The organism is Bacillus cereus group sp. Bce041 (assembly GCF_052646455.1).
In genome coordinates, this window is record NZ_JBQXON010000013.1 from 57,672 (window position 1) to 115,342 (window position 57,671).

A 57,671-nucleotide genomic window follows, 5' to 3' on the forward strand; every position below is an offset into this window, starting at 1 on the left:
ATGTTAGCAAGCTTAGGATTAGCATTAGCTGGATCTGTATTAATGTTCCGTCGTAAAAAGACAAACGCATAAAATAGTTCCTTAAAACGGCAGGAGAAATCCTGTCGTTTTCAAATGGAGTGATAAGAGTGAATAAAAAACAATGGATAGGCTTATGTTTAACTATTATTGGACTTACTATCTTTTCCTATTATTTTCTAGAATGGTATAGTGCTAGACAATCAGCAGAATCGTTAACAACTAACGAGGCTAAACAATATGAGACCTCCACACCTTCTAAAGAAAATGAAGCGCAAAATAGCAATCAAACAGAGACAGAGACGGAAACTTCATTACAACCTGAAGAATCTGTACAAATTCCCGCTTCAAAGGTAAACCATCAGTTAGGAGATAAAGTAGCGTATTTAATTATCCCTAAAATACAAAAGAAATACTCTGTATATTGGGGAGCTGATGATAAAGTACTAAAAAAGGGTGTAGGTATGTTTGTTAGTGACTTAACTACTACACCATCTAGAAATGGCCATACAGTTTTAAGTGGACATAGAGATACTGTTTTTACCGAGCTTGGTCAACTAAAGGAAAATGACCAACTTATTGTGGAATATGAAAATAAAACATATACATATACAATTAACAAGCATTGGATAACAGATTCAGAAGATCGAACAGTTATTGTAGAAAAAAGTGAGCCAACATTAACATTAACAACGTGTTATCCTTTTGACTATATAGGAGACGCTCCAGATCGGTACATAATTGAATCATCTCTACTTTCCATTCGGTGAGGATGAGAGTCCAAAAATTAAAGTGGTTTAAGTAGGAAGAAGGCACCTTTGGGTGTCTTTTTTTATGAGTAAGAAGTACTGCCAAGATGCGAGGAAAAATAGGTCATAAGACGGAATTTCAGCCTGAAAATTCTAAACTATCTTTTTTATTTCCTTTCGACATAATATGACAATATCTTTATATATAGTTTGTTATTATTAGCTTGGCAATCTTATATTTTACATAATTGGAGGAACAAACGTGGGAAAAATATTTAAATTTGGATGCCTAGGCATTATAGCTTTATTTGTAATCGGAATAATTGCTATGGTCGCTGGTGGTGGAGACTCAACAGAAAAAACTTCAACAGACACTAAAGCAGTATCAAAAGAAGGTGTATCTTCTGATGTAAAAATCGCTGTAGGATCTATGGAAACAGTAGATTCTGTGGGTAATGAATATACAAAAGAACAAGCACAAGGTGTCTTTAAAATTTTAGAAGTTACACTTACTAATAATCAAAAAGACGCTATTACTGTTGATGCTAATAGTTTTAAATTAGTAGATAACAAAGGTCGTGAATTCACATATTCAACACAAGGTCAAACATCTTTTGACTTAACTAATGGTGGGAAAACTGACTTCTTCTTAAAACAATTGAATCCCGGTCTAACACAGACAGGTAAAATTGTATTTGATATACCAAAAGATGCTGAAGGTCTTTTCTTAAAAGCTAGTGGCGGTATGACAGGTAAAGAAATTAAGTTAAAAGTAGAATAGGAAAAAGGCACTCGAAGGAGTGCCTTTTTTCTTAACAACTGGCATTACTTAATGCCGTAAAATAACACTTAAATAGGGGCCCAATACATATTATTAAAATTAAAGTGGATCAAGTCGGAGGAAAGCACCTTTTGGTGTCTTTTTTTCTACATTAAAAAGCCCACCTATTTCTTCCGTAGGCGAGCTAAATGTAATTTTGCACAATTAATTTATAGCAAAATCATTTGTAGCGAAAGTAATTAAATTTAACTTTGTAACCCTAATACCTTAATAATCTCAATTGTTTTATTATCTTTTATTTTAAAATAAAGCCTTTTCCCTATACGTTCACTAATTACAATATTTCCAAAGGCTAATTTACGCAAATGTTGTACAATTAAATCCTCTGTAATTCTTGTTTGCTTACTTAAATCAGAAACTGACAACGATCCATATGTAATCAATTTACAAACAATTGATAAACGAGTAGAATTCCCTAATAATCCTAAAACTTTTATATTTTCTGTATAGAAACTAAAATCCATATGAAAAGCATGTAACAGATCTTCCAACCTCCTAAAATAAGATGAATAACAACCAAAATATCTTAACATAAAAACAGTAAAAAACAACCTAAAATATCCCAATTATTCATTAAGAAAAATGATACTTGAATGGGAGACCAATACATATTCTTAGAATTAAAGTAATTCAAGTTGGAGGAAGGCACATTTAGTTGTCTTTTCTTTTGTACATTATCTCTATTACGTGCTCATTGATTTTCTATGTACGTTTGATACAATTACTGTAGTAGTATTACAGTAATTGCTTGCGTATATAATAAAAGAAGAGATGCGCTAACATTTCTTCTAATAACTGCTACCATCAGGGTGGTGGTTATATCATTTATTTTTTACGAAACCCACCCTTTTGCTTTGGACGGCGACGAGGAGTGGTTTTTTTGTTATCTTTTTCTAAAATTTTTTTCCTAAAAACATACGCAGAAACTTCACGTACAATGGCTTTCACAAATTCTTTTAGAAGCTTAAACAAAAACCCCATAGGTATATCACCCCCTTTCCTTCCAAATGGAAAGAAGGGATAACCAATCACCCTCACAATATACAGTTAATCCTCTTCTATCATACTAGTACAATCTCACCAATATAAAAAAGACCACCATTAGGCAGTCCTTTTTGGGTAGTTTTAGAGATGAAATTATAACATATTAATATATAAATTATAAATATTTTCCCAAAAGATACTATAAGTTTTTTATAATTATTGATTTCTCAATCTTCATTGTATGATAAATTTTCCTATAAGGATTAACAAATAACAGTAAAATTATCAATCCATTAGATTATTAGAAAAAACTGGTTATCTGTATAACTATTTGGTAAAATATAGATATTACTTAAGAAGATAAAGTTAATATAGATTAACTAAGTAATCCAAAAGAAATGTTTTATTACATAAAAAAAGGCTCCATTGCTGGAGCGCTCCAAAATAAACAAACGAATTAAAACAAGAAACAGACAATTTAATTATATAGATAAAATATAAATAAATCTATATATATGTAATATTGCATATAAAACTTTATTTATTGATGCTATAATAGACTTACTCGATGATTGTTATATTTTTTTATGGTTTTTAAGCAATACAATACCTTCTTAACACTAAGTGTACAAGTAAAAGAAGACATTTTAATCGATATCTTCTTTTTTTATAATAACAACACAATAAATTTCTTTATGAATTAGAGGAAACTCTAAAACAAGAAAAAGTATTGTTGTAATCAAAAACTGGGCATCAAACAAAAAGAATAAAAAACAGGTAATTGTTCGTAATCACAATTACCTGTTTTTTATCATTTATATTTACTCTTTATTTTTTTAAAATTTCATTAACCTCTCCTACACTTAATTCAGTGGCTTCCGCTATCTTCTCTATAGGTACACCTACTTTAATTAAATTGTGAATCATCTCTATCTTAGTTGCTATTCTAGCTTCTTTTGCAGCTTTTTCTTCTGTCGTCTCTATTTCTGATATTCTATCTTTTATTGCCTTCTCTCTCGCCTCATATAAGCGTAAAAAGTCTTTATCACTACTTAAACGCTCCCAATCCTCCATTGCCTTTTTCAAAACTGGATCTTTTTCCATCGCGATTCCCTCCAGGATTGTAGTTAATTTCTCATCTTCATATGCAGGAAATAATAATAGCCAACGCGCTAATATATCCTTCCATGGATCCATTCGATTTTCTTGCCATTCTCGAATAACCTTTGGAATCCCAAGAAAATGCAATTGCCTATTCTCTGAAATTATGTGCTCCGATTTTTTGTTCATGACTACACCGACATTATGAAAGTCCTCTTCTCCTGGAAACAGAATGAAATCCACTATATTAATACAAATAGTTGGTCTTAATTCTGTATACTTCATCCCCTGAGTCATTTGAGAATAATACATGCCAGCCCAGTAGAACAAAGATCGCTCGATTATGTCTTTTTTGTCACGAACCTGTATCTCTATATTTAATTTTATACCACTATTAAGGATAGCTCGTAAATCTAAAATAGACAATTTATCATCCTTTTGTTCCCTTGGAAGATGTGGATCATCTAAATGCAAAGAAATAATTTCCTCATCTAAAGAGGATTGTAATACCGCATTAAGAAAACCAATGAGTATATCCTCGTTTCCTTCTACTCCAAACAAGCGCTTGAAAGCAAAATCAACTCATAAATTTACTAGATTTTTTTCATAGATGTATTCATATTCTCTTCTACCTTTCTTTTAGTGAATTTAAATCCTCTGTAGTAATTGAATATAAGAAAAAGATAGGATTACAAACTCTATCTTTTTAAATTTACCTTCAGAAAGTTTACTTTTTTCTGCACGCTTAACCACTTCTAGCACTCCATCATGATGCACAATCATTGCAAGATCATCTTTCTTAAAAAGACAATCCACATCTGCAGTTTTTACATGATAGCTGTGTAGAATCGGCTTCCATTTCTAGCAAATCACTGATTGCAGTAAAGCAATAACTTTTCCCTCTAAAGCATCTCTCCATTGAACTACCCCCACTTTCACTTCGTTTAGAAGTGAGGGATTCCTAAGTAAAGAGTTCTATCGAACTCTAATTGATTAGGCTAACCCCGCAGTCCTTGCGGTTAGAAGCCTTATTGCTTCATTCTTTAGATTGATACTTGCGTTAATATCCCTATCATGGTTTGCACGACAAGAAGGACAGTCCCATTCACGTAGGTTTAGATTTTTAACGTCTTTATTTTGATATCCACAACAAGAACATAATTGGCTGGAAGCAAATGTTTTCGATACGACAATAACTTGTTAGCCATACCATTTTGCTTTGTATTCTAACATGAATCAAAATTGCGACCAAGATACCTCACTAATTGCTTTTGCTAACTTATGATTCTTTAACATATTCGATACTTGCAAATCCTCTATACCGATAACATCGTGGTTTTTGATGATTTCAGTTGAATTTTTTACTACCAACCATTAAAATATTTTATAATCGTTATATATAAACTTATTTTTAGGAGTAGATAGAATGCCAGTTACACTCGAACTTATTCTTTTCACTCTTATAGCAATTAGTGCTGTTGGCTATTTGATAAAAGAATCTCAAAAAACTAAGAAAAGAACCCTTGGAATTTCACTAGAACTTTTAGTTCTTTTCTGGTCAATATGGAGAATATCGACTATCATAATCCAAATTTCAGAATATAATCTCTCGTGAATAAAATTCAATATTCCGTCAATAATGTATATGACATCAGATTTTCTCCTTGTTCCCCCTTGGAGAACCGAGCAGTTAGCTAATTTGGCTAGCTGCTTTGTTGTGTAAAACAAAGCATTTATAAAAAGCTTTCTCAACATCCAATCAATGGAAGTCAATTACCTTTTATGGTAATGTTTTGGTAATCCTATGAAGATCTATCGTTCCATTAACAGGACCCGTCCCCCTAATCGGGTCCTGTTAAATGTTCTCTATTAAAACAGTGTTTTTGTTCAACTATCATCTTCGCTTCTTCATATTCTACAATTCCATATGCAATATTACATATCCTATATGTTCAATTTATAAACATGTAATAATTGGTTTATAAAATATTTAAAACTAATATTGAAAGGAGAATACTAAATGTCTTTCTTTTCATGGTCTCCTCTTATTTTCTTAGCAGTTGTTGCAATTATGATTTCTATTAAAAAGAATAAGAAACAATAGTTTTAAATAGTTACAATAATTTATTTCTAGGAGGTGTATTTATGTCATTTACAGTATGGAGTGCAATTTTTATGACTTTAATCGGCGCAATGTCCGGAGCAATCTTTGGTACAATTTCTTCTAAGAAGAGTAAAAATACCAACTAAAAACCTACTAATAAAAATGAATTTTTATTTTAGTGACAGCTGATACGATTTTAATATTTCAGCTGTCATTTTCCATTCAAATAACTATTTTGTTCACTTTTTTGATACATTTACGAAATATTTATATGTTATCTTCAGTAAGTTCTTTTCTTTTCATAACATTGTGTGAGTTATACCAACACAAGAGGCCCTAGATCCCTAAATCTAGGGATCCTTCGTTTAAATAACTATGTTGTTCGATTTGATGTATAGACAACTGTATATTTAGATGTTAAAATATTATTGTGATTCCCACTAGGTTTCACATACAACTTTTTTTCTGCGATTATGGGGTTCTTACGTAATAGTAAGGACCCTTTTTTTATTTAGTGCCCATAGCCAGTAAATCCGAGGCCCATATTTCTCCTTTCTGATTCCAATAATCCCAACGTTTCTACTAACGCTATGACGCCTACTGGTGCCTCGTTTAATCAAATGAGTTTCTGCCCTTTAAATGCGTCATAACGCTATTACGCTTCAAGAATTTGTCCACGGTACTTGTTGCGGTATAATCAAAACTTCCGACTACATCCTCCAATGTTAGTTGCTTCATGCCCCTAACCCCATTGGACGTGATTTGATTTTGTTCTTATCTGCCTGATCCATAATTAATGCAGCGATTTCTAGTTGATGCCTTCCTAACTCTTTTGCTATTTCAAGAATATCTTTATCCTCATCCCACATTTCTCTCAATTGAATCACTTCGCTTTCATCAAACACTAAATCCAACTCTTCTAAAGCAATATATAAGTTACGACGCGACTTCTTCATGTACTTTCCCTGCTGCAACGCCATTGTGTAATTCTCCTTTTCCAAATCCGTTCCAAGTCTTGGAATCCCATTTCCCCTCCAGTTGTAATTGATGAATTTCTCTTAACTCCGCCATAACGGCATGACGTCTTCTATCCACTTCTTCAGGACTGCGATTCCCTGCTTTGCAAATACTCGGAGGAAACGAATTATGCAAAACTCATTTTATATAAAGTAGTGGTTTTGGTTTATCATTGCCGTTGTCGTAATTGTTGTTGGCGGAAAAAACACTAAAGAAGAAGCTACAACAACTCCAACCGAACCAAAAAAAGAAATAAAACAAAAACAACCCAAACAAGATGTTCAAGTTCAACCAGAAAAGAAGGAACAGCCTAAACAAGATATTCAAACTCAACCAGAAAAGAAAGAACAACCTAAACAAGATATTCAAACTCAACCAGAAAAGAAAGAACAACCTAAACAAAATGTTCAACAATCTGCATCGGGATTCACAAATCCTATAAAAAATATTGATAAAACAGCTGCTATGAATGCCGTCAAAGAAAAAGCAAAGAAAGACTTCCCAGATGATTACATGACACAGAATTATTTAGCAGATGAACAATCTAAGGCGTTTGATTATCTAAATGGTATTGAACTCAAATCTCAGGAAGAAGTAAACGTTATGAAGAAAGTAATCAACGACTTCCCTAATAACTTCATGCCTACTAAGTATGTTTATGAAGAACAGATAAAAGCTATGAACAAGCAGTAATAAGATATTATGCTTTTCATTTTTTCGTAAACAAAATATGAATAAATACGTTAAAACAATATTCGGATGGAAGTCCAATACATATTATTAAAATTAAAGTGGTTCAAGTCGGAGGAAGGGACCTTGGGATGTCTTTTTTTGTTTATTGTTTTATTTATAAAGTGCTTGAATTCAAAAAAGACATAGAATAGAACTTAATATAATAATCCCAATAAACCGATAATATCAATAACCTTCTTATTTTCTACTCTACAATAAAGCTTTGTACCCTTGCGCTCGATAATTACCATATTACCTTTAGTTAGTTTTCGTAAATGTTGTAAAATCATAGGTTCCGAAATATGCGTCGCAGCGTTCAACTGGGAAACTGTCAAGGTCCCACTTACAATCAATTCACGTACAATTAATAAACGACTTAAACTGCCTAATAATTCTAAGATTTCAGCACCATTTTTATAATTACTAGAATTTATATTAAAATCGCCCAACATACTATTCATCTCCCTAATATTGATACAAATACTAGCTCAAATAGCTTAACATAAAAATCGGATGTATTATCCTAATAATTTCTATAAAAATGTAAAAATTTCAAGTTTTGATGGTTCAAGTCGAAGGTGGGCACCTTAGGGGGGATTTTTTTATGAAATTAGGGAAATTAGCATTAGTCGGAGCTTTAGCTTTAGGTGGTTTCACAGGTTTAGCAACATTGGACGCAAAGCCAGCGGCAGCAGCGGAAAATGTACAAGTAGCATCAACAACTTGGGGCGACCCAGCAACATTATTTGATTTAGCACAAATTGCTTGGAATTTCCCAGCTTATTTATCGGATGATGTTAAGCCTTCTTATAAAACTGGTGACTACTTCACAGTTAAAATGGGTTGGTACAACGGAGTAGATGGCAATCCAATGAAGATTTATCGTGTTCTCGATAATAACTCATTAGTTCGCTACAAAACTATGTATCCAATTCCAGTAAATAACGGCACTCTTAACGAAGCTGTATGGAGTACTGATATTAATTCAGTATACGAGCCAGGTCGTTACATTGCTGTTGTGAATATTGATGGCAATTTCTATCAAAGTAATATCTTTACAATCAACAAGTAATACGTTTCTGTCCTGAGTAAGACAGAATAAACTACTCTCTTTCATCTAAGACCTCACATAATTGAACTCATAAACTATTATATTCCTGAGGAGGAAACGGATTATGAAAAAATTATCGAAGGTAGTATTAGCAGGAGCTTTAGCTTTAGGTGGATTTACAGGTTTAGCGGCACTGGATGCAAAGCCAGCGGCAGCAGCGAAAAATGTACAGAAAGCACCGACGGTTGACAACTGGCCTTTCAAAACCCTCTATGAATTAGCAAAAGGTACGACTGCATTACCAGATTTTTGGATTAATCAGTTCAAACCTGCTTATTACACAGGTGATACATTAACATTTAGTACGAATTGGGTAGACCAAGCATCTGGGAACGCATTGAAAATTTATCGTGTATTAGATGATAAGGAATTGACGTTAGCTCGCTATCAAACACTTTATCCTAACAAAGATTGGAATGGAACTGAGTGGAGAGCTGCATATAGAACACCTATCACTTCTGTTTACGAGAATGGTAGCTATATTGCAGTTTTAGATGTTGATGGCACTTACTATCGTAGCCATGTCTTCACAATCAATCAATAGTAATACCTTCCTAAGCAAGACGGTATAAACTGCTTACCTTCATCTTAGATACTACAGTGATGATTTCATACATAAAATACAATTATCAAGTCGGTGGAAGGCACCTTATGGCGTCTTTTTTTGGTACATTAAAAAGCCTCGCCATCCTATGGAGATGGTGAGGTGCTTATGTATATTATTCACTATCTTGTTTTCTCTAATACTTTCTTCTTGATTGAACATCTATTGCGTTGCAAACATTGCAAAAAGAATCATTACTACAATTACAAGTACGGAAAAAACATAGACCATACTACTAGTACCTTCCTTATTTTGCTTGTTCTCTTCTTTCATCCGTTGTACAGCATAAAAGAAATCACATATAGCAGAAAAAATTTCTAACAATATCTGCATAACTTATTTGCCTCCCCTTATAATATATGTGCAGTATTAATTAACTAATAATTTCCTTATATATTATATCAGCTAGGGTCCATGGAAGAATAACTAATTATTTTTATAAATTAATGTATTAATAAATATGGCATTAATACAGGATAGTCCAAGTTAGAGGAAGGCACCTTAGGGTGTTTTTTTTATAAAAAAGAACTCCTAAAACGCCTTAAATTAGTCAACTTCAATATTACTCTTTTTTATTAGTTTGTTTTAACTTAATATATTAATTTTAAGTTAAAAATTTGTTATAATTAGTAAATGATTATATTAATTAGATGGAGAGGATACAATATTATGGGTTATAAGTTTCGTAGAATTATCCAAGTTTCCCCGGGTGTGAAAATTAACTTTACATATACAGGTATGGGAGGGAACTCCATTCCACCTGAATCAAGAACAACAACTTATATACCTGGAACTGGAATCTCGTATATGCCACGAATATCTGAGTCAAACAACTATTATATACAACGAGGGTATCAAGGACCAAACACTTCCTATCCCACTATGGATGAACAAGATTACAATACGGTAAATGCATTTGAGCCAGTAAAAGAAACCCAAACTTACCTTGTTACTGCTTTTCGTAAAAAGGATAATCAAGTAAACTCTGTAGGTAGAAAACTAATGAAACCACTTTCCATAATTGCAGGCGTTTTTGCGGGCCTATTCTTACTTATGATGCTTGTTATACCTGCTCTATTCCTGGCAGCCATGTCTTTCCTATGTTATAAAAATATAAAAACACCATTTGCGGTTGTATGCCCAGAATGTGATGCTGAGAATTTATTCATTTTTGAGGAAGAGAAGATTGCTTGTCGTAAATGTGAGAGCACTCTTATAATCCAAAAATAAAAGGTTCTTGAATACACTCCCCAAAAATGAATTGTGGTATTGAATTTCAAGATGGCCCTTGAAGGCTCCAGCTCTCTTTTTTATTTCCTCTCGACAATATATGACAATATAAAGATGAATAGTTTGTTATTATATTTAAGGATTTATATTAGGAGGAATGAACAACTATGTTTAAAAGATTAGCAGTATTACTTATTGGAGCTCTATTATTATTTGGTTTATCCGCTTGTGACAGCGTTAAATCAATGACAAGTAATGTCACGGTTGGTAAGGTAATTGAAGAATTTAAAGCTGCAGGATTAGAAGCTGACAATCCTAGTGACCTACCAGAAAAAGAATTTGGAAATACTAGAAAAGAAGCAAAGCGCATTCTTGTTCCAGCATTAGGTGAAGATAGTGGTGGTAGAATATTTGAGTTTAAAAACAAAGAAGATCTTGAAAAAGCTAAGAAATACTATGACGATTTAGGTAATGGTAATCAAATGCTATTCTCTCATACTTACGCAAAAGGTAACTTCCTTATACAAATGAATGGTGATATGGAAGATGCACAATTTAACAAATATAAAGAAGTTATGGACAAAGTAATTAAGTAAGTTAAATAATCCGTTTTCATTTATATGAAAGCATGTTAGAATTATCTTTGGATTAACGTCCAATACATATTATTAAAATTAAGATGGTTCAAGTCGCAGGAAGGCACCTTTGGGTGTCTTTTTTTTATTTATCTTCGACAGTGAAAATCATACATTACACATTTATGATGAGATTTCTAACATCACAAGCGGAACAAATGCAATTAATAGAATCGGTAAATATCTAATCATTAAAATGTATGAATTATAAAATTTAAAAGACTATAAAAATGCAAAAGTACTTATTTATTTACCTGAGTCACATAAAGATTTTGGTTTAGTATCTTACGGTTATCATGCAGAAATAGATGCTTTCGATTTCGGACTTGATATTAGTGATGTGACAAAATATTAAGCATTTATAGAACTCGCTAAAAATCATGTATAGTTCACGAAACTGTTAGAAGAAATAGCAAGAAAAAAAGACAAAAGTATTATAACTTTTGTCTTTTTATTTTAAGGTTATCCATTCGTAACTTTCCCATTCTTTAGGCTTCTTATCATACTTTAAACGGCCAGTCGTACAGAATGAAGCAATTATCCATTGAATAAAGTTCATCTTGGCATATGGATCTATACAATCTTCTAACTTCTTTAGCTGATAGCCTGTACTATTTTTCTGCCAAATTGTATATAAACGAAAATGAGTTGTCGTTACAAGTCTAGCTTTTGTTGTAACTTGCCATTTAGAAATTTTCGTTAAATCCTCTTTGACTTTTCTCTCATACTCTTGTTTTATCACTTTATAAGTCTTATCTTTATTAATTAATCCATTAGAGATTGTAAAAGGCATTTGATGCACCTCATAAACTGTTCCTTCTTCATCTCCTAAAATATTTGATTCTACTAGAAACATATTTTTTAGTTTTAATTGTTCTGTTAATTCTTTCCCGTTCCGATAAAATGGCTTCTTTATCTTCTGCAACAAGATAACCTGCACAATTAATCCTATCAGTAAAGGATATGTTAATACAAACAATATATTAATAAACATGTTTAAAATAAGAACGCCTATTAGCGCAAAAATTGTAAAGTAAATATAGGTTTCCCTTTGATGAATGATTCTACTGTTCAAGCCAAGATACCTCCATTTTGATAGATAGTGAACACAATATAAATCGTCGCCCCTAGTAAAATAGAACAAGCCCCAGGAAAGCTCTGTATTAGCTTTATTTCTTTCTTAGGCAGTTTCACACCAAATATAGACGCAGCATGCTCCAATTGGTCTTTAATCGCTCCTACAAACCCTAAAATTTTAATTAATCGATAAACACTAGCAATCCAAAAGAATAGTAAATGGAAAGCTGTTAATGTAATCGCGGTAAGTATAGCCGATTCTTCTACTACATTGCTAACATATAGAGCTGCCACCACAAGCATTTTCGTATCACCGGGTGAAGAAAATTTAAATGTCTCTAACAATAAGCCACATACTAAGGCCATAGTTAGTACAATTACAATCTCTTTTCCCGTTCGTATTCCAGTAAAATACGTGATACCTAAACCTACTATTAAAAAAATGAAATGCCATATATTTTTTGTTTTTCTATACTTTAAGTCGGTAAATACATTAAGTACCATATAACTTAGAAATAATCCCATGATATACAGGCTCATTTTCTTTACTCCCCTCTTAATTTCATATAAAAATACTGTGTAAAAAAGGGAACCACTTTTAGAGTAGCCCCCTCGTTTATTTTTATATTTATTTTTTGTTCCAAGAATCAACATCTGCATTGCTTGATGCTTTTGTGAATCGAGCTAGAATTGTATCATAACCACCTTGGATTGCTTTCCATACGAACGGGCCAATTACTAATACAATAATCACCGCTAACGCGATTAACATACCGTTTTCTGATGATAATTGTGAGTCTTCGTTTTTTAACCAACTTTTCATTTTTGCTAACATTTCATTTCGTCTCCTTTATATATCGATTTTAAGTATCTACTAAAATTAGAACTTATCTATTTAAATCTTTAATTACTTATTCCAAGAATTTACGTCTGCATTACTTGATGCTTTTGTGAATCTTGCCAGGATCGTATCATAACCACCTTGGATTGCTTTCCATACAAACGGGCCAATTACTAATACGATAATCACCGCCAAGGCAATTAACATACCGTTTTCTGATGATAACTGTGAATCCTCATTTTTTAACCAATTTTTCATTTTTGTTAACATGATTGAATCTCCCTTATCCATTTATTTGAGCTATACGTAAAAAACATCATTAATTTAAAACTTCTATTACTTGTTCCAAGAATTCACATCTGCATTGCTTGATGCTTTTGTGAATCGAGCTAGAATCGTATCATAGCCACCTTGGATTGCCTTCCATACGAACGGGCCAATTACTAATACAATAATCACCGCTAACGCGATTAACATACCGTTTTCTGATGATAATTGTGAGTCTTCGTTTTTTAACCAACTTTTCATTTTTGTTAACATGTGTATTACTCCTTTTCCTATTCCATTTTTAATAATGTCTTCTATAAACTTGCAAATCCTTGCATTAAAGATTGAATAACAATCACCATTGGATAAATCACAATACAACCAATAACAGCCACGTTAAATTTATTCATTTCCATTGGCTTATTTTGAATGAGACGGTTATAGTTCTCATGTTTTAACTCGCACATCATTTTAATTTGTGCGTCCATAATGCGAAGACTCTGTACCTTGTCCGTTTTTTGCGCTTGTTGCAATGCAATCGTAAAGGTATTTACTTCTGGACTATTTAAGGCTGCTGCAAAGTTTCGAAATGGTTGATCCGATCCTGCATACATTTCTAATTCCGCTGTAAGTGTAGATACATACGGACGAAGATGTCTTCCAGCATATATCTCTGCCTTTTTTACTGCTTCTAATGTTGTATGTGTTTTTAACAACTGCAGCATAGGAATTAGATACTCTGGTAATTCGAACTTCCTAGCTTCTATCGCCTGCTTAATTCTTCGCTTTAATAGATAATCAGGATAGAAATAAAGCAGCGGTGAAATCAAAACACCCAATTTAAATAAGTAGTAATCATGGAACACCGTACATATCAAGAAAACAGTGGTGAAAATGATGGGATATGCTACCTTCATTTTTAAATATTCTTCTGGTTTCGTATCCAGGCCAGCTTCTTCTAATTTTTTCTGAATCTGCTCTTTCTTTTCTTCTGTCAGATACTTATGTGATAACGACTGGAAGGGAGCGAGCATCATTTGATTTAAATTCTTCTTTTCAATTCGTTTTGCATTTTCTACATAGTTCGTAAGTAAGCTACCGCTGTCTTTTTTACTTTGTAGAAAGGTAGAGAATACCCAATACATGACAACGAATACCACTACAGCTAAAATCGTAGCCACCTTATTCCCCTCTTTCTGTTGGGTTATAATTTGCAATCTTTTCTACACGGGTTGCTAAGAAAAAGACAATGAACATATTTACCGATAACGCGATTTTCCCTATCATAGAACCTGCTAAAAATCCATATGCTTCTTTTGACATCAACATAATAACAATCGGCATAGCAATGACGATTAAGCAGTTCTGTACAAAAGCACGTTGTGCTTGCGACAAACTAGAACGCAATCTTGCCAGGTATAGTTTTTGTTTTTCGAAATCTTCTGCAATATCTAGTAAAACTTGTACTGAATTTGTTCCACCTTCTCGACTGCACACTTCCAACATTTCATGGAAGAAAACCAATTCTCTAAAGTTAAACGTTTCATTGAATCCTCTAAATGCACGATGCATTGTGGTTCCACCTTCTAATAAAAGAGAAACTTTTTCTATTTCTTCTTGAATGCTTTCATGCATCATTGGTTTCACCTGAACTAACACCCGTTTTGCATTGTTACTAATTTGAAGTGCATTTGCTACAGCTTTCATATAGATAGAAAGACGATCAATGACAACCAAGTAGTAACGTTTTTTTCTTCGATAGAGAAGAAACCTTGGAACTAAAAACCCAGATAAAACGGTAATCAGTGTAAAAGGATCTCTACCAAAGGAAAAATAGAATACTGCTGCAATACTCATTCCGGAAAGAATCGTATATACCCAGTACATGCTTTTTGTCAATTTCCACTCGTACTTTTGGGCTTCTTGGATAACGGATTGTGGCAAATACATCCGTATCCCTTTAATATTCCTTAATTCCAAGCGCCTTTCTTCTTTCTCGTTTTCTTGTACAAATTGAGAGAGAGCAGAACCCTTAGATTTTGCAAAAAGTAAAACGAGCAATACTACACTAATAAATATCAAGAATATGCATCCATAGGCTAATAAACTATGCATATTGCACCTCCCGTTTTGAAAGGAATGGTGCATAAAGAGCTGGATTTACAGTAGAAGAACGGAATTTCTTCTCCATATCAGCTGATATTCTTCCTGTAATAATATGTTGGCCATGAATTTTCCCTATTCTTTCATTCATTTCATCTTGTTTTTCATATGTTGGCATAAACTGAGACAATGGATTAAACTGTATATCTTCCTGATAATCCAATAGTTCAATCATTTCTGTAATATAACGATTCCCATCATCTTTCTTTTCCAAAAAGACAATTACATCAAATGTCTGTGAAATCAATTCATATAAATACTGGGCATCAATATTCGCACCACTTTGCAGACACATAAGCATTAAACGCCTAACTGCTTCTTTTGCACTTCTTGCATGGACAGAGGTGAAACCAGGGTGTCCTGTTTGGAAAAAGTTAATCATTTTTAACGCTTCTTTCCCCCTCGATTCCCCTACAATTAATCGCTTTGGCCCTTGACGTAAAGCATTTGTTAACAATCTATCAAAGTCGATTGCATTTTCTTCTACTTCCGATGCCCTACACTGCATCGGAACAAAATGATGTTCTGGAAAAATGCGATGCAAATATAATTCAGGGTTATCTTCTACTACAAGAGTACGTTCTTTTTTCTTTCCTTTCGGAATGTGAGAAGCAAGATATTTCATAAACTCTGATTTCCCTGTACCCGTGGCTCCAGCAACTAAAATATTCATTTTGGCTTTCACAGATGCAGCCAAAAAGTTCAACATTTCTTTCGATGCTTGATTGGTAGATAACATACGCTCTTCAGAAGCACGAAGGTGATCCGCATTCTTACGAATCGTTATCGTTGTTCCGAGTCCCCCAAGTTCATCTAACGCAATATTGATACGTATATACGGAAATACGCAGTCCACATATGGCTTTGCTGTATTCAATGACTCTGATGTACTGTTTACCATCTTATAAGCTAGAGCTTTTACTTCTTCTTCCGTCTCAAATCGGTAAGGAAATGTACATTCTCCCTCTCCAATTTTTTCGTAAATAATTTCTTTTGTGCCATTGATATAAATATCGGTTACATCCTTATCTTCTTTTAAAGGTTCTATAATCCCAAATCCGACAATTTCGTCACACACCATATTTAGCAACTGTTCAGAAGGTACATCTGAAACAACGACTTGATTGCTTAGTAAAAAGCTTTTAATAATTTGCTCCACAGCTGTTCTTCTCTCTTTATTCATAAAGGATTCACTTAAGATATCACGATGTTCCTTTACTAAAAATGCACGAATTTCATCTGTAATGTCTTTAATTTGTTGAGCTGTAGTTGTTCCTAACTTTCGAGCTGATTTGGAACGAATCATATAACCAAAGTGATATAAATCCACTCGATTTCGCTTTAAGGTGACTTGTTTTTCCTGTAAATGGCCCCACATATTACCTGCCTCCTTTTTAATTTCGTAAACCAAAGAGACCCTTTTTCATAGAGGATTGCTGAGATGGAATATTAAGACCAGCTGCTTCCATAATGTGATGGACCTTAGCATTAATTTGCGGGGAACCAAATTGCATCCCCCATTCATAACTCGTACGATCTCTGTCATACGGAATTGTCACCGCAATCTTTTGGGAAGAAAGCCTTTCAATATCTTCTACATAGTCCTCATCTCCCATATTTAAAACATGAATCATACAAGGTAATGTTAGCTTTGCTTCTTCTATTAGTTGTAATTCTCTTTTAATTGCTAGCGCACCACGAGGGTTGCCATTTAGCACATGAACAACAATGTCTGATTGGTATAGGATTGGATAACTCAGTATCTCGGATAATTCAGTTGGTACCGATAAAATGATGTAGTCATATTCTGTGTCTACAAGTGATTCGATAAATGTCGTTACAAACAATTCTTTGTTTTGAATCTCAGGGAATTGAGCTAAACTATAACCTGATGGAAATACCAGAAAATCCATTTTATCGTGCAATTTTTGCATCAGCCTTGGATTCACTTTCTTCTCTAGTAAATCTTGCTTGGTACAAATATACTGCAAGAGATTGTATTCATTTTCTTTTCTTACAAGCCCTAGCATGTTTTTACTCTCATGGCTAAGACCTGTTCCAACCGCGAAGTTTGGTCTTACTTGGTCCGCTTCTACATAAAGCACCTTTTTCCCTAAATGAGCTAGCTCATTTGTCATCGCAATACTTAACGTACTTTTCCCTACGTTTTCGTTTGTAGCATAAAAGGCAATGATTCTTACTTGCCGCTCCATCTTAATTACCCCTTTCTTACTTGGATTCGTTCAAATACTGCGCTACATACTCTTTTACATTTTTAGAAATTGGATTGGTCGAATGCTTCTCTACATAGTCTAAAATGTTCTTTTGATCAGATATTTGCGAGAATCCTTCAGCTGATTCTAGTTCTTTCCCTGGTTGTTCTACTTTTTGTCCGACTGCGACAGGGATTACATCTCCAATTGTTTTTGCACGATTTAAGTATTGAAGTTGTTCAGGTGAAACAGCCAGTGTATATAATCGCGTTATCTTTGGCTTTTGTTTTCCTTCTTGTTCCTCTTTTGATTCTTTCTTTTCTAACACAAATGCATCTTCTGTATTGCTATCTTTTGCAGCCGTAACACGTACTCGTTGGAAAAGACCACCGAACACTACCTTCTCATTGTCCCCGTCCTTCACAACTTGTTTGAAATACAAGTCCACATAAGTGTTAGGAATGATACTATTACCTGAACTTGTTTCCAAATCAACGAGTAACGGGAATGCAACTTCTCCATCTTTCAAATTTAAAATTGCAGAGTCAGCTAACTCCTCTTTCTTTACTACTTTATTTTTAAAAAGATAGCTATTTTCGGTGATGGGCTGCCCATCATTTGTCCACTTACCTATAACCTCTTTTTTACTTACGCGTAATGCATTTGGAGGAACCCCATCACCAGGTAATGTTCGTTCCACTAGCATTTCTTCTTTAATCTCTGTATGCGCAGGTATATCCTTTGCAGCTACAACAACTTTCGTTGGTTTTACTGCATTTTCTACTGCAAAATGATTGTATCCATAGATACCCGCTACTGTTATAGCAGCTAAACCTACCGCTGCAATCTGCTTCTTTTGAAACTTAGACGGCTTCAATGTTTGTATTCCTCCTTATTTAGCCTTTAAACGCAAAAAAGGACAAACCTATGGCGTAAAACGCCTTAGGTTTGTCCTTTTAGCTAATCTAAAGTCTATATGCAAATGTTGTATTTATTTTCTTTAATATTACAATCTCAATATTATGACATATATAGTTTCATGTCAATCATTTCTAAAAAATATCTGTTTTTTCTATTTATAAACACGTAATCGATAAATTAAAAAGCCCCCAAAAACCCTGATATAACAAGTTTTCTAACCTATTAAGCATCCCGAAAATATGTTGTAATTAATCTAATGCAACTGAATATTCCAAGGTGGTCGGTTGCTATCCTTTCTCTTTCATTTTATAGAGAAAGGAGGTGATCGAATGGATATACTTTTCACGATAGCAATTGAAATTCTGAAAGTAATTGCTAGAGAAGTCGCTGTATTTTTTGCAAAACGAGTAGGTAAATACCTATCAACGTCTTGGAAGAAAATACAAAAAAGCGACGAAAAGCGAAAAGAACCACCCACAATGCCGGCAAGCGTTTGAAGGGTGATTCTAAGAAAAAATAAACTCTTTTTTAGCAACCATCCACCTTGCGGTAGCAGTTACATAAGACGAAGTGTTACCATCACTTCGTCTTTATTAGTTTATGCAAAAACTATCTTTGAAATACTTCTACACATATTATAACAACAACTATAGTACATGTCATGTATATCCATCCACTATAGTTAGTGAAATAAAACAAAGTACTTTTAATACGAAATCAATTTCGTTCCTGTTTCAAAATACTTTGCTGGAGCATAACTCTTCCCATTCCGATCCTGAAATTCGCTTCCAATGTATAGCGATACAATCATTGCGACAACCCCCATAATAATCACACGTCTTACACGTTGTTTTTTCTTTTTATCCACTCTAATTTCCCCTTTCTATGAAAAAAGGCACATCCCATTAAGGGATGTGCCTTTGGTTTATCCATTCAGCTACTAGTTTATGATGGATATATTATTGTGTCGATTCATCAAATTATACTATATTTTATGTTTATTTCCCAGTCTTCATGTAATACCAATCAGTCAGTTTATGAAGTAGTTCTTCTTTCCCTACCCAGTTCCATCCTACTCCACTTCCTCCAGGGAATGGATCATCAGGAAATACTCTTCTTTTTATGAAATCATCGTACGCAACACCCTTAATCTCTAATTGCTCAGTTAAACATAAACTCATTTCATTGATACCTGCTGGAGCTGTTTCTACATTAAAAGTGTATACACCATCTTTTGTCTTCATTGGTGAATACCATTTTTGGCCGCCATCAATGATTTTCTCTTGTCCATCCCAATATAAAGACTTAGTTGGTCTTTTACTATCAAAAACATGTCCTGTTGCTTCAGATAAATACATATTTTTAGGTAGGAATTTTGCTGTATTATCTTTAAGTTCTTTCTTCTCTAAATCTTGAGTAGCCTTTAATCCTTCGTCTTCAAATGGGTATTGTGCCTTAGCAGCAGTAAATACACCAGGGTAATTTGCATTCCAATCATTTTTGTACTTACCGTTTACTTCATACGAAAATCCATAACCAGAATGTAGCTTAGAAGGAGCTAAATTATCAATACTTCCTGTCAAAGTTTCATAATACATTTCCCCAGTTATATCTTCTTTTGATACACGTTCACTTACTGTTTCTACTACACCTTTTACACTCATTACTCCGCACATCCCTTTTTCATGAGATGGTGCATAGATAACTGTTTTAATAGGATTATTTTTGTACGTAGTTTCCTCGATGTCTATACGGTTACCAGCAGGGTTAATTTCCGCTTGAATTGTTCCTTTCCCTTTATGTTGCCAGCCAAGGTTCAATGTTTTCTTTTCTCCCTCAGTTAACCTTACCTTTTCTGATGCTACTTGTTGTCCGTTATGCTTGAGCACGACTATTGTTTCAGAATTTCCATATTTTACTTCTAGTGCATCTAACTTTTTAATTTTGTTTTTCTCTTTTTCTAACTTCTGCCTTGCTGTATCTAGCCTACTTGCAGCACTATCCAATCTATTTTCTTCCCAAGAGCAGTCTCTATCATAGTAGTGATCCTTCCCTTCAGCATCTACCTCATGAATTGGATTACGACGACAATAACTTAGACTAGACTGTGCACTATCCCTATCAGATTCAGAAGTATTTACTTCTTGCTGGGACTTATTAATATTGTTATTTACCTTTGCCCTGTATTGGTCACGTTCTGGTTTAAAATTATCACGTGATACATCTATTCTTGTTTTTATATTCTTTCCTTCTCTTGCTGTTTCTCCTTCAATTCGGTCAGCAGAGAAATCAATTTTATATTTAAAATCATCTTCATCACCTGGATCTGGATTAGGTGTTACTTCTGTACCACAGTTTCCATCTACAATAAAATCAACTGTTTTCTCATTTGACTCCCTTTGAACCCCATCAATAATTTTTAATTTTGCAGTATAACGACCACACATCTGAGGCTGCCAACTTATATCTTCTTTCGTAAATCGTCCTGCATCACCTTCATTTGGTTTTTGATTATCTTTTTGTGGCGTTGAACGTAAGTAATTTTCTTGATGATACACTGTTTCACCACTTTTAGTAATATCTAGTAGCCATTGCACACGATTTCGTTCACCTGCTATCGATGAATAAGGGTTACCTATATCGAGTTTGGGACCACGTTCTGTATATCCTTTCTCTTTACTTACATACTCGAAACCGTTAAATGTAAACTTAACAGGTGTATCCTTCTTACCACTAGAGACTTTAAAATCTTTTATTTCAGGTTTACTAGTTCGTACATACCATAAACTATATTTATTTATTCCATTTACGCCACCAGCACCTGCATATCCACCAGAAAGATAAGCTATATCACGAATCCAGTAAAATTCTCCATAATTCTCAGAACCTGTATTATTAAAAATGACATGGCTGTTTATATTATCTAAAACAAATTTAGGATTTCCCCAATATTTATCAGAAATAACACCATTATTCACTCTTTCTATTTCTGTAACCATCCGATCTCCCACTGTGACAGCCTTATTCCAATAACCTTCGTTTGAAATCCGTACATATGGTTCACTTAGGTCTTCTTCTTGTACTAAATTTCCTCTTGGATTTTCAAAATTAAATGAACCATTGTAAACAGCCGGATAGTGAAGGTCTCCTTTGTACGCTAAATCTATACCAGGTGGTGCATAATCTCTTCCAAATCGATAGAATTTACCTTTCATTTGTAAATCTTTTGACTTAAGAAACTTATCCTCATTTCCATTCAGAAAAGGTACATCGGCATTTTTTGCCTCGACCATTGTAGGCATCGCTAATAAAACAGAAGTACAAACCAACAATAGTTTACTTTTTATTTTCATTATTTCCCCCCCTAAAACATAAAAAAGGACAAACCTGTACCATTGGTTAGGTACGTAAGGTTTGTCCTTCACGTATATCATTTGTATATCTTATTATAATTATAAATTATTATATCATTATTTTGAATGAACGTCTACATACATTGTGTGATCAGCCATAGATTGTCCAATGCGAATTTTATAGTTTCCTTTTTCATAGTTGTTTATTTTACGTGCATCAACCGTTTCTTGAATTTCCTTATCTAGATTTAAGCCACTTAGTAAAGTAGTCCATTGTTTCGCTAATTCAACAGTCGCTTTGTTGTTATCTAGGAAATACATTTTAAAATCACCTGAACTTCCAACTACAGAAAATTGTGCTCCAATAGAACCTTCTGGTAGATACATATTACTATCTAATAAATCAATAGAACCACCAATCTCTTTATATTTTAAGCTTGTATTATAAGTACTATTAATATCTTTAATGATACTCTGAGCTTCACTAGATACTTGTTTCTGTACTATTGGGTTTTTTAATGCTTCTGGATAATAAACCAATTTCTCATTTGCTAAACTAGCATCTAAGCCTGCTGGTACTTCTGGCTTTGTCTCTGGCTTAGTTTCAGGTTTTGGGTCTGGCTTCACTTCTGGCTTTTCCTCTGGTTTTGTTTCAGGTTTTGGGTCTGGCTTCACTTCTGGCTTTTCTTCTGGTTTCGTTTCAGGTTTTGGGTCTGGCTTCACTTCTGGCTTTTCTTCTGGTTTCGTTTCAGGTTTTGGATCTGGCTTTTCTTCAGGTTTTGTTTCTTTTTCAACTGCATTAATAGAGTTATATAAGAACTGGCTATATTGTTCACGAGTTACATGCGTATATGGTGAATACATATTATCTCCTGTACCAATAGTAACACCATTTTCTTCTAATGCACTAATTGCTTTTAATGCCCATGAGTTTTTATCAATGTCAGTAAACGATGTTGTCTTAGTAGCTTTGAATTTGAAAGCATTTGTAAGTACTTGTGCCATTTGTTCACGAGTTAAAATATCATCTGGACCATATTTCCCATCACCAAATCCATTCACAAGTCCTGCTTTAGCAAGTGCTAAGATTTCTTTTTCAAACAAATGTCCTTTAATATCAGTAAACGGATTTTTGAAACTAGCATCTGCATCTGCTGGTTTCACGTACATATAAATCATACGAGCAACTTGCCCACGAGTTACATTATCACCAAAACCAAAAATATTATTTCCATACCCTTGCACCACTTTACGGTTTGTTAAATCATAAATTGCTTTCGTAGACCAGTGATTTGCTGGAACATCATTGAATTTTAATGAGTCTGTGTTATCAGCCTTAGCAGTAAATGCTCCTGCTCCTAGTAATGATGTACCCATAATTGTTAATGCTGTTGCTGTTTTTAAAAATTTGTTTGCCATTGTTTGTTCCTCCAAATATATTAGTTTTTTCATAGATTCCTTTATTGTACCTAATTTAAACATAAAATCCAGATAATTTAACATATAAATTTATTAATTAACTTTTTTATAACCGCTTTTCCATATGGTAAATATAACCATATGGAAATAGGCTTGTAATATATTTATATATATATATATAAATATTTTTCTAGCAAAAAAACTATACTTTTCAGCATAGCCTTTTAAAGTACAAGTCTTAGAATTTTCATTATTTAAAATACACTTGTCCCAATCCATCTTTACTCGCCCATATCGGAGCCTTTATGCCATCTACACCAATCAACTTAAATATGAAGAAATGGTGTTCTGCTTTCACCTCAAAAGAAAGAGGTTGACTATGATCAATGCGTCCCTTTGTATACTGATACTTCCATCCATCCATCTTTTCTTCTTTCATTCTTTTCTCTATCCCAGGGACTAAATCAACTCTTTTTCCATTGTAATCATATTGAAATCCACCCTTATTCTCTGCGATTTCTACCATATCAGCAGCAAAGTTATGTGCCTTCACTAACTGTATTCCATACAAAACGCCTTCAGGTAAAAGGCTAATTAATAATAAAGAAAAGGTCAGGAATAGAGCCGTAGTTACTGTATTTTGCATTTTTAATGCACCTACTCTTTTTCTTTATTTTAAGTTTCCACCTAATTGTTTTTCTTTTGCATTCCCATCATAGATAATAATGCTTCTTGCCTTACTCTTTATCGTTTCTTTTTTTTCATCAAATTGCTTAAAATAACTAGCAGCTTCTGCATCACCTTCGACAGCAATCATTGCTGGTTTCTCCTGTACAGCATGGACAGTGAAGTGACGTTTTGAAGCGGGATCTTTAAAATCCGCATTACCGTTATATGCTTTTTCAAACTCTTGTTTTGCTTTTTCTGGATCAATAGCTATTTCTTCCTCAGCTCGTAGAGTACCTACTTTTACAGACTTCACCAAAGCTATCTCGCCCCCCCTTTCTAAAGACGATTTATTATCAGTATGTGTTGTATCTCCAATCACCATATCAGTTACAAAGAATAGACAACCTACAAATAACAACAACATACTTGCTGCAACAATAAACTTTTGCATTCCTCTTCATCCCCCTTAACTTTCAGACTTTCGAAATCGAAATCCACTTAAAATGGAACTTTTTTTGGGATTCAACAATTGATTTGGTAGCAATAACTCTGCTATTTCCTTCATTATTCCTTCTAGCTCTTTATAATAGTTCCGACTAGATAGTAACGTACTACTATTTAATTGAGATTCAAATACATCTTCTATCTCATATGGTGGTAAAGCAGTTAATACCTTATCTCCAAAACATTCTTCTACTACTTCATGCTTTAAAAGCGCAGGAGAAAACTTATTCCCAATGATTCTTGCTTTCTCTAAAGCTAAGTAAGAAACGAGCTTTCTTTCTTTTTGTGTAAGGGGATGCGCTATCTTTAACAATTGATGCAGATCTGGTTCCGCTACAAAGAATATGTAATCCACCATTTCACAGATCTCATGGTATAAATCTTTATCCCAATCGCTCCCTGCATCAATAATAGATACAGGTGCTTCTTGGTTGGCCAATAAAACCTTAATAAAATGGTCGAAGTCCTGCTCTGTTTCGTTTTTCAGCTCTTGGTCCACTATAGGATTCTTTACAATATAATTTATTCTTCCTTGCTTCCATTTTGGAATTGATAATATATCAGATTCCTTCTGAAGCATCTCTTTATATCGCTGCAACATAAATTCACTACGATAGTTTTCTGGTGCTTCTGTATATCCCTTTAATAACGGATACGTATAACCATCATCATATAGATTCTCTATATAATTCACATCAATCTGTAGTTCATTTAAGTAAGCAGCTAAAAGATGTGAAACAAATGTAGCACCACTTCTTCTGTTCATACTGGCCACAACTATTGTTCTTCTTGGAATGGCAATACCAATTTGCTTCTCATATACTGGCTCAAAAGCCAATTTATACTGTTTTTTTATAATTGGTGCTTTTGGTGTTTCCTGCTGGATAGACTTACTCTTTGGTTTGTTTTTAAATAATTTAGATTTAGAGGGAAGTTTACTGTTGCTACCTTCCTTTAATTCACTTGATACTTCCTCTTCTTCCTCATCAACAGGAACTTCGGGCAATTTCGTATGTTGCGGTGCCTGAGTTGCTCCTACAATTTCCACTACATTTTTAATATCCGATTCCTGTAGAAGCTGCGGTATGACTTTATTATCAATATCAATTTTACGAGAGTTAAAAATGTCATAGATACCTAGATAAATCAGTTTCGCTAAAAACTCATCATCATTTTCACGCTCTGTAAATACTACAATCCGAATATCCTTCTGAAAGCGAATGTCTCTTAACTTCTGTAAGATAATTAATTCCCGCTTATCTTCGTGTCCCGCATCAATATTTAATCGTTTGTCATTAATACATAGAATATCGGGTTTTTCCGTATCCAGAATTTCATCTAAATACTTAATGTGCATGACATCACTATCAGCTACTTCAAATCCCGCACCAATAAAATCCTCACGTAAATATGCCGTATACACAGAATCACTAATAGCTAATACAATCTTTTTCATTTTAAAAAACTCCTCTTTGATAGAAAATCGCTTTAAAGTAATAGCATGTTTTCAAAAGGCACATTTGTTGCATTTTGTATTTTTGTTAATAGTTCGGTGAGAAGCGCTTCTATTTCAAATCCATCCAAATTACATGGCATATTATCAATAAGGTTATATTTGACTCTAACCTCTAAACGATCTTCGATTTCTTCTAACGGTACCTCACTAAATAAACTTTGTTCATATATAAATCCATCCCGAAGATATTTTTGTATTTCTGTCTTGTCTTTGTAAACAATGGTTACTTGTGCTAATTCACTAAAAGGGTTATCTAAAGTTAATTTCGTATTCCAATTTAGACTCCAAATTTCACAGCGGCCGTCTGCATGCACAACATTAGCAGCTACAGATGGAGTAATTGTAAATAAACGATCTACTGGAACATTTGTAAAAGTAGTTGTTTTTCCTTCTACTACTTTCAGTCCTCTTTCCTCACGTTCATGCTCAAGTGAAATTTCCGCACCAAACAATGCAATTTCACAAAATACTTGCTCCATTATGGGTTTAATGCCTTCATAAGTTCGAACAGCAAATACACTAAATTCTTGTGTTTCATCCGTTCGAACTAATTCATAAATGCTAAATTCCGCTGCATTTACAATTGCAAAAGGAATATCTTGTACAAAATTAGGATTTGTAAATAGAGAATCCGGGATCACTGTCTCTGGATGTTTGAAAAACTCTAAACCAAGCTGATATCCTTTTAGAAATGCATTCTTAGCAGCAGCTGGGAATAATGTTTCAAACCCTTTGAGACTGCTTTTAAATTGCTTCTCTTCGACCTCGTTATTAAATTCTCTATCTTGTAAAATGTTTACACGATCAGCAAGCAGTAAAAAATAGTAGTTAATAAGAGAATTAATTCTCTCCTCAAAAACTTGATTATCTTTACAATATTTATCAAATCTTCTTTTGCTTTCACTAATAATTTCATTCATTCTTTAATACTCTCCTTATCATTTTCTAGTTATTAAATAAAAAAAAGACACACCAATGGCAGGTATATGCCCTCGGTGTGTCCGTTTAGCAAGAATTGAATATCTCTCGATTCATATATTAATTTTAAACAATGAAACTTATGTATAAGATTATCTCTATAAAATCTAAATGTCAATACTACTTCGCAATTATTAATTAAACTCACAAAAATAATGCTTCTAATTGATTAACCTTTTTCTTTTTTTGCATATGTCATTTAACCACCTAATTCAGGTAACACTATTAGTATATCTAAGTACAGGATTTTCATACCAAAATTTCGATTTATATTTACAACTAAATTTCAAAAGTAAAAAACATTCATTTGATATATTCCTTGCCTTAGAGAACTTTAGATATAAAACAATCTTTATAGTACTCATAACATAACTAACAGCAAACAACTAATACATATTAATGTTATGTAAACAATCAAGCGGTATAAACACGTTCATTGATATTAACACATCAACTGACATTGATATGAAATCCTATATTGAGAGATAAATATAAGTTAAACTAACCCAGCCAGTTTATACCTAAACCAACTTACTAATTACATATTTCGCAAACAAAAATTATAAAATAGCTTTTGGATTCCTATTTAAGTTATTAGACAAAAAGGAATGCTAATGATGAATATATATCCATAACATGTTTTTCTTGTATGAATTAAAATGACTTTTAGTTTACGCATGCTTAAAATTGAATGACACACAAAATCATTTCTATTATAGCTAAATTTCAAAACCATTTCTTTCACTCAAATACTATAAAAACTACAATCTATAATTATAGATTGTAAAGATATTATCTGTACTTTTTTATCATAAGAAAACTCATACTTATAGTATGCCCAACTAAATAAGTCATATACCTGAACATTACAACTGCTATTTATAACTAAATTTCAAATATGCTACACCATTCTTTTTATAAATCTCCTTGATCAAGAAGGTTTCAAAGAAAATCTATCTCTATTTAATTTATTAACACAAGAAGTACATAACCCGGATATGTTAATGTCATATAAACAATTATCCGATACTAATACTTCTGATTGAAATTGACATATCAATTAACATTGATATGAAACGAAATAAAAATGTGTAGATGTTAATTTCATATCGATATTTTACATATTATATAAATCCGATGGTACTCAGGTGTGAATTAACGTAAAACCATTTGGTAAATCTACATTTATTATTAGTTAATAGGATGTAACAACTAGCAAACCAGCGCATGCTATATTTTATTACCAAATACTTTTATTAACTTTTTAAGGAAGTTTAAGTCATAAACACCCATTAGAATAACTACCATCTCTAAGTCGAGATGGTAGTTTCTATCTCTGATCAACATGACATTAACAATTAGGATGATCCGTCCTTAGTTTGAATAGTTTTTGTTAATTTTATATTAATCTCATAGCAATTTCTTATTTCATGTCAATGTTATCTTTATGGATATTCGAAGTGTACTTATCTAATTTCGGTTAACATATCAACCTCATCATCTTATTTATGATCTTATTATTATATGCAAGCATGTACTAGAGATCGGATATCTACAAAAAACACCACCAGGATTATTTTAGTATTCTAAGTCAAACTTTAGTATCTTAAAAACTTCCTTAAAATTACCCATAAAATCCTTCGTTTACGATTCACATTCCATGTTAAAAGTAATCTTTTTAGATCAACATGTAAACATAGGGTTAATATGCCTATTATAGTTAACAAAACATTAACATTAGGTGCTTATGTGGTGTTAGAAGAATGTTTTAGTATTGGTTTCATGTCAATGTCACCTTTTATATCAATGTCAATTCGCGAGCTCAGTTTGTTCTTAAATACCGATAAAGTTCATTTTGTTGATACTGACTATACAAATTTCTATCATGACATGCAATATACAACTTAAATTGTACATTCTATACTAAATTAATATACATAAGTAGATCCGTAGCAAGTAAATGGGGAGTAGGAACGAATCTCTTCAAAGTATTATGAATGTGCTCCTATATCCTTAAATACCGTTTTGTTTATTGAACAATACTAAATCTATATTAATATTATTTACTTTTTACTAGTTTTTATACGTGATAATTACATTTTGGACATTAGTATGTGTATTTTCCGTTATATACCTGGATTATATCCTTATAACTTATTTACAAAATAGCTTTATTTCCTTATCATTAATATTAAGTAGCCTAATTTGTTAATCTCATAGCAACTATCAGTAGTGCTACTAACATAATATATATATTCCCATTAACAAAACATTACCAATTATATATTTCGAATTGGTAATAAAGTTACTAATTCAACCGAATTTTATACTAAGTGTTAATGTTTTGTTAACAAGTATATGTTTACATGTTAATTTCATATTTCATGTAATCCACTGGATTGGTAGGGATTTTTACAAATATTATCGAAATACTAGCTAACATGTTAATTTCAGCTCACATGTTAATTATAATTAGTTGTTTATGAGTTGATTTTTGAGGAGGTAGTTACAATGATTGAGCAAAAAAATGAAAAACAAGACCATCAAATTAACGATGATGATATATTAGATGATAATGTTTTCGAAAAAGCATGGCGGATAACAGAATTCTCAAAACTAGTAGGACGTCATCATAATACAGTTTATAATTGGTTCAATATCCTAGAAGAAAAGGGACTTCATGAAACTTTAAGAACTCAAAATACAAATGAAAAACTCTATAATGCTTTAGACCTTGAAATTGCTCTATTTATAAAGCAGAAAAGGGATGAGAAATGGTCTTTAGATGCAATTATTGACCTTTTACCACACCAGTTTGATTTAAGACCAGTGTCACCAGAACATCAAACAAATGAGGTATCCACTGAATTAAACCTTCAAGCTACTGCAGAAATTATTGAAAAAATGGTAACTAAACAGTTAGAAGAAAAAATAAAACATATTGAATCTCATTATGAAGAGAAGGTAGAGAGTATATTAAAGCAGTTACCACAACCAGAAGATGTAGAAACGCTAAAATTACGCCAACGCCAAGATAGGCTTGATAATTTTATTATTGAGCATAGAGCACGCCAAGAATTAAGAAAACAAGCAGAGAACTTATGGAATAATAAACCTGAGGAAGAGCGTACTAGAAAAGCAGGCTGGTTTAAAAAAGAGGAAGATTTGAGTAAAAAACAACTCTTCATAGAGCAGTACATACAAGATAATATTATTGAGCATATAAAATCTCTTATGAATTCAGTAGAATAATAAAAAAGTCTGGAACTTAGTCCAGACTTTTTTATTATTTTGTAGTACCAAACATTTTATCTGGATCTAAAAAATCTGCTAGATCTTCATCTTCATTTGCTCCAGCATTATTGTTTTCTTCGTCACTACCCATATCGATAAAATCTCCAAATGCAAAACCTAAATCCTCATCCTCATCTATACTTTCAATCGTACTAATTTGAGACTTTTTATACTGAATTTGGCTTTGTCTTTCTTTAAACTCATTAAATTCTTCAACTAAACCTTTAGATAATCTCGATGGTAATGCATCAGTTTTATAGAACGTATATACACTTCCTAAGAAATCATTCTTACTCACCAAATATCCATTAAAGACTGTGCCATTTATAGGTAAATTATTTGAAACTTCTACCTTAGCGTCATCCATAAAGGAATCATTAATATTCTTTTGCTCATCTAGGATAGCAAGCATACCAAAATGATGTACTTTTGATGCTTCAACTGAACCATCATCGTTCTTCTTCATCAAATCAATTGGGGGATGGAAAGAGCTTCCTCTTAATGATTCTTGAAACATTTCTATAATTGCATGGCTATTTTCTATTTGATTCATATTACGTGAAACCTTATTAATTACTAAACAGCCCGTTTTCTCAAGTAAAATACGTTTAAAGTCTTGAGAATCCAGTATTACAGATGTACCAGATCCATTAGCAGCGGTATTTAACTCATGAATAATTTCACTAATACGTTGATTTGCATAATCTCGTGAATTAGCGACACCTTTTTTCTCATTTTCATTTAATTCCTTAAATTCATCGTAAAAATGCTGGTTATCAGCAAATACTACAAATGCTACACCTTTTGATTTATCATTTGCTAATTTCCAAATTTCCTGTGAAAATTTATTTACTTGTCGTAATACATCAGGCCCATCCGCTCGGACGGGAAGAGTTACAACAATCCCCATTTTAATAAAGTCTTTGCGCTCAATAGCATTTTCAAAGGCTATTCTTGCAAACTTTGCCTGATTCGCCTTAATTTCAGCCATTGGATATAGCTGCGCAACCTTTTGTAATTCTTGTCTGATTACTGGCTTGTTATGAAAAGCCGAAAATTCTTCAATGGCCTTAATGATTGTAGAAGTTCCAGTTCCTCCACCTAAACCTGCAAAAAATAAAACAAGTTCATCCGTAGGTCTTACACGTTCAGTAATAAATTCTTTTAGCTTTTCTTTTGCTTCCTCATTTGAATCAAGGACTTTTACTGCACGCTCAGGGTTCTTACCTAAACCACCTAATTTCAGTGAAACTTGATTACTTTTTGGTACATTTTTTAATTCAGCTAGATCGCCATCATTACTATTTAGTGCTAAGCAATTATATACTGCTGTGCCATCTGTATGTGTATATTCCGCAAATTTATCTACCATTCTAGTACCAGCTTGACCAAAACCGACCATCGTCATTTTAACTGCCACTTCATTCTTTAAGAAGTTTTTTGCCATTATTTTATCTCTCCTTATTTATCTTTTTTCTTTTCCCTAACTCAATCAGTACTTGTTGCCCTCTATAAGTTGAGATCAAAAATTTATATGGGTGCATGGTTTTTTCATAGATTAAAGACATTGATGATAGCGTACTCACACTTATTTCCGCTGAACGTCTAGATATATTTGTACGTTCAACCTCTAATGAATAGGATTTTCCCTTTTTTTTCTTTACTCTCCTATCAATAACTACATTTTCCACTATTTCATTAATAGATATGCCCCTCATGTACTTCGTCTCTTGAAATTGTTTATTTACTATGTTTCCTATGTATAGAAATACACTATAGAGTATCTCATCTTGTTCAAGTATATCAGCAAACATGTTTACTACTTCATCCGCAAACTTGATTGTTTGATATTTTTCACTTAAAACTTCGTTCAAGTTGTCCCCCCCTTAAAACACTGGTTAATTATTCCTAGAAACATAGTACATCATTACACGTCGTATATCAAGTCATTATAAATAAAACTTATATACAGCACTTATATATAAGACTTATAAACACAAAATTAGAATTAATCCATATTTTATAAGGGTTTAAATGTACGACGTATATATAATGCGTATACATGTTATAACAATCTTAAATTTCATGTGATTTACATTTCAACAAAGACTATTAAAAAATCCAGATTAAAACTTTAAAAAATCGATTAAAAACCTCCTATTTTTTCAACATAAAAATTCAAGAAAAACTTATACATCGTATATATAAGTTTTATATATACGATGTATAAAAAAATACTTTTATATCAATATTAAAACAAAAATCTTATTATCAAATTTATATAAAAGTTGTATATAAGACTCTTATATACAACTTTTATATAAATCGTATTTGTACAGCTTACATAATCCAACTTTTATTTTTGCAATTTTCTAATATCTCATATTGGTCGTGTATATTTATATTACTAGGGAGATTTCAAGACGTTCTTATAGCAATTCAAACTAAGGTTTTCTTTATTACCTAGCTATTTTAACAGGTTTTATCACTTATAATACCGCTCATTGTTAATGTTATGTTAATGCACTGTTCTTCACTTAGTACTTGTTAGTTCACATTATTATATATGTTATAAGAAAAATTATCCTCTGTTCCTCATTTGAATTCAATTCCTTGTCAATTTCATTCATTCCTTGAAAGCCAGTAGAAGAGGTTGTTAATTTCATATGAACAGCATCAATCCCCTCAATATTCAACATATAAAAAAGAGAATACTAAGATAAATCAAATTTGACATTCTAAAAGTAGTAGGCTAACAACCACATCACTACTATGAAAAAGAAACATGTGTTCAAACTAGATTATTAAAAGTGAGATCTCATCTTATTAACATCAAAGTGATACTTACATTACAATATAAACTTTTGTAATGTAGTAGGAATGATGATAGCAATTATAACCTTACATAAAATTAACAATTGGTTAATTTTATCATTTCAGTTAGGATTACTCCTTCTTAACGATGCAAAAGGGGAAGTAGTTCAAGTGACTAAAACCTATATGTTAAGTACCTGTAGACATATTTCTAACTTATTTTTGATTTGGTAGAAACAATTAATAATATTTGTCTAAGTGAATTTATAATTCTATGCAATAAAAAACAACTAAAAGAAACAGTTGTAATTTTAAATCGAGACAATACCATGATTTAGAAATAACGCTTCATCACATATAAAATGTTGAATTTCGAGTTAAAGATAGAGAAAATTACTCTTTATTATCAATAAGCCTTTTTATAATTCTTGAATAATTTTAATCAATTAAAATGGTATTTTTACTATCTAATAAATGTTAGGACGTCATAACATTATTTTACAAATGGAATTTCATTATAACTATTGTTAGGTGTTTAGTAGTAGCTCGTCCTAACAAAACAAAGGATTTAATAGAGCCTTATAAATCAACAATTTATAAGAGATTTATAAGAGTAGTTATCATCTCAACTTCGATGTACAAAATGAGGTATCTCTAAAGATTAGAATCTCTTATTCATTTTTTCTTGTTTTACAACTAACACATCAATGTAATAGTATATGAAAAATAACAAGTATTTAATTTAAGTTTAATTCAATATAAGAGGTGTATGCATTGTCCGGAAAAGTGTATAAATATAGAAGATCAGGTACCAAAAAACATTTTCACTTAAAAGAGGCTGACATATTTGTCTTTACAGTTTTATATTACAAAAGAGCACTTACAACAAGACAAATCACTCAGTTATATAGTGCATTTGAGGGAAGAGAATATTCAGAAGCTAGCATATTCACAAAGCTTGACCGTTACTCACAATATGGAGCCATGCTAACTAAAAAAACAGATAAAAAGGCTGACAGTATTACGAAACGTGCTTTATTTTCCTTAAAAGAAAAAACAATTGAATTCTTAATGGAAATAGGAAGAATTTCTAAAAAAAGTTCAAAACGACGTTACTCAAGAGCAACTTCTTTTCACACAATGTGTTCACGCGAGGTCATGATCCGTACTCTTTTAGCGACTACAAAGAAGACACAAACGAATGAAATATTATATAAATTAGATATTCGTTCTTTTTACCAGAAAAAAAATGTGAAAATTGAGGACAACCAATTGGCCTTGATTCCTGATGAACATATTTCATATCAAAATAAAAATATCCATATTGAGATGGATATGTGTAAAGAAACCAATTCTACCTTAGTTGAAAAAGTAGAGAAGTACATAGAATATACAAAGAAAACAAATGAAGATGTAACGGTTGTCTTTGTTATGTACGACAAATCAATGTTCCTTGCAGAAGATGCAGAACCGCCATACGTACGTATGAAAAATCTATTATTTTCTATGCGGAAGTATCATGAACTATTAATGAATATACCAAATCTAAATGTACACATTTGCTCATTGAAAGATGCTGGAGATGTTATTTCAGATATCATTCTAGGAACAGATGATAATCAAAACTTGGAACAAGATATTCTTTTTCCTTTATCCCAACGTACAGTAGGAGATGTCAATTGGCGTTACACATTTGTCGAAAAAATTCAAACGTTTAAAGAATCAATAGATGGTGGCCTTCGACGAACATACAGGAGAGATAAAGATTCTATTCAAGATTTCTTTTTTATTTTTGGAAATGAAAATGATTACCGAATGATTGCAAGATTAGATGATATCGTGTTTTCAAGAAGGGAAGGAGATGAAGGCGTTCCGCTTGTAGTTATCTATCCTAAACGTGAAAATCCTAGAGATATTCTACTGATGGACACTTATGCTAATGTACTACTTCTATCCATACAAAATACAAATATAGCAACCGATAAACAGATCATGGTACATGCTGCAAATAACGTTAATCCGAAAAGACGTAAACTTGTAGAATTATATTAATCTTTTATTTTTTATATACTTTTATACAATTTTATTGATTTTTATTATTTAAGGTGATAGAATAACATTTGAACTAAACACTCAAAACTACAATCAAATCAGAACATATGAAATTAAGGCAAGCGACACACGCTGTTTTTACAGTAGGTGTCGCTTGCCTTTTTTCTATGGAGAAAGGTGGAAGTGGAAAATGACAATGAACTTACAATTTGCAACAACTACTGGGGGAGTGCTCTCAGCAAGAGAAGCACTTAAAACTCCAGAACTAGTCCTTAAACATATTACAGAAGGGGGAGCTAAATTTTGCGTTTCCCTACAAGATATCAAAATCCCAGGAAAGCCTAATTATTATTGGTACGATGTAATAATTGAAACTGCAACGAATAACAAACTAGAGATAAATATTGCGGTACTTTCTCAAGAAGAATATAACCAATTGTGTGAAGGAGATAGTATTGACTTATATTTAAAACAAACTGAAGATGCAGCGAAGTTCTTTCTAAAAAAATCAAAGGAACAATTCAAGCCAGAACTTCACAATCGTTTTACATTACACCATAAAGCTCAACTATGTCTTTAAAAAGTAGGTGAACCTTTATGGAGACATCTAAGCAAAGATTACCATTATACACTACAATTGCCTTAATTAGCGGATTTATCCTTTCATTTGGATTTGGTGTAGCAAACTACATACAGTTACTCTACTATGCATTTGAACCACCGTCTTATCCTATAGAAATTACATATGTACCACTATTTTTAATGTTCTTCTCTTTGCTACTAGGAGAATTTAGTTTTAGGTTCTACAGCCGTATACCAGCTTTACAATTTCAAAATGGCAAGTTATTAATTTTAATTGCTTCTCATATTGCAGTAGATATTCAGTTTTTATGGTTTGCAACTACTCCTATCCATGCGAAAGTTATTCCTTATCTTATGAATAAAGCAAAACATGTTAATTTTGGTGAATATCAAGCAATAGGGGATGTATTAACAGGAAATTTCCATACACTCACCATGATATTTGTATTCTTACCGACCGTATTTATGATTTTGTTTACTCTTTGGTACAGTGGCCATATTATCCGTTACAGAGAAGAAATCTTAAAGTGGGTACAAAAATACGAATATAAAAATCATAAGTTGCAAAAGTGGTTTAATAGCCAAGAGGAACAAATATATCCTGATGTTGATATAGGTCCTCATATTAAGCACAAAGAAATGATTCGAATCAAGGGGAAAGATAGAACCCTAAATGGAATTATTATTGGTCCTATTGGTTCTGGTAAGACATCTAGTTTAATTATTCCAATGATTAATCAAGATTTACACTGGATGGTACGTTTTATAAATAAGTTTGAAAATACGTATAAAAAGAATAATTATGATACAGAAGAAGTAAAAGGAACATTTTTAAATGGGATAACTGTTATTGAACCGAGTAATGATTTATGTCAAAAGGTATTTAAGTTAGTACAAGCACACAAGATTCCTGAAAGTTCAATTTATTATATTGATCCCACAAACCCTGATACCAAAAACATTAATATTTTGCGTGGACCAGTTGATAAAGTAGCCGAGGTTTTTGCAATGGTTATCCAGGGTCTATCGGAATCTAATAATGCATTCTTTGAACAAGCACAACGGAACCACCTTAAGCAACATATTTATTTATTAAAACTACATAACCCACAAAAAGATGTGACCTTTGATGACTTAATAGATATGTACGACGATGTAGAACGTGTACACCGTATGCACAAACTATTAAAAGTACAGGTAGAAAAATTATATGATTTTGTTCAAAGTGGTGTTGCATCACGTGATCAAAAAAACGAATATAAGATTATAAAAGGTATCGATGAATGGTTCGATAATACCATTCGTGAAAAAACGGGTTTCCAAGGGGAACCGGCCGTTTATAAATCTGGAAAATATCGTGGAAAACCAATGCATTATGACCGGGAAGAAGAATATGTAAAAGGTTTGCGTAACATCTTAAAAGATTTAGCCTCAAATGTTTTAATACGACGTGTTTTATTTGGAAAATCAGATTTTGATTTTGATGTTCACCTAGAGCAAGGTGGTATTTTACTAGTAAATACAGCCAAAGGAGAACTTGCAGATCTTTCTAATGTACTAGGAAAATTCGTATTACTAAGTATGCAAAATGCTGTATTCCGAAGAGAACCAAATATTTCACCATACCATCATATTATTGTGGATGAATTCCCTGATTATGTTGTACGCCCGTTCAAAGAGTTCCCTGCACAATCTCGTAAATATAAAGTCATTCTGACAATTGCAAGTCAAACACTATCTCAATTAGCTTTGGATTTCACAGAGCAGTATATGTTTACTTTACTAGGTTCGTTCCGTAACAAGATGATATTTGGTGATGTAACACCATATGATGCGAAAATTTTCTCTGACATGTTTGGTGAAACAGAGGAATTTAAAGAATCCGAATCCGAACAAGGGATTTCTCCTATGCAAGAGAATCCCGTTAGTCGCTTAGGTTCGACATATCAAAAATTAAAAGAAGTCGTTATGTCACCAGGAGATATCATGGCACAAGGTGCCTTCATTTGTGCTGCACGTATTGTACAAGCCAATCATGTGCAACCTGTACAACAAATTACTAGTAACTTTGTACCCAAAGAGGAGTTTGCTCAAGCAATCATTCAAGTAGAGATCAAGTCTGGACAATATTGGGAAACTGAACGTCTTCGACTCATTGAAGAATCTATCGCAAAATCAAATCCTATGAAACATGTAGATGCAAATAATATAAAACAGATAGAATCATTTCCACCTATGCATGGTGATAAAATAGAACAAAATAATTCCATAGAAACAAACACAGTAGAAAATGTAACTTTTCCTGATTATTTTAAGGATGTCAGTCAACAGGGAAATGTTATTGAAGAAACTGAAAATAAGTTGTATGAAGAAATTAAGGCATTCGTTATTGAATCACAACAAATCTCACCATCTCTTTTGCAAAGAAAATTCAGAATCAGCCATATAAAGGCTGTAAAATTTATTGAGAAGTTAGAACACAATCACATTGTGAGCACTTACACCGGGAATAACCCTCGTAAAGTTTTAATTTCAAACAATAATAATACGTTGATATTATCAAAGGATTCTCAAATCAATACTACTCCTTCATCTAATACAGATTTAGATAATACGACTTCACGAGAAAATAGCATTCCAAACGAAAAATCAGAAGCAAAGCAAGAGGAAACAGGCTTCTTTAAAGACATCCTATATGATGATGTAGTAGCCTTTGTTAAGGAATCAGGGAATTCTTCTATACATGCACTACAGAACGCATTTAAAATTGATTATACACGTGCTTCAAGATTACAAGATGCCCTACAACGGAATGGCGAGCTGCCGAATATAACAAAAGAGACACATAGGGAAATAGTAGGTCCTAAAAAAAATATGGAGCTAGCAGAACGGAAGAAAGAGGTATCTAATATTATGTTGGAACCAAAAAGGGATATAAATTACCCAATTCATTTAGGAATTCCTGTAGAAACTGATCCATTGCAAAAAAAGCTTCTAACAGAGGGACTTATAACCACAGTATTAGAGGAAACAAAAACAGATATGAAAACTAATTTGAAACCAGCTACAAAAACAGTTAATCCCACTAAAGAAAATAAACTTGATGAAGAGGTTGCAAAAGTTTACGAATCTATTAGCATTACTGTTCATCAAAACTTAGAAAAGAATATGGTAGAGAACACTAGAAATAATGAAGAGCAGCATGAAGATAAACATATGGACTATAAAGAACGCAAAAAAGACTTAAAAGCCAAACAAAAGAATACGTATAACAATACAAATTCACTACTTAATAAAAACCAGCAACAAAAGAAAAATACATCTAATGTAATGAGTAAGGAATTAGATGATTTTTTTGATTAATACCTATAGAAACCTAGAATAACTTTTTATTCAAGATTATATTTTTAGGGAAAATCTAGCTTAAATTAGGAGGAAAGGTTAGATATAGTATTTTAACTTTTCCCTTTTCAAAAAATAATACTTGCACAAATTACATAAAAACGTTATATTTTAATTAATAATTATACAAATAAAACATGACTTACGTGAAGGACACACCTTACGTACCATTCCAACGGTACAGGTGTGTCCTTTTTTACGTTCTAGGAGGAAAATATAATGGTTGAAGATAAGGTAAATACTCATATTACAAAAGAACTAGGGATGGCATTTGAACCGGATAACACGCTAGAGGACATCTTTATAGAATCAACTTTCAATCAATTTGAAAGAATACGTGAACATGAATTAGAAGAATTAGCTCGTATGAAACGTGAACGTACTGTAGGGAAAGGCTTAATTACCATAGTATCTGAAAAATTATTCCCAACTAAAAACGGGACATCTGAGCGGATACAAGTGCTCACAATGCAAATTGGTACTCATACGACAGCATATTGTCCACTTACAGAGGCAGGTATAAATATTCCTAAAAATCCTCAATGGCTGATAGGTAAAACAAAACCCGTTATTATTGAGCATTTCCAAAGAACTGAGGAAGGGAACTTTGCTGTTGTATCTATCACTGCAGGAGAACTTGCACTGCAAAGAAAATTATATGAAGAAATAGTAGAGCAAGAGGGGAATAAAGTATACACAGGAACAGTTTCTGGACATATTCCATCTGCACAAACTATTCTGGTTGAAGTTCATGGTGTAACAGTAGGAGTAAGATACTCGCAATGGTCTCATTCATTCGTTCGTTCGGCGGATATTATTATTGGTGATGTTGTAGAGCTTATCATCGATAAAGTAGTGGAAAAGGATGGGCGCTATGAGTTTAGAGGAAATAAAAAGAAACTAGAAACGGATCCAATGGAAAAACTATTAGAATTAAACAAACGACGTGACCGCTTTGTAGGTAAAATTGTAGGTGTAGATGCTATTGCTGGGATTTTCGTAGAAGTTGCACCAGGTATTCAGTTTAAAGGACTAAAGGGTCGTAATCTGGCAAATCCAACTGTGGATGACGCAGTAAACCAAACAATTGTTACATGTGAGCTGCTTAATATTGATGCTAAAAATAGAAGAGGAACTGTACGTATCCTAAATTATCCGCAAGGCCAAAGTAAAAAATCTAATTCGTCAATTTACCAATTTTAATGGATGATTATGCGTACAATAGAGAAACAAATGTCTACTTATATTCCTTCTATTCCTCATTTATCAAGTGAGGATATACAAGGACTTCAAATATATCGGATACATGATTTGGATAAAACCTATGTATTCCACTCTTATGACGAATTAGTTAAGTTTAAGCAGCTTTTAACAGAGGAACAATATGCTATACTCAATTTTATTGGTGTTCATACATCCGTTCGGTTTAATCATTTATTATATCTATTCAAGAATAAATTTTCGCGTAAGAAAATTAACAATGCACTTCAAGGATTACTTTACTATCAATTTATCGAAAAATGGCAAGTAGAAATTTTTGATATGGAAATCTTTGAAGAAACATATACCTTATCCAATAATGGATTTAAACTACTAAAATACTGGCAAGGAAATATGTTCTTCTTTGCCCCAGAGCGTCTTGACAATCATGGTAAATATGTTCACCTGCGTTATTGGCATGACATAGACCTACTTTGTCATTTACGCTACGCTCCTTCATTTTTAGGTCATATTATGCATCCATCTATTAGTAAAGGGGTTTTTACCCCTTCTTTAAGTTTTATAGTAAATGGAGGAAAAGAACGTAAATTTAACTTTGTTGTATACTCCACCTTATTATCTGATCAAAAGGATCGATTAAAACGAATAATTGCTAGATGGCAGACTTTTGTAGAGTCAGGAAAAGATGTTATTATGCAGGACTTAGGGAATAACCCTACAATCTTAGTTATTTATGTTTCTACTAAAAAACAAGCAAAGCAAATTAATAATGAACTATTACTTGATTTAATTCCTGGTAAAGTATTGTTATGCATAGGGGAATCTTTACATTTTCAAGGATTACAACACGCTTTTTATCAACCTCTTGCAGAAGGGGAGATCAAACAATTAGATACAAAGCTATTTATAGAAAACTAAGCCACCTTACAAGCTTTCGCTTCAAGGGTGGCTTGTTTATTTTATACTTAGCTTGGAATATTCAAAAAAACTTAACAAAATTAATAATCCTGTATCTACCTCTATACAAAGCAAGGATTTTGCGAAATAATATTCTTTGACACCTGTTAATAAAATAACATTATATACAAATATAGTTATTTCATTGGAGGAATATACAAGAAAGGAGTACTATATTGCTACGTATACAAAGAGGGTACATGTACGATCCTGATAATAATGAGGTAATAGTAAATGAAATTTTCTATGATGGTACATCAGAAAAAAAGTTAGGCAGTAAAATGGGGATTTTTGAGCCAGTTAAAGTACCTATTGCTATTTTTGAAAAGGTCCAGGAAAACGAAAGTATGACCTATATGGAAAATGTTGAAGTAGAAGAAAAAAATATTAAGGAAATACTTTGTTATTTAGTTCAAAATCAAAAGCCTGAAAAACTATATTTTGAAATACAGTACATGAAGTAATACCAGGGCCTGAATATAAGAGGGGATTTATAGCAGGGGAATCAGGGGCATTATTATACAATACATGTGGGATCTGCATATAAACTTCCTTCTTATCCCTGTTCTATTGAAAACAATTGAATATAATATAAAAATGGTTTAATATAAATTTATATTTATTGTTTAATTGATTCCGTCTATTCCCACGCCCTATGTGTTGTGGTTGAGTTTTAGAAACAAGTTATATTTTTGTTTCAATTATGAAAGGGCTTCTTTGAGCCGATTAGTGTATATATAGCTTATTTTGCTATGCGCATTTTAATCGACTTGAAGAAGTCCTTTTTGTGTTGTCTTCAAGTTAGGAATCATTTATACATAAACCTTTAGGACTAAAAATATGCTAAATGAGAAAGCACAAATTTTGTGCTTTTTGTTTAATTTAGGGGAGAGATTATATGAATTTTTACAGAGTATAGCATAAAAAAATATGGATAAAACACACATATTTCGTGATTTTTATTTAGAAAAGAGGATATTTATGATGAAATATGAACATGCAATTACTTTAGATAAGCCAACATTATCAATAGGGGAAATCATTTAAAACTTTCAAAAGAAAAAATTAATTAACACGTTAAATGTTATGAACTTACTATCTATAAAATCAAACCTTTATATTATTGCAAATCACAAAATTTTACTATTAGGTAAGATAATAAGAATCAATTCATAATGGCATTCGAAAGAGAAGAACAAGGGAATCTAAATATGTAAAGTACTTGTTGCAATGCTAAAAGCACAAGGAATTAGAATATGAAACTTGAGAGGAGTTATATAATATGATTACAGTTAATCGAGGATACATGTATGATCCAGATGATAATGAAGTCTTAATTACCGAAATTTACTATGAAGCTGCTACAGATACTAAACTAGGAAGTAAAATGAATAACTTATCTTACTCAGCCATTCCTAATGAGATTAAAGAAAAAATAGAAGCAACTGCTTCATTATCCTATGTGGAAAGCATTGAGATGTCTCAGCCATTAGCTGTCGTATATCAAAATGAAATTAACATGTATGGAAAACCAGAAAAATTATACTTTGAGTATACAAACATTTAAAAAGAAAAAAGACATTGAACAGTTGGTTTCAATGTCTTTTTTCCTTTTAAACTATAGAGAAACAAAGGTTAAGGCTTTGTTTGGCATCCTATAGTGTTTTAGGTGTGTTATACTTATATTTATAAATTATAATATTTAGTAGAATGTTAGGTTTGTTTGCTACTATTCGATATATATAACTGGAGGAAGAATTATGGTTTTTTTTAAAAAGGCAGTATGTGGTATTTGTGATACAAAGGTTGGTTTAAATCGTTATAAAATACTAAAATCTGATGCATGGCTATGCCCAGATTGCTTTCATAAAGCAGGTGGCTTGGGTGTTGTAAGTGTAAGTACGGACACTATCGAAGAATTGAAAGCTACAATCGATGCAAGGGTAGCAAAACTTGCTGAGGATCCATTGTCATGCGCTGAAGGAATGTATCAATTCTGTATAGATAATAAATTCGGTTCTGGCTTTAATGAAAAGTGGGGTGTAAAACACTTCAAGGTATTAGAAGATAACTTGATGAATGGCGAAAAAATTCATATGACTTATATCGGAATGCACGATTATCAATCTACAACAAAGCATGATGGTTATTATGCCTACGCCATAACTAATAAACGCATTATGTTCGGACAAAAAACAATGACTGGTGAAAAATTCAAAGCAGTAGATCATGAAAAGATAAATGATATATCTTTTGAAATAGGGATGTGGTTAGGCTTTCTAACAATTGATACTCCGCAAGAAAAGATCAAAGTTGCGTTAGATAAAGATTCAGCAAAATCCATTAATAATCATATCCATCAAGTTCTAGATGCTTTAAAAAGCAAACCTACTGAAGCTCAACCACAAGAAGTATCTGCTCCAATATCAACAGCAGACGAATTAAAGAAATTCAAAGAGCTGTGCGATATGGGTGTTATTACAGAAGATGAGTTTAACGCCAAAAAGAAGCAGTTACTTGGTATATAAATACAAGATAAACAAGGCAAGTATATTAAAGGGAAAAAGACATTGAACATATTTGTTCAATGTCTTTTTTATTACACTGCAGAGAAGCATGTATAATATACTTAAACGTCAATATAATTCTATTTTCCGAGGGGTGATTTGGATTAACGAGGAAGTACAAAGAGAGCTAAACCTATTAGTACAAAAAATTTGTGAAACCGTATCTTCTGTCCAAAAAATTATCCTTTTTGGCTCTCATGCTTATGGCACACCAAATAAAGATAGTGATTTTGATCTTTGTATTATTGTGGATGGTGTAGGATCAAGAAAAAGAGAAGTGATTAATCTTATCAATTGGGGTATTTACGATGTGATGGAAACACCAGTTGATATTTTAGTATATGGACCTGAAGAGTTTCAAGAACGTGCTAACCGTAATGTAACCATGGAATACAAAATTGCACTAGGGGGGCAAGTTTTATATGAAAAATACTGAGGATCTAGAAGAGTGGCTATTCATTGCAAAATCTAATTTAGATTCTGCTAGGTACTTAGCTCACATGAAACCTTTCCCTGCCTCAGTTATTTGTTACCATAGTCAACAATGTGTTGGGAAACCTCTAAAAGAATTTCTTACACTAAACGGTAGAACAGCCCCTAAAATTCATAACCTTTTAATTCTGCACAAATCTTGTCGTAAATTAGTTGAGGAGTTCTCATTGATTTTAGAACAATACGTGAAACTGAATGGTTATGTTACAGACATTCGTTATCCGTATTTTGAAGCACTTACTGTCCAAGATGGATTAATGGCTCAACATGCTCAAAAAGTAATGAGTTTCTATAATGAAAAATTAAACAAGCTAAATATACATGAAATTGTGATTGATTAAAAATAGAGGATATACATAAGAGAGGGTTCCTATAGCAAGGGACTCTCTTTTTCTATGTAGAAAAGAAGAGGCATGTTTTATAATGATGAATACTTATAGAGAAATTAAAGAGGAAATGAAAAAAGTCTATTTATCTCGAGATTGTTGTTTTGTAGGTTACAGTGGGGAAAAGATAGTCCGTTGACACTATTATGTAATACAATTGCTGAGATTCTGCTAGAGAACCGTACAAAACCTATTGATATCTTGGCTTCCTAGGTTGGAGTAGAAATACTTCTATGATTGCTGATATCTCACTGACATTACAAAATATCTAGGCTAATACAGATATATAAGCAGCTAATCGCTTGTTTATACACTTCTAAACCTCTCGTGATAATAGTAATTAAGAGCCTTACCTAATAAGACAAATAATGAATGTATTTCGCATTTGCTGCGCCAAGATACGTCTATTCAACCCTTCACGTTTTAATTCAAGTCGTATCATCTTTTGTATTGCAACCTCAGACAAAGCCTTTGGCGCATCTTTTTCGTAAACTCAACGATATGTTCCCTGATTAAAATTAAATGCTATAAACAAAGGATTATCTGTATACCGTCTAAGCCTTACATGTTCAGGAATAGTTGTATAGTATTTGTAAAGATGCTTTGTATCTTCCTTGGTTAAGGAAACAGACCTAGTTACTCCATTTTCTCCTGGAACAATTAAAGAGCAAGCTGTATATGGCTCATATTAAGCGATACAAGCCCTTGTAAGGACAACCCATAGTTTACTACTAAATTTATTATAGAAGCGTTTCTATCCATAATAAGAGGGCGATATTCAACGTGTCTTTCTGTTAATCCTTTTGTTGAAAGGGTAGTTTGTTTTAATAGTTTTTCTTCTGCTTCGGTAATAAAATCCTTATCACTTAGTGAATGATCAGGAATTAATGAGAAGTGAAAATCATCTACTGAAGTATCTATCGCTAAAGACATGTTCAATTTATTTAAGAACGGCCATATTCTGTGCCTTGTTTTCTAGCGCATAGAAATACTCCTAATAATTTTCTTTAGGTAGTTCACTTCATGATTTGATATCTAGGAGCTTCTCATTTGCTCTTAGTCACTTATAAAAACCAGTAATATCGTAATTATAACGTTCAATCCTAGATTGTTTACGTCCATTTTCTGCTAAATAAGCAGAAAACACTTCTAATACTACTTCTATACTAATACCCTTGTTCATTATAATCACCTAAATTCTTATCATATATTATAACAAAAAATAAGTGAAAGACCTGCTACCGCCCTTTGCTACGCTCGGTTGCTGGCATATCAAAAAGGAAAACGGACAAACAACCCTTTTCCTTTTTGATATGTTGTTTTTTATTTTCAATGAAAAAAAGACAAATCTCGTCCTAATAAGGATTCGTAGATTTGTCTTTTTACATGGGAGTAATGATATGTTTAATTACCATTATTATAACGGATTTTACAAATTTTTTCAATTAGGTCTGACATCTTATTAACAATCATATTAGTAATAATAAAATCTAGTATAAATATATATCTTATATATTAAAAAGAAATAAAGACAAAACTTTTATAGGCTATCAAAAATGGGGAAGAGATCTACTCTCACAGGGAAAAATTTAATATTAGAACGTAAAAAATCATAAATAGTAGAAAATGTATCCCTAGATTTAATAATTATTAGACTTTCAATTCTACAAAAAAGCAGAAAGAAAATTATATGTTTCTACATGAAATCGGAAAAAAATTGATACAAATCATATTATATTTATTCAACCTTTAAAACAGAGTATTTTTTCTTTATTTTGGTAAATAGGGAAGCGTCTGGGTTTTGGTTATCCACATTTTGTTCAGAGAGTGTAGCTATTTGTTAACATAACTCACTATTTACACATAACTCACATTATTATTGATGATTTTTATTAGATATATACAACAACACTAGTAGTTACAATGATGTCAGAAAAATACTATTCACATTCGAGTATATTTGTCCTCATATCCACTGTTTTTATTAATATCCTTCTGATTTATTGTAGATATAAAATTGGATATTTTACTACACATAAAGAATACTTAATGTGTAGTGTGGAGATTCTACTATAGGTAGAAGAGGGTTTATATAGAAATGCATAAAAAAAGACTCCATTTTACATGAAGTCCTTCTAGTTTTGTATTTATAAATAGATTAGTAAAAAAAGGGCGGAATAAACCAAACACGAATAGCCCTCCACTTTCGATTTTTTCAAAAATAGAGAGCTTGTTGCTATTATTTTATTTCCATTGCGGTTAGCACCTGATCTGGAGCTGTTATTGTTACACCGGCACGTACTAAACGTTCGAAGGTACGCATAAATTCTAGTAAATTAAACTGCTTTGGTAGCTCAATCACACGAAGTTTTTCTTGTGGCAGCTTATCAATTGCCTCGATAAACCATTCACGTACATCACTTGGAATCGTGCGTTCTTTATGGCCACGAACTTTTAGTTTTTCACGCATTTCAATTTCTAAAGCGATATATGCATGGAGATTAACGCCCTGATCATATGCATATTTTCTAAATAACGTTTCTTCCTGGTATTTTAAATAATTAAGATGATAAGATTCTTCCGTTATTGGTACCGCAAACTTCTGCTTCAGTAGTGCATGTACATTTCTAAACATCTTCTTAATGTTATGAAGAGAGTACATAGAATAATGTAGACCAAAATTAAAGACAGCTTGCTCACGGTCACTATTTCTCTCTTTTGGTATGTGCTGCGCAATAAGAGGATAGATACCTTCTTTCGCTGCTGTATCAAGAATTTGATATTGAGATGTCTGATGCAATAGTTTTTTCAATGTATATACAATTTTCGTTGGATATCCTTCTTTTCGATCAACCATATCACGAAGCCCACGAATGACACTGCGAATTTGACGATGACAAGTATGCTTTAAGACATGAATGAACTTATTCATGTCTGCAGACAGTTCACCGATATTCATTTCTTGTAGAAGTGATTCAATGAATTTCGCTTTACGAGCATAGGTAGCTCTTGGTGTAAACGGATCCCTGTATTGTTCCTCTCCAGATTCTTTCGTACATAAAAAGTCTGAATGGATAGACAGATATAATGTCGTATATCGTTTTGTATGCTTTACACCTTTTTGCATTTTGCAAATTTTGAATAGGGGACTACCCGTACATGGTAATGTAATTGTTAATTCATCGATAACCGCACGGATTTGATGCGGATATTTTTTATGTAAGAAACGATACATCCCGCCGAAGTGGGTTTTATTGCCTCTTTCGTCATGCTTATCTAATGAACGCTTTAACGTTGTTTCTGTATGTTGTTGCATTGCGATATCTAAGAATAGCTTCTTAGCCGCTACAGATAGCTTAAAGAAAGCTTTTGTAAATACAACAGGACTAATATATACGTACGAATTTGCTTTTTCTGTTTCCTCATTCAGAAAATGAGTGAGTTTAATTGTGTAACGACCATCAATTCCATTTTCAATGGAGATAATGTTATGTAAGCTTAACTTTTTCAAAGCAATATAGAATTGAGAGTGTTGGATATAAGCAAATTCTTCTTTATATTGCTTATAATCTTCCCAAATCATATGTATGGTTACATTTGGAATGACACCATTAGTAAAGCATTTCTTATGTAGATATAAAAATACTTCGAGATCAGCATTCGTAATGCCGTATAATTTGTGCTTTCTTCCAGTTTTTTCTGCAAGTGCAGACATTGCTCGACGTGAAAAAGATGGTTTGGCTTTTTCGACAAATCCGTCCACATCAGCAATACGATCTTCGTATGTCATGTGCTGTAGAATATCTTCTAAATAAGTATCTTTATAACTGTAGTACTTCTCCTCAAATGCTTCTACAAGCTTTTGCCAAGATTTGAGTGTTACTAAAACTGCGTTTGTTGATGCACCATTTAAGCTACGTTGATTACGTACCACAAATGATTTCCCCATCTTTTTCACCTCCGTTCTACAAATTCAGAAATATATGTAAAAATACTATAAAATATACCAATTTTGATTATAGCAAATCGAATTTTGTAAAAATGTGCCCTTTAAGAGAGAATTTCAAAAAAGGCAACACCTCATGGGCCTTAGAGCGACAAGGGATAGAAAAAATTTTTAAAATTTTTTTTGGTACGCGACTTGGGAAGGAATGTTGCTCTTTTCTTGTATGATGCTATTTAATGAGAAAAGGAGAAATCCTTTAATATCAATACTTTATTGATATTTCAATTGATTTTTGGTACGCAACTTGGGAAAGGTGTTGCTTCTTTTTCAGGAAAATGGGTACGCGACTTGGGAAAGAATTTTTGTGTAATATATAAATTACTTGTGATTTAACATCTTAAATCACCTGATATAACAGCATTTATGGCTGATTTCACTAATAAGATAGGTACGCGACTTGGGAAAAATGTTGCTTCTTTAGAAAAATAAGTACGCAAGATGGGAAGAATGTTGCTTCTTTTTTACATGAAATTAAATAATTTAAATGTTTGGTGTTGCTTCTTTAGAGAAATAAGTACGCAACACGGGAAAAATGTTGCTTATTCTAGTGAAATAGTACGTAATTTGAGAATGATGTTGCTTGTTTTGAACTAAGGGTACGCAAGATGGGAAAGATGTTGCATGTTTTACTTCCATTTAGTGAAAAGGGTTTACAAACTAATAAAAACTAAGTGTATTGTTGCTATTACAAATACGAAAGTTAATTCTTGAATATTAGTTTCCATTAGGACTAATTATTTTTAAATCCTTTCATGTTAAATTACATAGTTTGAATATTCAATTAAAAATTTATAAATAAATTAAAATGTTAGAAAATACAGATATTATGGTATTATTATTTATGTAATATTCATTCCAAAAAGGGGGATTTTTCATGTTTAAGAAAGTAATAATTGGAACATTAGCAACTGGAATTATGTTATCTGGTGCTGGAGGAGTATTTGCGGAAACACCTATTGATACAGGTGTAAAATTAAAAACAATTGATAATAAAAAAAGTTTTGTTAAGAAAAAAGAAACCCAAGACTTTCCTGGTTACAAATCAAAAGGGGAAATACCCACTGTAAAAGAGTGGAATGGAGTGACTTGGTATTTAAAAGGAGCAACTGAAGTAAGTAAAAATTCATGGACAGGACATTATGAAGGGTGGCGAACAAGTAATAATTAAGAAACTTTAATTTATTACTCAAAAATAGACAAAAAGACAGCAATAAATCAGCTGTCTTTTTGCCTATTTTTGATACCCATAACATTCTATTTTTTAAGCATCCATGTATGTCCGCAATTCATACAACCATTGACAATAATTTTTCTACCAATAAATCCACTGAATAAAGTTATTGTTGCCCCTAGGAGCATAATAAATCCAGCAATAAATATGGCTATACCACGAAGTAGAGAACTTATAGGAATTAGAAATAGAAGCTAATCCAGCTATAAGTGGAGCTAACATAAGAAACAGAATTAAAAACATCCTTTTAAAATTAAAAACACGTTTATTACCAACTAATTGATCCGATTTACATTTCCTACAAACAATCCGTCTTGTTACCTTTTCTTTTTGTACTGTCATGTTCAATCATCCTTGTAAACTTTAAATTCAAATAAACTAATTATAGGATGTATTAATTACAATAAGATACAAATATTATTAAAACAAGCAAAATAACCCTAGACATAGGTCCTTTTGCTTGTTTTTCAATGTAAACTTTTTATTATTAGTTTATATTCAAATCCCCATATTTCCTTTGAAAGAGAAACCGAGGCTATAAAAGCACTAAATAAAACCGTCACATACAAAATAATTAATGGTTGTATTTCTATGTATGCTATCTTTTTACGACATTAAAATATATTAGAATTAACATAGTATGAATGATTAGTAGCAATTGATATAATTGTATTAGAAGCAATTAGGAGGATTATTAGTGGAGAAGTTAAAAATACTATTTCAAAACACCTTATATATAGCTTACCCTCTTTTAACTGGAGTTGAGGGAAGTGAAAAGGTTTTAAATAAATGGCAACAATTCTATCAAGATGTAGAAAGAGATCTACAGGAAATTTACAACTCAACTTATTCATCACAGACTTTCGAAAGGCTAGTAAAATGGGTTTCTAAAAAGGAATCTTTAGGATTATCAGCGATAGACATTCTTCCAAAACTAGAAAATCATAGGGAAGAAATTTTTGAATGTCTAAGAGATGACTTATATATGGAGTTTGGAATTAAACTGCCTATTATCGCAAAAGAATTACCTTTATATTCAGAGGCTAAGAGTGATTATATAGAACGAAGTAATGCAGGGTTTATGTACCATTTATCAGACACTATTGCTAAGAATAAGTTTACAGATGACCAAGATAAGAATGTACGGATTGCTCAATTACAGGATAAACAAAATAGTCTAGTGGTAGTATCGTCACACGATGATGGTGATATGAAATTACAAAGGGAAGAATTAAAAAGATGGAATACACTGATTGATTCTACTTTTTTAACAAGGGTAATGGATGATTTGACGGCGGACTGCCTCGACATTGTAACTGAACTTTGGGTAAAGAGTGCGGAAAATGATAAGACTATTGTACCTGTACATTACGAACAAGTATTAGATATGTGTAATATGAAACAAATCAAAAATGGTAAGGCTTATTATCGAAAAGAAGACAGATTAAAGATTATGGAGCGATTAGCTGCTCTTGCTAGTATTTTTATTTATGTCAATGAAGATAATGAGATCGTGATATTAAATGAAGAAGATCCAAATGAAAGCCTAGCTTATAAAAAGCAAAGAATTCGAAGGTTATTTGTAATGGATGAAATTATCATTGCAAAAGATATTGATACGGATAAAACATTAGGAATAGAGAGTATGAACGTTACACCAGGAAGCTTTTTATCAAAATATCTCTATGGCTCTGAAAAGCTAACAGGTTTATTATCAAAAAAAGCCCTAGAGTATAACAGCAAGCAACAGAGATATCACAAAAGATTAACCAGATATCTAAGTTGGCGTTGGCGCATTCAACAATCCTATCAACATTTAACACATTCTTATAGTATTGGTGGTCCTAAAGGGTTATTACAAGTAATGGAGATAAGTACGAATAGAAAACCAAGTCTAATAAGACAAGTTTTTGAAAAGACATTAGATGATCTTATGAGGGACCAAGTAATTCAAGAGTGGAAATACTCTCCCGAAATTGATGAAGAAAAATGTAAGGGGAAAAACTGGTTTGAAAACTACTGGTTAAAATTGAAAGTAATAATTTCTCCTACAAATGAACTTGTTAAATTACAACAAGAGTTGATTACTAAGAAAAGTAAGCAGCACGCACCATTGATCATTGAGATGGAAGAAAAGCCACCGGTAATTGAAGAGCAGCCAATAAGTATAGTAAATCAAGAAACCCCTAATAGTATTGAGTTTTATATTGAAAAGATGAACACGTATAAAGAGAAGAATAATAAAAGTATTCGTGAGTTAGCGAAAGAAATAGATATTTCGTATTCAACACTTTCAAGGATGTTATCCGGTAAAAGAAAACGTTTAAATGATGATACGAAAAATAAGCTAGATAAGTGGATAGAAAGACAGGTAGTAGTTAATCTGCTGTAAACAATGATTTAAAAATAAATATATATAAACAAAAGGACTTAATCAAAGTAATGATTGATATTATCCTCTTTAGGTAGTGTAAAAAAGACAATCAGGTAAAATGAACATGCGAACAGAAAAAGGGGTTAAGAAAGGATACGGACTATGTGGAAGACTTTTATCAGTAATGTTTCAACAGATTTTCAATTTAAAGTTCCTGCAACTAAAGATGAAATATCCCAAATCAAAGAAAGACTTAATGTTGAATTACCTAATGACTTATCCAGTCTATTAAATGAAACAAATGGAGTGTTGGATGAATACGATTGTCTTTTCATTTGGTCAATTGAACAAATTCTTAAAGAGAACCTGAATTTACGAAGTTTTAACGATTTTAAAGATTTGTATATGCCTTTTAATTGTCTGTTGTTTTTTGCAGATGGAGGAAATGGTGACTTATTTGGGTATGCAATATTAAATGGAGTCATACAAAAAGATGATGTATATGTTTGGAATCATGAAAACGATAGCAGAACGTGGGTTGCCCCATCATTAAAAACATTTATTGAATGGTGGAATAATGGTACTATTACTGTTTAATTGCACTTTCTAATTAAGTTAACGGGGGCTTTTATTTAATAGCAGATAAAAAGAGAACACATATTGTATATGACTAATATGTGTTCTCCTTTATTTTTAAAGCTTTTTATAATTTAGGTCTTGATAACGTTTTGGAAAACTTATGGTTCTTTTTGTTTGCGGCAAAGTTATGCTCCTGGATTTGAAGAATATTTTTAATGTTGTTTTTTAAATAAAATGACATTGCTTATAAAAGGGGCGTAATGTTTTGAATAAAGTCTCAACGTTTTGTCCCTTAGGATCTGTTTATCTAAAGGGATATTTTTATAGTTCCAAAAAAATCTGAACGGAAAGGCCGATTAAGGAATTGTGAAGTAGCAATAAAGTTATTTCATTTTTAGAATGAGTTCTTTCTTAGAAAGACCTTCGTCACTATATTATTTAGATTAATTTGGTTGTATTCTCCAGTTCGAACAAATTTTAAAAAATAGTTGTAATTTATCTTGAATTGAAAGATGGATAAAAAACATCTTATTTTCTAGTTAAATTTTAGAAATAACTATTGGAAAATGAGAGCGCGAGAACATTTAGAAGGGAAATAAAAAGATGAATGACAAGATTATTTCAATTATTACCACATATGAAAAAGATGGCGATTTTATGGGAGGGGTAAATGAAGGTACAATTCGAGAAGCAGCACAAATGTTAAACATTAATTTCCCAAACAGTTATCATTGGTTTTTAAAACAGTATGGTAGCGGCGGACTGGATGGTATGGATATCCATGGTTGTGAGACAACAGCTGCGGATTCTTCCGTTGTTTACCACACCAAGTTATATAGAGAAACATATAACCTTCCTGAACAATACATTGTTTTAAATGATATCGATGGTACTGTGACATGTTTAGATACCAATCAAATGAAAGATGGCGAGTGCCCTGTTGTCTTTTGGAGTCGTTTTTCAAAGGAACTGTATGCCATTACTTATGAAAACTTCAGCGACTATTTATTAGATTCTTTACAAGAATCTGTAGATAATTTGTATGATGAGGATTAATTGATTATAGAATACTCAGAATCATATTTTATGTAATAATATATATTTATAGCTTTCATATGATTTTATTGTTTTGATTTACAAAAAAAAGCCGATTATAAACTTAGAGGAAACGACTTTTTTTCTATGAAAATTTGCTTAGCGTACGAAATACGCTTTTTGTCGTTTTATCATTTTTAATCTTTTTAAGTTACATTTATTTGTTATAATCCTTATACTTTTAAGGTCTATTTAAACAACATTACAATTCACTTCAAATACTGATAATATCTTTTTAAAGATATCTTCGTTTTAAACCCCACACTGCTTACCAACTCATCTTCATTTAATCCTTGCTTAATAAGACGGAGAATAAAAGTGTTTCTCATCTGCTGTGCAGAGATACGCCTATTTAACTCCGCACGTTTCACTTCAAGTCGTATCATCTTTTGTATAGCAACTTCAGACAAAGCCTTTGGTGCATCCTTTTCGTAAACCCATCGATACGTACCTCGATTAAAATCAAATGCCACAAATAGGGGGTTATCTGTGTGTTGTCGAGGCCTTACGGGTTCCGGAATAGTCGTATAATACTTGTAAAGCTGCTGCGTATCTTCCATAGTAAAAGAGACAGGCCTAGTTGTTCCATTTTCCCCAGGTACCATTAAGATATTTCCAGCAAACTTAATATGGCTCATATTAAGCGATACAAGTTCTTGCAAGGACAACCCATAGTTTACTACTAAATTTATAATACAAACGTTTCTATCCATAATAAGAGGGCGATATTTAGCTCGTCTTTCCGTTAACCCCTTCGTTGATAGAACAGTTTGTTTTAAAAGCTTTTCTTCCATTTCGGTAATAAAATCATTATCATTTAGTGATTGATCCGGAATTAAAGAGAGATTAATACTATCCAATGGACTAACTATACCTAAAAACATGTGTACCTTCTTTAAAACCACCCATATTCTGTGTCTTGTTTTCTGAGAATATTTACGCTTGTCTTCTAACTCAGAGAAATACGTCTGATAGTCCGCTTCAGAAAATTCACTCCATGATTTGATATGTAGAAGTTTCTCATTTGCTCTTAGCCACTTATAAAAATCTTTAATATCATAAGCATAACGTTTAATCGTGTATTGTTTCCGTCCTTTTTCTGTTAAATAAGCAGAAAAGGCTACTAATGTTTCTTCTAAATTAATGTTTTCGCTCATTATAATCACCTAATTTCTTAGGAATTATTATAACAGAAAATAAGTGAAAGACCTGCTACCGCCCTTTGCTACGCACGGTTGCTGGCATCTTCAAAACGCAAACGGACAAACAACCCTTTGCGTTTTGGAGATGTTGATTATTGTCTATAAAGGAAAATAAATAGGGTTATCATAATACTCCAAAAAGGAACTACAAAAACTAATCCCCAAAAAATCCCTTTAAAAAATCTAATCTCGTTATAGGTATTCATTTCTAGGTAAGTCGAATCTTTTAATACAGCCATGCTCAATCCTCCCAATATAAATTGTTTATTAAAATGAAAAAAGGACAAACCTCGCCCTGGTAGGGATACGTAGGTTTGTCCTTTTGTATGTGGGTAATGATATGTTTAATTGATATTATTATAACGTAATTTACAAATATTTTCAATTAGGTCGGACATCTTATTAACAAGCATACTAGCTGTATTAAAAATCTATTATAAATATATATCTTATATATTAAAAAGAAATAAAGATAAAACTATTATAGGTTATCAAAAATAGGAGAAAGATCTACTCCCACAAGGGAAAATTTGATGTTGGAACGTAAAAAATCATAAATAGTAGAAAATGTATCCGGAAATTCAATAATTATTAGACTATCAATTCTACAAAAAAGCATAAAGGGAATCACATATTTCTACATGAAATCGGAAAGGAATTGATGCAAAGCACTTTATATTTATCCAACTGTGGAAATAGGCTTTATTTTCTTTATTTTGTTAAATACAGCAGTATCTAGCGTTCAATTACCCACATTTTATCCAGATTAGGCTGCTATTTGCTAACATAACTCAGTATTTACACATAACTCACATTATTATTGATGATTTTTATTAGATAAATGCAACAACATTAGTAATTACAATGATTTTAGAAAGATTATATTCACAATGAACCATATTTGTCCGCATATCCACTATTTTTATAATTTTCCTTTTGATTTTTTGTAGGTATTATGAGATAGGTTTTAATACATTAGAAGAATACTCCCTAGTATTATGTGGAGAGTTATATATTGCTAGAATTGAATTTGTATAGAAGTGCATAAAAAATGACTCCATTTTATATGAAGTCATTTCGATTTGGTATTTATAAGTAGAGTAGCAGAAATGGATTACTAATTATACAAACACGAATAGCCCTCTACTTTCGATTTTTTCAAAAATAGAGAGCTCATTACTATTATTTTATTTCCATTGCGGTTAGCACCTGATCTGGAGTTGTTATTGTTATTCCAGCACGTACTAAACGTTCGAAGGTACGCATAAACTCTAGTAAATTAAACTGCTTTGGTAGTTCAATAACACGAAGTTTTTCTTGTGGCAGCTTATCAATTGCCTCGATAAACCATTCACGTACATCACTTGGAATCGTGCGTTCTTTATGGCCACGAACTTTTAGTTTTTCACGCATTTCAATTTCTAAAGCGATATATGCATGGAGATTAACGCCCTGATCATATGCATATTTTCTAAATAACGTTTCTTCCTGGTATTTTAGATAATTACGGTGATAAGACTCTTCCGTCACTGGTACCGCAAACTTCTGCTTCAGTAGTGCATGTACATTTCTAAACATCTTCTTAATGTTATGAAGAGAATACATAGAATAATGTAGACCGAAATTAAAGACAGCTTGCTCACGGTCACTATTTCTCTCTTTTGGTATATGCTGCGCAATAAGAGGGTAGATACCTTCTTTTGCCGCTGTATCGAGAATTTGATATTGAGATGTTTGATGCAATAGTTTCTTCAATGTATATACAATTTTCGTTGGATATCCTTCTTTTCGATCAACCATGTCACGTAGTCCGCGGATTACACTGCGAATTTGACGATGACAAGTATGCTTTAATACATGAATGAATTTATTCATGTCTGCAGACAATTCACCGATATTCATCTCTTGTAGGACTGCTTCGATAAATTTCGCTTTTCGAGCATAGGTAACTTTTGGTGTAAATGGATCCCTATGTTGTTCTTCTCCAGCTTCTTTCGAACATAAGAAGTCTGAATGGATAGACAGATATAATGTTGTATATCGTTTTGTATGCTTTACACCTTTTTGCATTTTGCAAATTTTGAATAGGGGATTCCCCGTACATGGTAATGCAGTTGTTAATTCCTCGATAACCGCACGAATCTGATGCGGATATTTTTTATGTAAGAAACGATACATCCCACCGAAGTGAGTTTTGTTTCCTCTTTCGTCCTGCTTGTCCAAAGAACGCTTTAATGTTGTTTCCGTATGTTGTTGCATCGCAATGTCTAAGAATAATTTCTTAGCTGCTACAGATAGTTTAAAGAAAGCCTTTGTAAATACAACAGGACTAATATATACGTATGGATTTGCTTTTTCTGTTTCCTCGTT

General features: G+C 32.4%; 54 protein-coding genes and 6 pseudogenes (2 of these 60 cut by a window edge). 26 read left to right on the forward strand and 34 right to left on the reverse strand.

Translation table 11 applies throughout. The features are described from left to right. From ACUN13_RS26380 to ACUN13_RS26390, 3 genes are all read left to right on the forward strand, one after another. Window positions 1–72, forward strand: the end of a protein-coding gene (locus ACUN13_RS26380; protein WP_000734542.1) for an excalibur calcium-binding domain-containing protein. Its footprint begins 471 nt before the window's first position; 72 of the gene's 543 nt are visible here — the last part of the coding sequence; the start codon falls outside the window, past its left edge; the stop codon is at window positions 70–72. A 56-nt stretch (window positions 73–128) separates the two neighbouring features. Beyond that, window positions 129–788 (forward strand): class D sortase, encoded by a 660-nt coding sequence (locus ACUN13_RS26385; RefSeq protein ID WP_001036091.1) that lies wholly within the window; start codon window positions 129–131, stop codon window positions 786–788. Window positions 789–1,029: 241 nt separating this feature from the next. Next, complete coding sequence (locus tag ACUN13_RS26390) at window positions 1,030–1,548, forward strand: DUF4352 domain-containing protein (RefSeq protein ID WP_000516002.1); 519 nt, start codon at window positions 1,030–1,032, stop codon at window positions 1,546–1,548. Window positions 1,549–1,793: 245 nt separating this feature from the next. Here ACUN13_RS26390 and ACUN13_RS26395 read toward each other — a convergent pair whose 3' ends face one another. The 4 genes and pseudogenes from ACUN13_RS26395 to ACUN13_RS26410 form a co-directional block, all read right to left on the reverse strand. Next, window positions 1,794–2,072, reverse strand: a complete 279-nt coding sequence (locus tag ACUN13_RS26395) for an ArsR/SmtB family transcription factor (protein ID WP_000347619.1) — start codon at window positions 2,070–2,072, stop codon at window positions 1,794–1,796. 361 nt (window positions 2,073–2,433) lie between these two features. Further along, the gene (locus tag ACUN13_RS26400; RefSeq protein ID WP_000506118.1) at window positions 2,434–2,589 is read right to left on the reverse strand and encodes a hypothetical protein; all 156 of its coding nucleotides are present in this window, start codon (window positions 2,587–2,589) and stop codon (window positions 2,434–2,436) included. Between the two features lie 831 nt (window positions 2,590–3,420). After that, window positions 3,421–4,313 (reverse strand): annotated as a pseudogene (locus ACUN13_RS26405) (Rpn family recombination-promoting nuclease/putative transposase). A 373-nt stretch (window positions 4,314–4,686) separates the two neighbouring features. Continuing rightward, window positions 4,687–5,055, reverse strand: a pseudogene (locus ACUN13_RS26410) (RNA-guided endonuclease TnpB family protein); the annotation flags it as partial. Between the two features lie 64 nt (window positions 5,056–5,119). Here ACUN13_RS26410 and ACUN13_RS26415 point away from each other — a divergent pair. Next, window positions 5,120–5,308 (forward strand): hypothetical protein, encoded by a 189-nt coding sequence (locus tag ACUN13_RS26415; protein WP_088344566.1) that lies wholly within the window; start codon window positions 5,120–5,122, stop codon window positions 5,306–5,308. 1,101 nt (window positions 5,309–6,409) lie between these two features. Here the strand turns inward: ACUN13_RS26415 and ACUN13_RS26420 are convergent. From ACUN13_RS26420 to ACUN13_RS26430, 3 genes are read right to left on the reverse strand one after another with little or no spacing between them, the layout of a single operon-like run. After that, a complete protein-coding gene (locus ACUN13_RS26420; protein ID WP_254912702.1) occupies window positions 6,410–6,535 on the reverse strand; it encodes a hypothetical protein in 126 nt (41 codons plus the stop codon). Beyond that, the gene (locus ACUN13_RS26425; RefSeq protein WP_002099119.1) at window positions 6,532–6,777 is read right to left on the reverse strand and encodes a hypothetical protein; all 246 of its coding nucleotides are present in this window, start codon (window positions 6,775–6,777) and stop codon (window positions 6,532–6,534) included. The genes ACUN13_RS26420 and ACUN13_RS26425 overlap by 4 nt, the downstream gene beginning before the upstream one ends. Continuing rightward, window positions 6,734–6,949 carry a hypothetical protein gene (locus ACUN13_RS26430; protein WP_080016504.1) on the reverse strand — a complete coding sequence of 72 codons (216 nt, stop codon included), beginning with the start codon at window positions 6,947–6,949 and terminating at the stop codon, window positions 6,734–6,736. The genes ACUN13_RS26425 and ACUN13_RS26430 overlap by 44 nt, the downstream gene beginning before the upstream one ends. 51 nt (window positions 6,950–7,000) lie before the next feature. On the opposite strand from ACUN13_RS26430, the gene ACUN13_RS26435 reads away from it, so the two are divergent. After that, the gene (locus tag ACUN13_RS26435) at window positions 7,001–7,507 is read left to right on the forward strand and encodes a hypothetical protein (protein WP_409532557.1); all 507 of its coding nucleotides are present in this window, start codon (window positions 7,001–7,003) and stop codon (window positions 7,505–7,507) included. 194 nt (window positions 7,508–7,701) lie between these two features. On the opposite strand, the gene ACUN13_RS26440 is transcribed toward ACUN13_RS26435, so the two are convergent. Then, window positions 7,702–7,998 carry an ArsR family transcriptional regulator gene (locus tag ACUN13_RS26440; RefSeq protein WP_409532535.1) on the reverse strand — a complete coding sequence of 99 codons (297 nt, stop codon included), beginning with the start codon at window positions 7,996–7,998 and terminating at the stop codon, window positions 7,702–7,704. 152 nt (window positions 7,999–8,150) lie between these two features. On the opposite strand from ACUN13_RS26440, the gene ACUN13_RS26445 reads away from it, so the two are divergent. Together ACUN13_RS26445 and ACUN13_RS26450 are read left to right on the forward strand one after the other, a co-directional pair. Beyond that, window positions 8,151–8,618: a DUF5065 family protein gene (locus ACUN13_RS26445; protein ID WP_025689478.1), complete on the forward strand. Its 468-nt coding sequence runs from the start codon at window positions 8,151–8,153 to the stop codon at window positions 8,616–8,618. 103 nt (window positions 8,619–8,721) lie between these two features. After that, window positions 8,722–9,201, forward strand: coding sequence for a DUF5065 family protein (locus ACUN13_RS26450; RefSeq protein ID WP_445424023.1), 480 nt, complete (start codon window positions 8,722–8,724; stop codon window positions 9,199–9,201). A 222-nt stretch (window positions 9,202–9,423) separates the two neighbouring features. On the opposite strand, the gene ACUN13_RS26455 is transcribed toward ACUN13_RS26450, so the two are convergent. After that, window positions 9,424–9,594 carry a hypothetical protein gene (locus tag ACUN13_RS26455; RefSeq protein WP_016078559.1) on the reverse strand — a complete coding sequence of 57 codons (171 nt, stop codon included), beginning with the start codon at window positions 9,592–9,594 and terminating at the stop codon, window positions 9,424–9,426. A gap of 336 nt (window positions 9,595–9,930) precedes the next feature. Here ACUN13_RS26455 and ACUN13_RS26460 point away from each other — a divergent pair, with 336 nt between their 5' ends. Together ACUN13_RS26460 and ACUN13_RS26465 are read left to right on the forward strand one after the other, a co-directional pair. Further along, window positions 9,931–10,491, forward strand: a complete 561-nt coding sequence (locus ACUN13_RS26460; RefSeq protein ID WP_089607999.1) for a DUF4236 domain-containing protein — start codon at window positions 9,931–9,933, stop codon at window positions 10,489–10,491. A 167-nt stretch (window positions 10,492–10,658) separates the two neighbouring features. Continuing rightward, the gene (locus tag ACUN13_RS26465) at window positions 10,659–11,087 is read left to right on the forward strand and encodes a hypothetical protein (protein ID WP_000476458.1); all 429 of its coding nucleotides are present in this window, start codon (window positions 10,659–10,661) and stop codon (window positions 11,085–11,087) included. 490 nt (window positions 11,088–11,577) lie between these two features. On the opposite strand, the gene ACUN13_RS26470 is transcribed toward ACUN13_RS26465, so the two are convergent. The 10 genes from ACUN13_RS26470 to cpaB form a co-directional block, all read right to left on the reverse strand. Next, the gene (locus tag ACUN13_RS26470; protein WP_060852560.1) at window positions 11,578–12,201 is read right to left on the reverse strand and encodes a hypothetical protein; all 624 of its coding nucleotides are present in this window, start codon (window positions 12,199–12,201) and stop codon (window positions 11,578–11,580) included. Next, complete coding sequence (locus tag ACUN13_RS26475) at window positions 12,198–12,743, reverse strand: hypothetical protein (RefSeq protein ID WP_000061105.1); 546 nt, start codon at window positions 12,741–12,743, stop codon at window positions 12,198–12,200. The genes ACUN13_RS26470 and ACUN13_RS26475 overlap by 4 nt, the downstream gene beginning before the upstream one ends. 88 nt (window positions 12,744–12,831) lie before the next feature. Next, the gene (locus ACUN13_RS26480; RefSeq protein WP_000879960.1) at window positions 12,832–13,038 is read right to left on the reverse strand and encodes a hypothetical protein; all 207 of its coding nucleotides are present in this window, start codon (window positions 13,036–13,038) and stop codon (window positions 12,832–12,834) included. 72 nt (window positions 13,039–13,110) lie between these two features. Next, the gene (locus tag ACUN13_RS26485) at window positions 13,111–13,314 is read right to left on the reverse strand and encodes a hypothetical protein (RefSeq protein ID WP_000956353.1); all 204 of its coding nucleotides are present in this window, start codon (window positions 13,312–13,314) and stop codon (window positions 13,111–13,113) included. A gap of 66 nt (window positions 13,315–13,380) precedes the next feature. Further along, window positions 13,381–13,584 carry a hypothetical protein gene (locus tag ACUN13_RS26490; protein WP_060852559.1) on the reverse strand — a complete coding sequence of 68 codons (204 nt, stop codon included), beginning with the start codon at window positions 13,582–13,584 and terminating at the stop codon, window positions 13,381–13,383. A 41-nt stretch (window positions 13,585–13,625) separates the two neighbouring features. Beyond that, entirely contained in the window at window positions 13,626–14,492 is an 867-nt protein-coding gene (locus ACUN13_RS26495; RefSeq protein ID WP_445424024.1) for a hypothetical protein, read from the reverse strand. 1 nt (window position 14,493) lies between these two features. Then, a complete protein-coding gene (locus ACUN13_RS26500; protein ID WP_088344560.1) occupies window positions 14,494–15,426 on the reverse strand; it encodes a hypothetical protein in 933 nt (310 codons plus the stop codon). After that, window positions 15,419–16,852 (reverse strand): ATPase, T2SS/T4P/T4SS family, encoded by a 1,434-nt coding sequence (locus tag ACUN13_RS26505; RefSeq protein WP_088344558.1) that lies wholly within the window; start codon window positions 16,850–16,852, stop codon window positions 15,419–15,421. The genes ACUN13_RS26500 and ACUN13_RS26505 overlap by 8 nt, the downstream gene beginning before the upstream one ends. 16 nt (window positions 16,853–16,868) lie before the next feature. After that, the gene (locus ACUN13_RS26510; protein WP_088344556.1) at window positions 16,869–17,687 is read right to left on the reverse strand and encodes an AAA family ATPase; all 819 of its coding nucleotides are present in this window, start codon (window positions 17,685–17,687) and stop codon (window positions 16,869–16,871) included. A 16-nt stretch (window positions 17,688–17,703) separates the two neighbouring features. Continuing rightward, window positions 17,704–18,564, reverse strand: a complete 861-nt coding sequence (gene cpaB, locus ACUN13_RS26515; protein ID WP_088344554.1) for a Flp pilus assembly protein CpaB — start codon at window positions 18,562–18,564, stop codon at window positions 17,704–17,706. Between the two features lie 373 nt (window positions 18,565–18,937). On the opposite strand from cpaB, the pseudogene ACUN13_RS26520 reads away from it, so the two are divergent. Next, window positions 18,938–19,128: pseudogene (locus tag ACUN13_RS26520) on the forward strand (hypothetical protein). Window positions 19,129–19,314: 186 nt separating this feature from the next. On the opposite strand, the gene ACUN13_RS26525 reads toward ACUN13_RS26520, so the two are convergent. The 7 genes from ACUN13_RS26525 to ACUN13_RS26555 all read right to left on the reverse strand — a co-directional run bounded on the left by ACUN13_RS26525 (window position 19,315) and on the right by ACUN13_RS26555 (window position 26,989). Then, window positions 19,315–19,476 (reverse strand): hypothetical protein, encoded by a 162-nt coding sequence (locus ACUN13_RS26525; protein WP_162900602.1) that lies wholly within the window; start codon window positions 19,474–19,476, stop codon window positions 19,315–19,317. A 130-nt stretch (window positions 19,477–19,606) separates the two neighbouring features. Further along, entirely contained in the window at window positions 19,607–21,961 is a 2,355-nt protein-coding gene (locus ACUN13_RS26530; protein WP_088344552.1) for a hypothetical protein, read from the reverse strand. A 117-nt stretch (window positions 21,962–22,078) separates the two neighbouring features. Continuing rightward, window positions 22,079–23,443: an S-layer homology domain-containing protein gene (locus tag ACUN13_RS26535; RefSeq protein WP_088344594.1), complete on the reverse strand. Its 1,365-nt coding sequence runs from the start codon at window positions 23,441–23,443 to the stop codon at window positions 22,079–22,081. Window positions 23,444–23,630: 187 nt separating this feature from the next. Next, the gene (locus ACUN13_RS26540) at window positions 23,631–24,026 is read right to left on the reverse strand and encodes a DUF4320 family protein (protein ID WP_088344550.1); all 396 of its coding nucleotides are present in this window, start codon (window positions 24,024–24,026) and stop codon (window positions 23,631–23,633) included. Window positions 24,027–24,050: 24 nt separating this feature from the next. Further along, window positions 24,051–24,500: a hypothetical protein gene (locus ACUN13_RS26545; protein WP_001168894.1), complete on the reverse strand. Its 450-nt coding sequence runs from the start codon at window positions 24,498–24,500 to the stop codon at window positions 24,051–24,053. Between the two features lie 15 nt (window positions 24,501–24,515). Beyond that, entirely contained in the window at window positions 24,516–26,009 is a 1,494-nt protein-coding gene (locus ACUN13_RS26550; RefSeq protein ID WP_088344548.1) for a hypothetical protein, read from the reverse strand. 32 nt (window positions 26,010–26,041) lie between these two features. Beyond that, window positions 26,042–26,989 (reverse strand): hypothetical protein, encoded by a 948-nt coding sequence (locus tag ACUN13_RS26555; protein ID WP_445424025.1) that lies wholly within the window; start codon window positions 26,987–26,989, stop codon window positions 26,042–26,044. Between the two features lie 2,569 nt (window positions 26,990–29,558). Here ACUN13_RS26555 and ACUN13_RS26560 point away from each other — a divergent pair. Then, entirely contained in the window at window positions 29,559–30,299 is a 741-nt protein-coding gene (locus tag ACUN13_RS26560; RefSeq protein WP_088344542.1) for a MerR family transcriptional regulator, read from the forward strand. 34 nt (window positions 30,300–30,333) lie between these two features. Here the strand turns inward: ACUN13_RS26560 and ACUN13_RS26565 are convergent, their stop codons facing one another. Both ACUN13_RS26565 and ACUN13_RS26570 read right to left on the reverse strand, forming a co-directional pair. Continuing rightward, window positions 30,334–31,788 carry a cell division protein FtsZ gene (locus tag ACUN13_RS26565; protein ID WP_001097036.1) on the reverse strand — a complete coding sequence of 485 codons (1,455 nt, stop codon included), beginning with the start codon at window positions 31,786–31,788 and terminating at the stop codon, window positions 30,334–30,336. 4 nt (window positions 31,789–31,792) lie between these two features. After that, window positions 31,793–32,215, reverse strand: coding sequence for a hypothetical protein (locus tag ACUN13_RS26570; protein WP_001006726.1), 423 nt, complete (start codon window positions 32,213–32,215; stop codon window positions 31,793–31,795). 1,714 nt (window positions 32,216–33,929) lie between these two features. Between ACUN13_RS26570 and ACUN13_RS26575 the strand changes: the two genes are divergently transcribed. From ACUN13_RS26575 to ACUN13_RS26625, 11 genes and pseudogenes are all read left to right on the forward strand, one after another. Further along, window positions 33,930–35,207 (forward strand): replication-relaxation family protein, encoded by a 1,278-nt coding sequence (locus ACUN13_RS26575; protein WP_445424026.1) that lies wholly within the window; start codon window positions 33,930–33,932, stop codon window positions 35,205–35,207. 190 nt (window positions 35,208–35,397) lie between these two features. After that, entirely contained in the window at window positions 35,398–35,787 is a 390-nt protein-coding gene (locus ACUN13_RS26580) for a hypothetical protein (RefSeq protein ID WP_002164668.1), read from the forward strand. Between the two features lie 17 nt (window positions 35,788–35,804). Then, window positions 35,805–39,152 carry a DNA translocase FtsK gene (locus tag ACUN13_RS26585; protein WP_445424027.1) on the forward strand — a complete coding sequence of 1,116 codons (3,348 nt, stop codon included), beginning with the start codon at window positions 35,805–35,807 and terminating at the stop codon, window positions 39,150–39,152. 258 nt (window positions 39,153–39,410) lie between these two features. Beyond that, window positions 39,411–40,394, forward strand: a complete 984-nt coding sequence (locus ACUN13_RS26590) for a hypothetical protein (protein ID WP_000228953.1) — start codon at window positions 39,411–39,413, stop codon at window positions 40,392–40,394. A gap of 9 nt (window positions 40,395–40,403) precedes the next feature. Next, complete coding sequence (locus tag ACUN13_RS26595) at window positions 40,404–41,330, forward strand: hypothetical protein (RefSeq protein ID WP_001259117.1); 927 nt, start codon at window positions 40,404–40,406, stop codon at window positions 41,328–41,330. A gap of 215 nt (window positions 41,331–41,545) precedes the next feature. Next, window positions 41,546–41,833 carry a hypothetical protein gene (locus ACUN13_RS26600; protein ID WP_002164669.1) on the forward strand — a complete coding sequence of 96 codons (288 nt, stop codon included), beginning with the start codon at window positions 41,546–41,548 and terminating at the stop codon, window positions 41,831–41,833. 818 nt (window positions 41,834–42,651) lie between these two features. Next, on the forward strand, window positions 42,652–42,936 hold the full coding sequence (locus tag ACUN13_RS26605; protein ID WP_000633813.1) for a hypothetical protein: 285 nt from the start codon (window positions 42,652–42,654) through the stop codon (window positions 42,934–42,936). A gap of 193 nt (window positions 42,937–43,129) precedes the next feature. Next, on the forward strand, window positions 43,130–43,897 hold the full coding sequence (locus tag ACUN13_RS26610; RefSeq protein WP_000231142.1) for a PH domain-containing protein: 768 nt from the start codon (window positions 43,130–43,132) through the stop codon (window positions 43,895–43,897). Between the two features lie 88 nt (window positions 43,898–43,985). After that, a complete protein-coding gene (locus ACUN13_RS26615; protein WP_000282363.1) occupies window positions 43,986–44,372 on the forward strand; it encodes a nucleotidyltransferase domain-containing protein in 387 nt (128 codons plus the stop codon). Next, window positions 44,359–44,769 carry a HEPN domain-containing protein gene (locus ACUN13_RS26620; RefSeq protein WP_000798819.1) on the forward strand — a complete coding sequence of 137 codons (411 nt, stop codon included), beginning with the start codon at window positions 44,359–44,361 and terminating at the stop codon, window positions 44,767–44,769. The genes ACUN13_RS26615 and ACUN13_RS26620 overlap by 14 nt, the downstream gene beginning before the upstream one ends. 82 nt (window positions 44,770–44,851) lie before the next feature. Continuing rightward, window positions 44,852–45,024, forward strand: a pseudogene (locus ACUN13_RS26625) (phosphoadenosine phosphosulfate reductase family protein); the annotation flags it as partial. Window positions 45,025–45,166: 142 nt separating this feature from the next. On the opposite strand, the pseudogene ACUN13_RS26630 reads toward ACUN13_RS26625, so the two are convergent. Beyond that, window positions 45,167–45,997, reverse strand: a pseudogene (locus ACUN13_RS26630) (integrase); the annotation flags it as partial. A gap of 1,056 nt (window positions 45,998–47,053) precedes the next feature. Then, on the reverse strand, window positions 47,054–48,763 hold the full coding sequence (locus ACUN13_RS26635) for a hypothetical protein (RefSeq protein WP_000520292.1): 1,710 nt from the start codon (window positions 48,761–48,763) through the stop codon (window positions 47,054–47,056). Between the two features lie 931 nt (window positions 48,764–49,694). On the opposite strand from ACUN13_RS26635, the gene ACUN13_RS26640 reads away from it, so the two are divergent. Further along, window positions 49,695–49,988 carry an LCI fold-containing protein gene (locus tag ACUN13_RS26640; protein WP_445424028.1) on the forward strand — a complete coding sequence of 98 codons (294 nt, stop codon included), beginning with the start codon at window positions 49,695–49,697 and terminating at the stop codon, window positions 49,986–49,988. Between the two features lie 86 nt (window positions 49,989–50,074). Here the strand turns inward: ACUN13_RS26640 and ACUN13_RS26645 are convergent. After that, window positions 50,075–50,393, reverse strand: a pseudogene (locus ACUN13_RS26645) (hypothetical protein). Between the two features lie 355 nt (window positions 50,394–50,748). Here ACUN13_RS26645 and ACUN13_RS26650 point away from each other — a divergent pair. The 3 genes from ACUN13_RS26650 to ACUN13_RS26660 all read left to right on the forward strand — a co-directional run bounded on the left by ACUN13_RS26650 (window position 50,749) and on the right by ACUN13_RS26660 (window position 54,060). Further along, window positions 50,749–52,443: a helix-turn-helix domain-containing protein gene (locus ACUN13_RS26650; protein WP_060852676.1), complete on the forward strand. Its 1,695-nt coding sequence runs from the start codon at window positions 50,749–50,751 to the stop codon at window positions 52,441–52,443. 144 nt (window positions 52,444–52,587) lie between these two features. Further along, a complete protein-coding gene (locus ACUN13_RS26655; protein ID WP_272763589.1) occupies window positions 52,588–53,022 on the forward strand; it encodes an SMI1/KNR4 family protein in 435 nt (144 codons plus the stop codon). A gap of 585 nt (window positions 53,023–53,607) precedes the next feature. After that, window positions 53,608–54,060, forward strand: coding sequence for an SMI1/KNR4 family protein (locus ACUN13_RS26660; protein WP_000998211.1), 453 nt, complete (start codon window positions 53,608–53,610; stop codon window positions 54,058–54,060). A 248-nt stretch (window positions 54,061–54,308) separates the two neighbouring features. Here ACUN13_RS26660 and ACUN13_RS26665 read toward each other — a convergent pair whose 3' ends face one another. From ACUN13_RS26665 to ACUN13_RS26675, 3 genes are all read right to left on the reverse strand, one after another. Then, window positions 54,309–55,256 carry a tyrosine-type recombinase/integrase gene (locus ACUN13_RS26665; protein WP_445424029.1) on the reverse strand — a complete coding sequence of 316 codons (948 nt, stop codon included), beginning with the start codon at window positions 55,254–55,256 and terminating at the stop codon, window positions 54,309–54,311. A 137-nt stretch (window positions 55,257–55,393) separates the two neighbouring features. After that, a complete protein-coding gene (locus tag ACUN13_RS26670) occupies window positions 55,394–55,540 on the reverse strand; it encodes a hypothetical protein (protein ID WP_000279639.1) in 147 nt (48 codons plus the stop codon). 943 nt (window positions 55,541–56,483) lie between these two features. Next, window positions 56,484–57,671, reverse strand: partial view of a hypothetical protein gene (locus ACUN13_RS26675; RefSeq protein WP_074643089.1) — the 3' portion only. It continues 522 nt past the right edge of the window; 1,188 of the gene's 1,710 nt are visible here — the last part of the coding sequence; the start codon falls outside the window, past its right edge — the gene reads right to left on this strand; it ends in the stop codon at window positions 56,484–56,486.

Coding starts and splice junctions, on each gene's coding strand:
- ACUN13_RS26540 (WP_088344550.1), bottom strand. CDS start 24,026: ATGCAAAATACAGTAACTACGGCTCTATTCCTGACCTTTTCTTTATTA.
- ACUN13_RS26450 (WP_445424023.1), top strand. CDS start 8,722: ATGAAAAAATTATCGAAGGTAGTATTAGCAGGAGCTTTAGCTTTAGGT.
- ACUN13_RS26415 (WP_088344566.1), top strand. CDS start 5,120: ATGCCAGTTACACTCGAACTTATTCTTTTCACTCTTATAGCAATTAGT.
- ACUN13_RS26550 (WP_088344548.1), bottom strand. CDS start 26,009: ATGAAAAAGATTGTATTAGCTATTAGTGATTCTGTGTATACGGCATAT.
- ACUN13_RS26565 (WP_001097036.1), bottom strand. CDS start 31,788: ATGGCAAAAAACTTCTTAAAGAATGAAGTGGCAGTTAAAATGACGATG.
- ACUN13_RS26620 (WP_000798819.1), top strand. CDS start 44,359: ATGAAAAATACTGAGGATCTAGAAGAGTGGCTATTCATTGCAAAATCT.
- ACUN13_RS26395 (WP_000347619.1), bottom strand. CDS start 2,072: ATGGATTTTAGTTTCTATACAGAAAATATAAAAGTTTTAGGATTATTA.
- ACUN13_RS26530 (WP_088344552.1), bottom strand. CDS start 21,961: ATGAAAATAAAAAGTAAACTATTGTTGGTTTGTACTTCTGTTTTATTA.
- ACUN13_RS26500 (WP_088344560.1), bottom strand. CDS start 15,426: ATGCATAGTTTATTAGCCTATGGATGCATATTCTTGATATTTATTAGT.
- ACUN13_RS26660 (WP_000998211.1), top strand. CDS start 53,608: ATGAATGACAAGATTATTTCAATTATTACCACATATGAAAAAGATGGC.
- ACUN13_RS26425 (WP_002099119.1), bottom strand. CDS start 6,777: ATGGCGTTGCAGCAGGGAAAGTACATGAAGAAGTCGCGTCGTAACTTA.
- ACUN13_RS26475 (WP_000061105.1), bottom strand. CDS start 12,743: ATGAGCCTGTATATCATGGGATTATTTCTAAGTTATATGGTACTTAAT.
- ACUN13_RS26460 (WP_089607999.1), top strand. CDS start 9,931: ATGGGTTATAAGTTTCGTAGAATTATCCAAGTTTCCCCGGGTGTGAAA.
- ACUN13_RS26400 (WP_000506118.1), bottom strand. CDS start 2,589: ATGGGGTTTTTGTTTAAGCTTCTAAAAGAATTTGTGAAAGCCATTGTA.
- ACUN13_RS26505 (WP_088344558.1), bottom strand. CDS start 16,852: ATGTGGGGCCATTTACAGGAAAAACAAGTCACCTTAAAGCGAAATCGA.
- ACUN13_RS26610 (WP_000231142.1), top strand. CDS start 43,130: ATGGTTTTTTTTAAAAAGGCAGTATGTGGTATTTGTGATACAAAGGTT.
- ACUN13_RS26535 (WP_088344594.1), bottom strand. CDS start 23,443: ATGTTTAAATTAGGTACAATAAAGGAATCTATGAAAAAACTAATATAT.
- ACUN13_RS26605 (WP_000633813.1), top strand. CDS start 42,652: ATGATTACAGTTAATCGAGGATACATGTATGATCCAGATGATAATGAA.
- ACUN13_RS26640 (WP_445424028.1), top strand. CDS start 49,695: ATGTTTAAGAAAGTAATAATTGGAACATTAGCAACTGGAATTATGTTA.
- ACUN13_RS26615 (WP_000282363.1), top strand. CDS start 43,986: ATGTATAATATACTTAAACGTCAATATAATTCTATTTTCCGAGGGGTG.
- ACUN13_RS26665 (WP_445424029.1), bottom strand. CDS start 55,256: ATGAGCGAAAACATTAATTTAGAAGAAACATTAGTAGCCTTTTCTGCT.
- ACUN13_RS26595 (WP_001259117.1), top strand. CDS start 40,404: ATGCGTACAATAGAGAAACAAATGTCTACTTATATTCCTTCTATTCCT.
- ACUN13_RS26670 (WP_000279639.1), bottom strand. CDS start 55,540: ATGGCTGTATTAAAAGATTCGACTTACCTAGAAATGAATACCTATAAC.
- ACUN13_RS26590 (WP_000228953.1), top strand. CDS start 39,411: ATGGTTGAAGATAAGGTAAATACTCATATTACAAAAGAACTAGGGATG.
- ACUN13_RS26585 (WP_445424027.1), top strand. CDS start 35,805: ATGGAGACATCTAAGCAAAGATTACCATTATACACTACAATTGCCTTA.
- ACUN13_RS26545 (WP_001168894.1), bottom strand. CDS start 24,500: ATGCAAAAGTTTATTGTTGCAGCAAGTATGTTGTTGTTATTTGTAGGT.
- ACUN13_RS26455 (WP_016078559.1), bottom strand. CDS start 9,594: ATGCAGATATTGTTAGAAATTTTTTCTGCTATATGTGATTTCTTTTAT.
- ACUN13_RS26635 (WP_000520292.1), bottom strand. CDS start 48,763: ATGGGGAAATCATTTGTGGTACGTAATCAACGTAGCTTAAATGGTGCA.
- ACUN13_RS26560 (WP_088344542.1), top strand. CDS start 29,559: ATGATTGAGCAAAAAAATGAAAAACAAGACCATCAAATTAACGATGAT.
- ACUN13_RS26490 (WP_060852559.1), bottom strand. CDS start 13,584: ATGTTAACAAAAATGAAAAGTTGGTTAAAAAACGAAGACTCACAATTA.
- ACUN13_RS26485 (WP_000956353.1), bottom strand. CDS start 13,314: ATGTTAACAAAAATGAAAAATTGGTTAAAAAATGAGGATTCACAGTTA.
- ACUN13_RS26465 (WP_000476458.1), top strand. CDS start 10,659: ATGTTTAAAAGATTAGCAGTATTACTTATTGGAGCTCTATTATTATTT.
- ACUN13_RS26655 (WP_272763589.1), top strand. CDS start 52,588: ATGTGGAAGACTTTTATCAGTAATGTTTCAACAGATTTTCAATTTAAA.
- ACUN13_RS26510 (WP_088344556.1), bottom strand. CDS start 17,687: ATGGAGCGGCAAGTAAGAATCATTGCCTTTTATGCTACAAACGAAAAC.
- ACUN13_RS26580 (WP_002164668.1), top strand. CDS start 35,398: ATGACAATGAACTTACAATTTGCAACAACTACTGGGGGAGTGCTCTCA.
- ACUN13_RS26420 (WP_254912702.1), bottom strand. CDS start 6,535: ATGAAGCAACTAACATTGGAGGATGTAGTCGGAAGTTTTGATTATACC.
- ACUN13_RS26440 (WP_409532535.1), bottom strand. CDS start 7,998: ATGTTGGGCGATTTTAATATAAATTCTAGTAATTATAAAAATGGTGCT.
- ACUN13_RS26555 (WP_445424025.1), bottom strand. CDS start 26,989: ATGAATGAAATTATTAGTGAAAGCAAAAGAAGATTTGATAAATATTGT.
- ACUN13_RS26480 (WP_000879960.1), bottom strand. CDS start 13,038: ATGTTAGCAAAAATGAAAAGTTGGTTAAAAAACGAAGACTCACAATTA.
- ACUN13_RS26445 (WP_025689478.1), top strand. CDS start 8,151: ATGAAATTAGGGAAATTAGCATTAGTCGGAGCTTTAGCTTTAGGTGGT.